Below are 51116 nucleotides of genomic sequence, written 5' to 3'. Positions count from 1 at the left end.
AGGCGCAGGATCCGATTGGTCTGGCGCCCGCCGATGAGGCTTTGCAGGCTCTGGAGTACGTTGCTCATGCGTGTCCCTGTGGTTGCCCGGAATATTGTCTTACGGGAATAAATTAAGATCTAGATAATACCAAATATATAAGTAAAACAATCAACCAAATCCGGCCAGATCCGCCGCCTGGTTGCAAAAACCAGACGTTTGCCTATGGCTTGCGTATCCTTTAGCCGCGCTGCCAGTTGACCAGCACGATCCCGCTCAAGACCAGCGCAGCGCCGAATACAAACGGCAAGCCGATCGGATCGTCCAGCAGCAAGACGCCGAAACTGACCCCGAACAGGGGCGTCAGGAAGGAAAACACCGTCAGCCGCGAAGCCAGGTAACGGCGCAGCATCCAGAACCAGGCCAGGAAACTGCCGAAAGCGACGATCAGGGACTGGAACACCAGGCTGGTCCACATGATGCCGGTCAAGGGAGTGACTACTTCCGCCTGCCCCAAGACCAGCGCCAGCAGCGGCAGCGTCACTGCGGCCACCGCCAGCTGGTACCACAAGGTCATGCTGGGAGCGGCGTTGGTCAGCACGCTGCGCTTGATCATGATGGTGGTGGCGGCCCAAAATACGGCGGCCAGCACGCCCAGCGCATCGCCGACCAGGGTGCGGCTGAAACCGGCGCCGGCGTCAAAGCCGCCGGCGAACGCCACCGCGATCCCGGCAAATGCGGCGACCACGCCCAGCCATTGGGTCAGGCCGAAGCGCTCGCCCGGCACCAGCCAGTGCAAACCCAGCACGGTAAAAATCGGCGCGGTGTAAACGAATACCGACATGTGCGAGGCGGTGGTGTAGTTCAACCCGATGGAGACGCACAGGAATTCGCCGGCGAACAGCAGGCCGGTGGCCAGGCCCGGCCAGAAGGTGCCGTCGGTCAGCGAGAATTTGCTGCCGCGCCACCACATCAGGCCGCTCACCAGCACTGCCGCCACTGCCGAACGCAAGCCGTTTTGCAAGATCGGCGAGATGCTCGGCGCCGCCACCTTGATGGCAACTTGCTGCAGCCCCCAGCACAGGCACAGGATCAACATCAGGCTCATGGCCAAACCGTCCAGCGGTTTGCGAGTGGTGGGCATTTTTTCAGTCTTTCAGAAGCAGGGATGATGTGTCATAAATGTCATTTTACTCAGCGCCGATTTATCCCTATCATCGCTGTCATGAAGCTGTAACCGAGCAGTAAGAATCCGAACGCAGAATGCAAGGAGTATGCTTGAAAGTAGTCATTTTTGCATCGCCGGCGGCAAACCTGGCCGGAGCCTATCATTCATAAGCCAGTCCATGCGCCGAGCGCGCCCCGCCCTCGCAAGCTATTGCTGTTAAGCGTCTCCGCCGGCGCCGGCCACATGCGCGCCGCCGAAGCGCTCAAGGCCTACGCCGCCGCCGAATTCCCCGGTACCGAAGCAATCCACCTGGATGCGATGGATTTTGTGCCGGCCGGATTCCGTGCGGTATACACCGATTTTTACCTGCACCTGGTGAACCGCCATCCCGCGCTGTGGGGTTATGTCTACCAAAAGAGCGACAAGGCCCTGAGCAGCTCGCCGACCCAAAAACTGCGGCGCGCGATTGAACGCATCAGCACCCGCCCCTTGCGCACCGCGATCCGTGCCGCGGCGCCGGACGCCATCATCTGCACCCACTTCCTGCCGGCCGAATTGCTGGCGCGGGAAATCGGCAAGCAGCGCGTGGTTTGCCCGGTCTGGGTGCAGGTCACCGATTTCGATTTGCACAGCATGTGGCTGCAGCCGCTGATGCAGGGATATTTTGCCGCCACCGAAGAAATCGCCTACCGCATGCGGACGCGCGGACTGGCGGCCGATGCGGTGCACGTGACCGGGATCCCGATCATGCCGGGCTTCGGCCAGGCCCCGGAGCGCCGCCGCTGCGCACAGCAGTTCGGCCTCGACCCGGAGCGCAAGATCATCTTGATGATGTCCGGCGGCGCCGGCATCGGCGAGCTGGACAAGACCGTGCAACGGCTGCTGGCATTGCCCGACGATTTCCAGCTGGTGGCGCTGGCCGGCAAGAACGCCGTGCTGCTGGGCAACCTGCAGCAGCTGGCTGCGGCCCATCCTGGCCGCCTGTTTCCTTTCGGCTTCACCAACCACGTGGAGCAGCTGATGGCTTGCGCCGACCTGGCGATCACCAAGCCGGGCGGCCTGACCACTTCCGAATGCCTGGCGATGGGCGTGCCGATGATCATTCATTCACCGATCCCGGGCCAGGAAGAACGCAATGCCGACTACCTGCTGGAACAAGGCGCGGCGCTCAAGGCGATCGACCTGACTGCCCTGGCGTTCCGGGTCCAGCAGCTGCTGCAACAGCCGGAACAGCTGCAGCGCCTGCGGCAGCGCAGCCTGGTGCTGGGACGCCCGCACGCAGGCCGCGCCGTGCTGCAAACGGTGCTGAGCAAACTCGATTCTCCATTTCCGTTACCGACCACATGACCGCAACTACACCAGCAGCTTCACCGTACCGCCGCCTGTTCGGCATGTTGTTCTGGGCCGTGCTGACTGCCTTCTTTTTCGCCAATGTCGAAATCCAGATCGAGGGCGCCGCCGGCTGGGCCGCCGACCTGCCGACCTGGCGCATCGAGCATCACTGGCTGCTCGACATCTTCTGGGGCGGGCGCGCCATGACCGGCTACCACGCCTGGATCTTTCCCTTCATCGCCTTGATGTTCCATTACCCGGTCTGGTTCAACGGCAGCTGGGACTGGCGCAGCGAATGCCGCATCATCGCTTCCATCATGGTGTTCTGGATCAGCGAAGACTGGCTCTGGTTCGTGCTCAACCCGGCTTATGGCCTGGCGCGCTTCAATCCGGTCGACGTGCCGTGGCACAAGCACTGGCTGGGCGCGGTGCCGGCCGACTACTGGATTTATTCGATAGCGGCGATCGTGCTGCTGTGGCTGGCCGAGCGCAAGCCGCGCCCCGCCGGCGTCGCGCTCAGCCAAGGCTGAACCGATATGTGAATCTCTGGTTCTGTATAGGAGTAGAGATTCACATATGTATTGTAAAAACAACTGGAACTTGGTAAATTGCGGGCCCGTTCCAAGTTTGAAATGTTGTTAATGCTGATCAAAAAAAGTGCAAAAAACGCGCCTCTCGCCAAAAAAAACGCGTCTCTCTCGAAAAAAAACACGCCTCTCTCGAAAAAAAACACGCCTCTCTCGCAAAAAAAACCGCCTCTCCCGCCAGAAAACGGCTCGGATCCGCGTTTGCCGCGTTATCTGCAAGTCCGTGACGATCTGCTGCAAAGGATCGCTTTGCGTAGCTGGGCCGCTGATGAAGCGCTGCCGTCCGAGGACAAGCTGGCCGCTGAATATGGAATCGCAGTCGGCACCATGCGCAAGGTGCTGGACGCGCTGGTCACCGACGGCGTCGTCGATCGCGTGCGCGGACGCGGAACATTTGTCGCGCGCGCCGCCGAACGCTCCTCGATGCTGCGTTTCGTGCGGATGCACGGCAAGGCCAAGAACCGGCTGCCGACCGCCCGCATCCGCTCGATGACAACCGCCATTCCTCCCGCCGAAGTGGCAGGCAAACTCAAGCTCAAGCCGCGCGACAAAGCGCTGTATCTGCATCGCATCCGTTCTTTCGACGATGAAATCGTGCTGTCGGAACATATCTGGCTGCCGCTGGCACGCTTCAGGAAGCTGCAGAAATACCTGAAAAGCAACTCGCCGCCGTCCCTGTACCCAATTTATGAAACCGAATGCGATGTGCTGGTCTCGCGCGCCATCGACGACCTGACGGCAAAGCCGCTGAACCGCGCCAATGCCGCCGTATTCAAGCTGCAAACCAAAACCATGGCGATCTGCGTCGAGCGCCTGATGCTGGACCACGCCGGCGAGCCGGTCGAATGGCGCACTTCATTTGTGCCGGCTGAACGCTTCCAGTATTCCGCGGAAATACGCTGACAGCCTGGGCGGACAATGCCGTGCCGGTCTCGCTGGATGTCGATTCACGACGTATTCCGGCATTTCGTCGCATTCCGCTTCTCCCGCCTCTGCGGCGACCAGATAATCGCCGCAGATCACTCAACGGGAGCACAACATGTTTGCACAAATCATTTCACATACACCAACCTGGGTCTGGGCGCTGCTGGCGTTCCTGGTTTATCGCGGCGTCGTGGCCAGCGCCGACCGCGAAGTCACGCTGAAAAAAGTCTCCATCATCCCGCTGGTGATGCTGGCGCTGTCCTGGCAGGGAATTGCCGCCACCTTCGGCGTCACGCCGCTGACCGTCGGATGCTGGCTGGCCAGCGCGGGTATTGCAGCGGCGCTCAACTGGCAACTGTTCCGCAAAGACCGGATCGTGGCCTATCCCGAGCGCGGTGTGCTGTTCCAGCGCGGCAGCTGGCTGCCGCTGGCATTGATGATGGCGATTTTTGTGACCAAATATGCGGTTGCCGTATTGCTGGCGATACAGCCGCCGCTGGCTCACAACGCCGTGTTCGCAGCAGCGATATGCGCACTCTATGGCGTGTTCAACGGCATGTTCATCGGCCGCCTGCTGCGCATCGTCGCCTTGTACCGCAATGCGCAGCCTGCCGGCGAGGCATATAGCGGACCATTGAATAACTGACAGGCAAAAAAAAGCCGGCCGGTTGCCCGGTCGGCAAAAAACATCCCCCATAGGACGCTTGCTCAATCAAGCCGCGGCTAGCAGCAGCGCCCGACCCGGCCATTGCCCCCATAACGGGCTTCCTGGCGCTCCTTGAAAAACTCTTCATAACTCATCATCGGCTCGCCGGGATGCGTGTTTTCCATGTGTGTCACGTAGGTGCCGTACTCAGGCAAACCCACCATCAGGCGCATGGTCTGCCCGAGATAGCGTCCGGCTTTCGACAGTTCTTCCAGCATGGCCGACCTTTCAGGCTGAGGGCAAGGCGCTGGCAGGCAGCGCTTCAAACGGCGTTTCGCTGGTGCTCGGCTTGTTGGCGGCGCGTGCCGCCAGCACGGTCTTGATGCCGAAACCGAGGATGCTCAGCAGCACCAGGATGAAGAACGCCGCCAGCCCTGCATCGAGGTAGTCGTTGAAGATGATCTGCTGCATCTGCGCGGCCGACTTGGCCGGCGCCAGCAGTTTTCCGTCCGCCAACGCGGCCTGGTATTTGCTGGCGTGGGTCAGGAAGCCGACGCGCGGATTGGCGTCGAATATTTTCTGCCAGCCGGCGGTCAGGGTGCAGACCAGGATCCAGACGGTCGGCACGATGGTGACCCAGGCAAAGCGGTCGCGTTTCATCTTGAACAGTACGCAAGTCGCCAGGATCAGCGCAATCCCCGCCAGCATCTGGTTGGAGATGCCGAACAGCGGCCACAGGGTATTGATGCCGCCCAGCGGATCGACCACGCCCTGGTACAGGAAATAACCCCAGCCGGCGACGCACAGGGCCGTCGCGATCAGGCTGGCCGGCAGAGAATCGATCTTGCGCATGGAGGGCACGAAGGTGCCGAGCAGGTCTTGCAGCATGAAACGGCCGGCGCGGGTCCCGGCGTCGACCGCGGTCAGGATGAACAGCGCTTCGAACAGGATCGCGAAGTGGTACCAGAACGCCATCATCACTTTGCCGCCGCCTATGCTCGACAAGATGTGCGCCATGCCGACCGCCAGCGTCGGTGCGCCGCCGGCGCGGGAAATGATGCTGTGCTCGCCGACGTCTTTCGCCACCTGCGCCAGCATTTCAGGCGTTACGTAAAAACCCCATTGCGAGACGGCCTGCGCGGCGCTGTCCACGGTAGTGCCTATCAAGGCCGCCGGGCTGTTCATCGCAAAGTACACGCCCGGCTCGATGCAGGAGGCTGCGATCAGCGCCATGATGGCGACAAACGATTCCATCAGCATCGCGCCGTAGCCGATGAAGCGCGCATGGCGTTCATTCTCCAGCAGTTTCGGCGTGGTGCCGGAAGCGATCAAGGCATGGAAGCCGGAGACCGCGCCGCAGGCGATGGTGATGAACAGGAACGGGAACAGGCTGCCCGACCAGACCGGGCCGGAGCCGTCCATGAACTGCGTGAAGGCAGGCATTTTCAGTTCAGGCGCCACGAATACGATGCCCAGCGCCAGGCCGACGATGGTGCCGATCTTGAGGAAGGTCGAGAGATAGTCGCGCGGCGCCAGCAGCAGCCAGACCGGCAGCACCGAAGCGATGAAACCGTAGCCGATCAGCATCCAGGTCAGTTCCTTGCCGGTGAAGGTGAACATGGCGCCCAGCACCGGATGTTCCTGCACATACTGGCCGCCGACGATCGCCAGCATCAGCAGCACAAAGCCGATCAGCGAAATCTCGCCGATGCGGCCCGGCCGCAGGTAGCGGGTATAGACGCCCATGAACAGCGCGATCGGGATCGTCACCGCTACAGTGAACGTGCCCCAGGGCGATTCCGCCAGCGCCTTGACCACGATCAGCGCCAGCACCGCCAGGATGATGACCATGATCATGAAGGTGCCGAACAGGGCGATCACGCCGGGCACCGGGCCCAGCTCGGACTTGATCAGGTCGCCGAGCGAACGGCCGTCGCGGCGGGTCGAGATGAACAGCACCATCAAGTCCTGCACCGCGCCGGCAAACACCACGCCGGCCAGGATCCACAGCATGCCCGGCAGGTAGCCCATCTGCGCCGCCAGCACCGGCCCCACCAGCGGCCCGGCGCCGGCAATCGCCGCAAAGTGATGGCCGAACAGGACATTCTTGTTGGTCGGCACATAATCCAGCCCGTCGTTGTACTTGTAGGCGGGCGTCATGCGGGTGGCGTCCAGGCCCAGCACCTTGTCGGAAATGTAGAGGCTGTAGAAACGGTAGGCGATCAGGTAGACGCAGACTGCGGCAATCACGATCCAGATGGCGCTGATGGATTCGCCGCGCTGCAGGCCGATGTAGCCAAACGCGAATGCACCGAGCAGGGCCAGCGCAAGCCAGCCCATCTTTGAATATAGACGATTCATTGTTCTCCTCCCAGGCGGGAATGAATATGGTGGAATATTGTTTTTATTGGATAGCGGCCGGCACTCGCCGAGCAACCAGGCCGCGGCCAAAGTATTTGGCATATGGGGCGGGAGGACAAGCGAGGAACTACGCACTGCGCTTGCGTAGTACTACGTAGGCGGGAATGGCGGCAGCGCAGCCGCAGCAGAGGTTTTTGATGGAATCGGCGGTGATTCCGAGTAAAGTAGCGCCATGAAATTACGGCAAAAAATCATCTTCCTGGCCATCGTCCCGCTGATCCTGGCGCTGTGCGCGATCGCGCTGGCGGTGCGGCACCAGGCGGTTGCGCTCGGCCAGCAGCAGCGCGCCACCATCCAGGCCGCCTACCTGGCCAGCAAGGAAGCCGAGCTCAAGCATTACGTGGAACTGGCCACCTGGTCGATCGCCCATCTGTACGATTCCGGCCGCAAGGACCAGGCAGCGCTGGACGAGGCCATGGCCATCCTGTCCAAGCTGTCTTATGGCGACGACGGTTATTTCTTCATCTACGACATGCAGGGCAAGAGCCTGATGCATCCGCGCCAGCCGGAACTGGTCGGGCGCGACCTGTGGGACATGAAGGACGCCGACGGCAACCTCACCATCCAGCACCTGATCGAGCGCGCCCGCAGCGGCGGCGGCTTTGAGCGTTACCAGTGGGAAAAACCGTCCAGCCACCATGTCGCCAGCAAGCTCGGCTACGTCGTGGCATTGCCTAACTGGGGCTGGATGCTGGGCACCGGCATTTATATGGATGACGTCGACGCCGCGCTCAGCAAGATCGATACCCAGGTTTCCGGCAATATCCGCAACACCATGTGGTGGATTGCCGGCATCGCGATCCTGAGCGCGCTGGTGGTGGGGGTGTCGGGGCTGGTGCTGAACATCAGCGAACACCGGGTGGCCGACGCCAAGCTGAAAGTGCTGGCGCAGCGCGTGGTGCGTTCGCAGGAAGAAGAGCGCGCCAGGCTGTCGCGCGACCTGCACGACGGCATCAGCCAGTGGCTGGTATCGATCAAGCTGCAGATCGAAGCCGGCATCGCCAAGCTCGACAACGGCCCGCAGCAGTCGGCCGCAGCACGCGCCACGTTCGAGCGCAGCGCCGGCCAGCTGAACGACGTGCTGGCCGAAGTGCGCCGCATTTCGCACGACCTGCGGCCGGCGATCCTGGACGATCTCGGCCTGGCGGCAGCGCTCAGCCACCTGGCCCGCGAATGGCTGGAACACGCCGGCATCCCCATCGATTTCCAGCACAGCGGCAACACCGACGGCATGCCGGCGGTGGCCAATACGGTGTTGTTCCGCATCGCCCAGGAAGCCTTGGCCAACATCGCCCGCCATTCGCAGGCAACGCAGATCAAGGTGCTGCTGCAAGGCGATGCGCAAGCAGTTACCCTGACCGTGCAAGACAACGGCGTCGGCTTCGATGTCGACCAGATCGACGGCAATCCGAAACACGGCATCGGCCTGCGCAACATGGTCGAGCGGCTGGAAGCCGTCGGCGGCCGGCTCAAGGTCAACTCATCTGCGGCCGGCACCACGGTGCTGGCGACCATTCCGCATCCACACTATTCCTATGCCTGAAATCACTACCAAGATCATGCTGGTCGACGACCATCCGCTGGTGCGCGACGGCTTGCGCGCGCGGCTCGAGGCCGTGCCGGGTTTCGCCATCGTGGCGGAAGCCGGCAGCGCCGACGAAGCCCTGCAGCGCGCCGGAGAACAGGCGATCGACCTGGTCCTGATGGATATCAACCTGCGCGGCAGCAGCAACGGCATCGACCTCACCGCGCGGTTTCATGTCAGTTTCCCGGAAATCGCGGTGCTGATCCTGAGCATGCATGACAAGACCGAATACCTGATGCAGTCGGTGCAGGCCGGCGCCCGCGGTTATGTGCTGAAAGACGCGCCCGGCAAGGATATCGTGCATGCGATAGAAACCGTGATTTCCGGCGGCATGTATTACAGCGCGGCGCTGGCCCAGAAACTGGCGCGGCCGATGACGCCGGGGCAGCTGCTGACGGCGCGCGAACGCCAGGTGCTGCAGCATATCGCCAACGGCGAATCGAACAAGCAGATTGCGCGCGAGCTCGACCTGAGCGTGCGCACGGTGGAAACCCACAGGCTGAACATCAAGCGCAAGCTGGATATCGAAGGCCAGGCGGAACTGATCAAGTTTGCAGTGGAAAACAATTTCCGCTGAAGCTGCCGTGGCGGCCGGCGATTGTTACCCCAGCTTGCCTTCGGCGGCCAGTTCGCGGATCACGCGGATGGTGTCGATATCGGCTTCTTCATAGGCGGAGCGCCGGAATTCGTCGTAAAACTCTTGCTCGGCCTGCGCCGCCGGCTGCCGCTCGACCGCATCGTCTTCATACTCGAAGCGCACGAACAGCATTTCCTGTTCCGGTTCTTCAATCGTCATGATCAGGCTGGAGCCGGCGATATCTTGCTGTTTCGGCACCTGGTAGCGCACCTGCAGCAGCGGCAGGTAGCTGACCACGTCCTTGACGATCACTTTGCCGTAACGCAATTCACGCGCTACCGACTGCACCGATTTATCCGACAGGCGGCAATCGTCCAGATGCTCAACGAACAACATCGGCTGCTCGGCCCGCATCACCAGCCCGCGCCACAGCTGCTCGCGCGTCAGGGTATCGATCAGCGGGTTGAGAGGATCGTTGATTTCGATCAGGTGACTGAATTTCATGGCATGTCCGGCAAGATGGTTAATGACGGATTGTCCCATATTCGACGCCGGAACTGGGGCAGGACGACAAGCAGGCTCCGAGGCCTCGCACACTGTTAAAATACAGCGCTTTGCTCCTTCCTGTCAGCCGCTGATGTCGTCTACTCCCAATTTCGGTCTCAATGCTCCCCAACGGGAAGCCGTCAAGTACCTGGACGGCCCCTGCCTGGTGCTGGCCGGCGCGGGTTCGGGCAAGACGCGCGTGATCACGCAGAAGATCCAGCACCTGATCGAGGATTGCGGCTACGACGCCAGGCATATCGCGGCGCTCACCTTTACCAACAAGGCGGCGACCGAAATGCAAGAGCGTATCGCCAAGCTGCTGAAGGATCCGAAACAGGCCAAGCACATCACTGTCAGCACCTTCCACTCGCTGGGGGTCAAGATCCTGCGGCAGGAAGCGCGCGAGCTGGGCTTGAAAGACCGCTTCTCCATCATGGACAGCGACGATTGCTTTTCTATCGTGCAAGACCTGGCGATCACCACCGATAAACAGCTGGTGCGCCGCATCCAGAACGCCATGTCGCTGTGGAAGAACGGCCTGGTCGATCCCGAAGAGGCCATCAAGCAGGCGGTCACCGAAGATGAAGCGCAAGCGGCGCGCATCTACCGCAGCTATGTGGCGACGCTGGCGGCCTACCAGGCCGTCGATTTCGATGACCTGATCCGGCTGCCGGTGGAGCTGTTCCGCAGCAACGAGGCGGTGCGCGACAAATGGCAGCGCCGCCTGCGCTACCTGCTGGTCGATGAATACCAGGACACCAATACCTGCCAGTACGAACTGGTCAAGCTGCTGGTCACCGGGCTCGGCAAGAAGCCGATGTTCACCGCGGTGGGCGACGACGACCAAGCGATCTATGCCTGGCGCGGCGCCACCATCGAGAACCTGAAAACCCTGCAGGTCGATTTTCCCGACCTGAAAGTGATCAAGCTGGAACAGAATTACCGCTCTTCCACGCGCATCCTGCAAGCCGCCAACGCGGTGATCGGCAACAATCCCAAGCTGTTCGACAAAAAACTGTGGTCGGAACACGGCCTGGGCGATCCGATCAAGGTGATGGGCATGGAGGACGACGAAAAGGAAGCGGAGCAGGTGGCGATCATGCTGTCGGCGCACCGTTTCGAGCGGCGCGCCAAGTTTTCCGACTACGCCATCTTGTATCGCGGCAACCACCAGGCGCGGACCTTTGAAAAAGCCCTGCGGCGCGAACGCATCCCGTACACCATGTCGGGCGGCCAGAGCTTTTTCGACCGCGCCGAAATCAAGGACATCATCAGTTACCTGCGCCTGATCGCCAACGAAGACGACGATCCGGCCTTCATCCGCGCCATCACCACGCCCAAGCGCGGCGTCGGCCAGGCCACGCTGGAAGTGCTGGGCACCGTAGCCGGCCAGTGGCAATGCTCACTGTTCGAAGCGGTGTTCAAGGGCGGCATCGAAGCCAAGCTGACCGACCGCCAGCTGTATCCGCTGCGCGAGTTCTGCCATTTCATCAACCAGCTGGAAGCACGCGCCAGCCGCGTCGGCCCGGCCGGCAGCGGCGAAAATGCAGCCGCCGTGCTGGACGACATGATGAAGGAAATCAATTACGAGCATTACCTGTATGACAGCTTCGACGACCGCGCGGCGCAAGGCAAGTGGCAGAACGTGCTGGACTTCACCAACTGGCTCAAGGAAAAGGGCACTGGCGGCAAGGACGGCGCCGGCGACGAGCGCAACCTGCTGGAACTGACGCAGATGGTGGCGCTGATGTCGATGCTGGAAGGCCGCGACGAGGAGCCGGATGCGGTGCGCATGTCGACCTTGCACGCTTCCAAGGGGCTGGAGTATCCGCATGTGTTCCTGATCGGCGTCGAGGAGGGCATCTTGCCGCACAAGGGCGATCCCGACGCCCCGGCCGAGACCATCGCCGCCCGCATCGAGGAAGAGCGGCGCCTGATGTATGTCGGCATCACGCGCGCCCAGCGCAGCCTGCACGTGAGCTGGTGCAAGAAACGCAAGCGCGCCGGCGAATCGGTGGTTTGCGAAATATCGCGCTTCGTCAAGGAAATGAAGCTGGACGAAGGCGACGCCATGCCGACCGAAGCGGAACAGATCACGCCGCAAAACCGCCTGGCCAGTTTGAAGGCTTTGTTGCAGAAGCCACGCGCCGCGTGAGAAGATAGATGTTAGAGTAAGAGTCAATTCAGGAGTAAACCATGAGCATAGACAACATCAAGACATCGCTGGAAAAACTCCGCAGCACGCTGGAAAACAACAGCACGGTCGACAGCGAACTGAAAGGCTTGCTGCAATCGCTGGACAGCGATATCCAGGAACTGCTGAAATCCTCCGGCACGGCCGCCGCAGCCCCGGCTTCCGACCTGCGTTCGGCGCTGGTGGAACGCGCCCAGAGCATTTCGGCCCGGCTGGCGGTGAATCATCCGCACCTGCAACCGGTGCTGCGCCAGATCGCCGATACGCTGACCGACATGGGTATCTGACTACCCGATCACCCTTGCTTTGCGGACCGGGCATCTCCCCGGCCTGCAACTGCTGCACCAGCTTCAGCTGCTTCAAACTTCCCGCGTTTTCATCAACCGGCAACCGCCTGGACATAGCGTAAATCGCCACGCGGCAGGTAGCTGTGTCCGGGATTTGTTTTATTTATTGGAAATTGGAACACTATGTGGTTTAAAAATCTTCAGATCTACCGTATTCCCGCACCATGGGCCATCTCGGCCGAACAACTGGAAGCTTTCCTGGCGCCGCAGGCGTTTGCCAAGTGCAGCAGCCTGGAATTGCAGAGCCAGGGCTGGCTGTCGCCGCGCGACAACGGCATGCTGGTGCATACCGTCAACCGCCAGATGATGATTTTGCTGGGCACGGAGAAGAAACTGCTGCCGGCTACGGTAGTCAACCAGGTCACCAAGGCGCGCGCCGCCGAGATTGAAGAGCAGCAAGGTTATGCGCCAGGCCGCAAACAGCTCAAGGACCTCAAGGAACAAGTCACCGACGAACTGCTGCCGCGCGCGTTCAGCATCCAGCGCAATACCTGGGTCTGGATCGATCCGGTCAACGGCTGGCTGGTGATTGACGCGGCCAGCCCGGCCAAGGCCGAAGAAATCCTGAAACTGTTGCTGGCCTCGGTCGACAAACTGCAGGTTTCCAGCCTGCGCACGGCGCATTCGCCGCTGACTTCGATGACCAACTGGCTGGCTTCCGATGAAGCGCCGCACGGGTTTACCGTCGACCAGGATACGGAACTGCGCGCCGCCGGCGAAGGCAAGGCCACCGTGCGCTACGTACGCCACACCATCGAGGCCGACGACGTCCGCCGCCACATCGCCTCCGGCAAGCAGTGCACGCGGCTGGCGATGACCTGGGCCGACCATGTTTCGTTCGTCCTGACCGAATCGCTGGCGGTCAAGCGTATCGCGCCGCTCGACGTGCTCAAGGAAGGTAACGACACCAGCAGCAAGAACGACGACGAGCGTTTCGATTCCGACATGATGCTGATGACCGGCGAACTGAGCAAGATGCTGGGCGATCTCGTGTTCGCGCTGGGCGGCGAACCCGCAGTCTAAAGTTTCTAGGCGCGGAAACCGCGCCTAGAAAGCCCTGATGGTAGTGCCGCCGTCGGACGACTCGAAGGTGTCGGGGCTGATCATGACGCGGTTGCGGCCGGCCGCCTTGGCGCCGTACAGCGCCATGTCGGCGCGCTGGAAGGCTTCGTCTATGCTTTCGCCGGGGCGGAAATCGGTGATCCCGATGGACGCCGTCAGCACGATGTCCTTGCCGAACTTGCTCCAGTCGTACATTTCGGTCTCGGCGCAGATCCGGTCCAGCGCCGTCACGCCTTCCTCTACCGTAGTGCCGGTCAGCACCAGCACGAACTCGTCGCCGCCATAGCGGGCGAAGTGGTCGCTCAGGCGCATTTCGTTACGCACGATCTCGACAAAGGTCTTCAGCACCAGGTCGCCGGCGGCATGGCCGAAATTGTCATTGACCGACTTGAAGCCGTCCAGGTCCAGGATGGCGATGCAGAACGGCGTGCCGCCGCGCTGGAAGCGTTTCTGCTCGACGGCCAGGATTTCCATCAGCGAACGGCGGTTCTCGATATTGGTCAGCTCGTCGCGGGTGGCCAGCTCCTGCACCCGTTTCATGGCCAGCACCAGCTGCTGGTTCTTTTCCATGATCTTGCGCTGCATGCGGCTCAGCATGTTGGTCAGGTAGATGCAGCGGCCCAGCGTCAGGATGAAGGACAGGCACACCAGCAGCTGGCTGAAATTGCTCGCCACCGGGAAGCTCAGGTGCGAACCCGCCAGGCCGAAGGCCAGCACCAGCGCCAGCGAACCGATCAGCCAGCTGACCACGTACCAGAAGGTGCTCAGGCCGAGTACGCCAAAGCCGTAGATGACAAAAAAATTGATCAGGAACAGGTAGCCGACCTGCGGCGCCAGGATCAGGAAACCGGTCTGCAGCAGCAGGGCCGTCACCACCTGCGCAAAAGTCAGGCCGGGATCCTTGTAGCGCCGGTTGAAGCCGCTGCGGATCAGCAGGTAATAAACGCCGTTGACCAACACCACGACCATGGCGTACAGCAGCGCGATGTCCGGCTGGATCACCCCGGCATGAGCGAAACCCCACAGCAGCATGGCATCCAGCAGGCCGCTCAGGGCGACGCGCCCAAGCATGCCTAATGCCATCGCATTCATTTCTTTTCGTCGTTGCGCTTTCATGTCCCCTACTTCTCGTTGGTTGCCATTGGTTTCTTCACCACCCTTATAGGCAACAAGCAGCCACGCATGACAGACAGCAATTCATCTTTCCGGAGAAATAGATGCAGGACATGTTTCCGTGAGAAAACAATAATGCCATGTTCTGGCGATCGCACGGACGCGGGATTAAGTTATCTATCAAAATTATTGCACTGCAGATATTCTATAGCTTACTGGAAAATTAAGCCGCATCTTCTATTACTGACAAGATTGAGGTGCAAAGCGGCGAAAGTGGCACAGCAAATTTTAGGGCGTCTTTAGCGTTTTAAGGGGATCAGGACAGCATGAGAGTCATTATTTTATTATTAGTTGCTGTCGGGATAGGCAGTTGGTACTGGAATCGTCAAAATTCCATCGATGAGGAGAGCGTAAACCGCTTTTACGACACCGCCACCGAGCACGTGCTGAATGGCCGCAGCAAGGAACTGTGCGCAATGCTGAGCAAGGATTTCACGCGCACCGGCGTCAACTCCACCAGCCAGGGACGGATCCAGGAAAACGCCGACAAGGACGAGACCTGCGACAGGTACAACAAGATGTTCGCATCGCTGGCGCAAGCCGGGCGGCTGGGCGGGGTCTCGACCAATTACCAGGTCAACATCGAGCATATCGAGATCAGCAAGGACCGCAAGAGCGCCGAGGTGAAACTTTCCTCTAGCGTCAGCATGGCGCTGGGGCCGATCGGCAGCATTGCCGAAACCAGGGATAAAAGCAGCGAGACGCTGGTGATCCGCAATGGCAAGCTGCTGCTGCAGAAATCCGAGGGCGCCGCGATTACCCGCACGATAGGCGATCGTTTTTGACGCTCGTTTAAAAAGCGCAGACGAAAAAAAAGACGACCTTGCGGTCGTCTTTTTATTTGAATTCGGTTCCTGAAATAAAAACGCCCGCTTGCGCGGGCATTTGTATTCTTGGCGGAGTGGACGGGACTCGAACCCGCGACCCCCGGCGTGACAGGCCGGTATTCTAACCAACTGAACTACCACTCCTAAACTGCTGCTTCATTAAGATCGTCTGGCCACTTGGTGGGTGCTGAGAGGCTCGAACTCCCGACCTACGCCTTGTAAGGGCGCCGCTCTACCAACTGAGCTAAGCACCCAAAATGCACACTTAGTCAGCCAAACTTTCTTAGCGTATGTCACTACGCCTGAAGGGGGCAGATTGTACAACGGTTTTTTTAAATTTACTAGCGCTTCGTCGCATTTTGTTTTGAAAAGTTTTTCGCAATATCGGATTTCGGCCCGCAAACCGCCTGTTTGCCTGGTTCTCATCGTTTCGCCGCGGGAATTGAATGCCTCGGTTATTTTTTTGTTTGAATCGGTTTGCCGACATGGAACACCAGGTACAGCTCGACTGTCATATCATCATGGAGCCATTCAATGACCGTCGTCGGCGACATGGCGCCCAGGGGTTCACCGCCTTCATTTATTAATATTTAACTAACTTTAACTATAAGAAGAATCGCGATGAATGCCAAGATCCGCATTAGCCTGTACAGCGTGACTGCGATCATGCTGGCCGCCTGCACCGGCATGCTGGGGGAAGCACCGGCGCCGCCCGCCACCACCCCTACCGCAACGTCGACCGCCGCCACGCTGGATGACTACAAGCGCGCGCTGGCGCAACGCATTGTCGCGGTCAACTCTACCCAGGTGTATGTCGGCCGGCCGCAGGCGCTGCTGCGCGCCGTGATCGTGCTGAAATATTTCGTGAACGCCGACGGCCAGCTGCTGCGCGCCGACGTCCTGCGCACCAACCGCGATCGCAAGGCCGAGGCCACGGCGCTGGCCGCACTGCGCCGCGCCGCGCCTTTCCCTAAACCCGACAGCCGCTTCCTGCATCGCGGCGAAGTCGAGCTCGCGGAAAGCTGGCTGTTCAATGACGACGGCCGTTTCCAGCTGCGTTCGGTCGCCGAACAGCAGATGGACGAGTAGCGGCCGCGCGGATTGCGTCCGGCTTGCTTCCGGCGCGCTTCTCGCCTACCATCGAGCCATCAGCCTGAACGCAATGCAGGACTCCGTGAGATATTCCACCACGCCGCGTTCGCACTTATCCCCTTTTCTACGAGACAGCACAGTCATGGATATTCAGCCGCCACTCATCATTTCCAGTTTCGACCTGGAGCGTATTGAACAATTGCTGGCGTCCAGCGCTTGCCGCAACCTGCCTGGCGCCGACGCCCTGCAAAACGAACTGGGCCGCGCCACCGTGGTTGCTCCCGAAGATATGCCGCCGGGCGTGATCACCATGAATTCGGCGGTGCGTTTCATCGATGAAGTCAGCAATACCGAATACGGCATGACGCTGGCCTATCCGAGCCCGTCCAACCCGCCTGACGCGGTATCGATCCTGGCGCCGGTCGGCAGCGCCCTGCTCGGCCTGTCGGTGGGGCAGTCGATTTCCTGGCAGGGTCCGGGCGGCCGTCCTTTGCAGTTGCGCATCCTGGATGTGACGTACCAGCCGGAAGCCAACGGCGAATTCCACCTTTAAGCGCCCGTACTGCAGCAGCAGATTTTCAGGACGCCCGATGTTCGCGTCCGTTACACAAAGAATAAAGACAAGTCATCATGTTAAGCGCAGATTACCAACGCCCTGCCAAGCTCTATCGCTATTCGGAGCGGCAATGGCTGGAACGTTCCTTGACGCTCGGAGAATTCCGTTTGCGTCCACCCGCGGAAAGCCTGCAAATCAGTAACCTCCATCATGCGCACGGCGCGGCAAAACGCGCCACGCCGCAACTGCTGACCTTGAGCATGAGCAGCAGCGATGACGCCAGCCTGTTCAACGCGTTCGCACCGTCGGATTGCTGCCTGGTGATCCACGACACCGAACATTTCGGTGAACTGATCCACCGCGCCGCGCAGCGGCTGCTGCCGAACTGGGCCGGGATCGACGCCGCCGTCAGCTACGGCCAGCCGAGTCCCCTGGGCAGCGCCTTCAGCAAAGGCAAGCGCGATGCATCCCAGCATGAATGGCTGTTTGCGTGGCGGCCGGCGCAGGCGACCATCACCCTGCGCCCCGTCGTCATCCAGATCGGCAATATCTCGGCAATCGCCGAACTGCGCGACAGGAAATGAAGCGTGATTGCCGCCACGCGGAGCGGCAATCCAGTGCACATTCAATGCCAGAAAGACACTTTGTTGGCAAGCAAGCATAGTAGCCTGTATCATCGAACGCCTAAGCTAGCTTGGCCGCAGCATTTACAGAAGCGCTTGGCTATACTTGAAAATCATGAATGAAGGAGTCACACGATGCACCGATCCACTCTGAGAACCCGCAGCGATCTGCGCAGCATGGTCGAAGACGCGCAACAACTGTTCCGCGAAGCTGCCGCCACCACCGGCGAGAAAGCCGAAGACCTGCGCGACAAAGGTTTGGAACTACTTGATTCGGCTGTATCTAAAGCACAGGACGTACAAGCTGCAGCAATCGAGGCAGGCAAGGAAATCGCCGCTACCACCGATGACTATGTCCAGGAAAATCCATGGCGCGCAATCGCCATTTCGGCCGGCATCGGCCTGCTGGTCGGCCTGGCCATCTCCCGTAAATAACCGCAGCATAACCGTCAAGCGCGCATGAACCCACAACAACCCAAACAAAGCAGTCCGGGTCTGGTGTCCGGGCTGGTCGGCACCGCCAAGAACATGTTTGCGCTGATCATCAGCCGCATCGAACTGGCCGCGCTGGAATTTTCAGAGATCGGCTCGCACCTGTTCAAGCTGCTGCTGGTCTGCGCGCTCGGCATTGTCGCCTTGTGGTTCGCGCTGGCCTTCTGGAGCGGCCTGCTGCTGGTGCTGGCGTGGGACGCCCTGGGCTGGAAGATACTGCTGATCCTGGCGGCGTTCTTCACCATCGTGACGATCGGCACCGGCTTTTATGTGCGCAGCGTACTGCGCCAGGGCCGGCTCGGCTTGCCCGTCACCATGGCCGAGCTGCGCAAAGACCGCGACGCCTTACTTTGAACACGGAACCCGACATGGGCAGATATCCAGGACCGGACAGCAGTCTTTCCACCGCCGAGCGCAAACAGAAGCTGCTGCAGGAAGGCGCGGCCTTCCGTGCCGACATGCTGGTCTCGCGCGATATCGTGCGGGCCAACCTGAACAGCAAATCGCTGGCGACCATTTTACTGGGCCGGATGACCGGCATCGCTTCATCGGTGTTCAGCAATCGCGGCAACCCGGGCGGCAGCAACCTGCCTGCCATGCTGCCTTTGCTGCTGACCGGCGCGTCATGGCTATCCAAACGCCGTACCCGCAAACCTTTGCTTATCGGCGCCGCCCTGCTTGCTGCAATCGGCGGCGCCGCTTATGTCAACAGCAGGAAAAGCAAGACAACTACAGATGATGAATAACCGTAGCCTCCAGCCGGAAGCTGCGGTTTTTTTTGCTGGCGCTGTCTCAACCTTAGAAAGGAAAGACCATGAATAAATTCAAGTTGGGTGCCCTGGTTCTCGCAGTTTCAATGGCTACCGCGGGCTGTGCCGACATGTCGGAAACCCAAAGAGGAACTGCGATGGGCGCTGGCGCAGGTGCTGTGCTGGGCGGCCTGGTGGGCGGCATTGCCGGCCCAGGCGGCGCCGGACGGACAGCTGCCGGTGCGGCAATTGGCGCTGCGATCGGCGCGGTTGGCGGCAATATCTGGGGCAAGCGCCAGCAAGACCAGAAGCTGGCGATGGAGCGGGCAACTGCCGGTACTAACGTCCAGGTCACGCAGACCGCCGATAACCGCCTGAAGATCAATGTTCCGGCCGATACCGGCTTTGCTACCGGACGCGCCGACATCAATCCGGCCCTGCGCCCGATCCTCGATCAGCTGGCGACAACACTGGTGCAGAATCCCGCCGCCCAGGTGGAAGTCTACGGCCATACCGACAATACCGGCACGGATGCGATCAACAATCCGCTGTCGAACCAGCGCGCGCAGAATGTTGCCAACTACCTTGGCAGCCGCGGCGTTGCACCGAATCGTATCCTGACGAAGGGCCTGGGCTCGACAGAGCCTGTAGTCGCCAATGATACGGCGGCTAACCGTGCAATCAATCGCCGGGTTGAGCTCTACACTTACGAACGGGATCCGGGACAAGGCCAGCCGCAGGCACGGGCCTACTGATCTTCGCCCCAAGTCCTTGGGCAAAAAAAAGCCAGTCGATGTGACTGGCTTTTTTTACGACCGGCTATGCCGGATTATTTTGCTGCAGGCGCAGCGCTGGCTGCTGCGGAAGCGGAAGCCGCCACACTTGCCGAGGCGTCGGCGGCAGCGGCTGGCGCAGCTGGAGCCGGCACTTCCGGTTCCTTGAACTTGCCGCCGGACTGGTTGGCCATGTAGACCACGGCGCGCGCAACTTCGATATCGTCCAGGTCGGCATTGCCGCCCTTGGCCGGCATCGCCCGCAAGCCGTGCAGCGCATAGCCGACCACCTTGTCGTAACCTTCCGCCAGGCGCGGTCCCCAGGCGCCGGCATCGCCGACCTTGGGCGCGCCGGCAACGCCGGCTGCGTGGCATGCGGCACAGGTGGACTTGAAGACTTCTTCGCCTGACAGCAATTGCTTAGGCGCGTTGACATCCTTGAAGGTGAAACCGGCATCGGCTACCGGGCTGATGCGGGCAGCAATCGCTTCCGGGGTCTGCCCCTCGGAACCGGCGCCGACCTTCTTGCCGGCAGTGACGTATTGCACCAGCAATACGATGCAGATGATGGGGACCAGAAAGCCCGCTGCAATGGCAACGATCAGCTGCTTAGGTGTCCTGATCGCGGATTGATGTTCTTCGTTATGTGCGTCGCTCATGATTCCCTCAGTACAATTTTCAAAGCCGTAGCCGGATAGGCGCCAAAAAACCGTCCGAATCGCCCAAACAGCACACGATCCCCCGCCAAACCCTTGATTATAGTCCCAATAATTACTATTTGGAACGCCGAAACGTTGCTTTGCATGGACGCGCGCGCAGAAAAACGGTATCCTTCATGCCTCTTCACCGTTCCTCTCATGCGGCTGTAGCTCAGTGGATAGAGTATTGGCCTCCGAAGCCAAGGGTCGCTGGTTCGATTCCAGCCAGCCGCACCAGTTTTTCCCATATAAATCAAGACGTTATGCATTGCAATATTTAGCAGTGATGTGCAATGTTTTGCATTTTTTGGCACAGTTAGTGTGCCAAGATTGTGCCACGACCTTGTTGCAAAGTTGAGCATAAATGCCTCTTATCGCACTACAATGCTGCGACGTGCAATAAACATTGCATCCATTTTCAAAATGATTAGCCCATTTTCTTTGGCACAGTCGATCAAATGGCCCGCCTTAACATCATGCAGTTCAAGCGATCGCGAAGTGCTTAATGGCGATGACTCACTAAACAATATTTAGTGCATTAATTCAAATACAGCCCATGCGCACTCGACAATTTTTACGTCCCCCTCAGGGGCGACTCTTCCGTCACAACTCGCGCTTGCCGGTGAAACCAAAATCTGGTGTTCACACTGCAATGCAATGGCTACTAGACAAGGACAAGAGATCGACGGTCGTTTGGAGCAGCGCAGCATATGGGTCAACGATAATTGCCGTGTACTACCTATGGCTAGGATTCACACCAGCCTTCAATCTTGGGCAAGCCTCCTTGCTATTACTACAGGCGTTTGTGGTCGGCGTTGCATTTACTTTCTATTTTTCAACGGCGATATTTTTCCCTGCTTGGGCCTACTCCCTATTGGGTATAGAAATAGATGACTTAAAGGCAGAATCTCGAAAGGGAGCAATATCAGCATTGGCAAGACGAAGCATTGCCGCCCAAGTGTTCGGAACATCGGCAGCGTTTCTTATATTTGCACCGCTCCCATTTAACCCACCAAATCCACTACCTATCTATTGGGCAATCTACTGGGCTATTGCGGCCGTATTGGTCGTATTCAGTGCGATATTCCTAGTGTTTATGCCGCGCCTGTCTGAATTCAACAAGGCAGAAACTGGCTGGTCATACCTCAGTTCAGTCATGGTGCTCGGCTTTTTGGGTATGTTCGGCTCCCTGCTTCTGTACGTTCTCTATGATCTGGCGCCAAAAAATCACAAGGCAGAAGACTGGTTTTTTTTCTTAGCGTGGGTCATGGTGACTGTCGTATCTGCCGGCATAGGCACGTCGAGAAAGAACGAATGGCTCGTAAAGATCCTTATCCCGCTTTTCGTTTTTGCCTACTTGTTGCAAGGATTCAATGTACTTATCTTGCCATTCAAAGGCACGGCGTCTGCTATTGGAATCGCAGAACCTCGCCCAGTCACCTTGATCTTCCCCCCATCTAGCTGCAGCCAGATGAAACTGGCATTAGACGATCCAGAAAAATTGACATGTGACGGACTCAATGCTGGTGTTCTAAGAGACGTGAATTTGTTGAACACATTAGGGGACCGTTGGGTCCTTCGCTATGGCGATAGCGAAGAGAACATCACATTTGAAGGGAAAGGCGTGATCGTGAAACGACAACCCAAAAAGAAGGATGCTAATCCACATTCATCGTAACGTTCAGTTTGGTGTCATGACTTCTTGCCTCGGAGTTCACTTCTCTTTCTTCGACGAGGCTTACTGTTCTTCGCACAAAACTGCACAACACTGCTGCTCATTGTTATATCATCCATAGTACTCGCGCTGAGGGCGCCTTAACGGCTTCGACAAAAGCAAAGAGCATGAATGAGTAGCACCTGCCCATGCTCACGAAGAGAAGCCACGTACCGTTCAGCTATCTTCCTCCTAAGCGGATTGGGGGAGGTCAGGAAAGGATGCTGCAAAGCAATCGCCTGGAAACATCGCCGCCGGTCAGGATGAGGCCGGATAGAAAAGGCATGGTGTGACCGGGAGAGCGAAGAGAAACGCGGGGGACGACCCCGCTGTACTTTGCTTGCCGCTAATTTGGTCGAGTTGCCTCGTGCGTAAACTCTCCGGCCATCTAAGCAGGGTACAGCTCCGCGGACTCATTCGAACTCGGTTGGTAATTTACCAGCCTAGATCGGAGCGGTTCGCCCATGAAATCTCTGCTGACAGTAGAGCAACTTTCCGTTTGCCTGCATAAATCTATCGCGAGTATCCGTAGTGATGCGACGCGTAACCCGAAATCCCTTCCTCCACTCTGCAGGCTGCCTGGTACCAAACGTCTACTTTGGCGTATTCAAGATGTCGAACTTTGGCTGGCCGGACACGTAATCGTTGTGACCCCAGAACACATACCTCCGTCTGATACTCCCCGGCGTGGCCGCCCCTCTAAGGCCGCACAACAGGCCAAGGAAAAGCTGCAGGCAAGATATCCGGTATCCGGTACTAGTCACCTTGAAGGAAGGTGAACTGTGGATCACCGAGAATTGCGACGGACATTAGATTCCGGTACAGATATTTTATCCAAGGTAGCACAACTTGCAAAACGGGCGACGGCAAGAACACTCGAACGACGCCAAAGCGTAGCCGAAGTATCCAAAGCTACGATTCAGCTGTCGATATGGCCAGAATCCACACGCGGTGTGCCAAACGGTGTGCTGCGATCAGCCCTCTTCGGCGCCATACGGAAAGGCCCTCGACGATATGTCGAACGAGAACAAGTTCACTCACTTGAAGGCATACGTATCATTTATACCGGTGCACGACTCGATCAAGGCGACCTCGACGTATGGGAAACCGTGCTTCATGTCGCCCGTTTGCAAGCGCTTGGGAATGAATGTTGCGTCACCGCCTATCAATTACTCAAGCTGCTTGGGAAAACCGATACGGGCAAGAACCGAAGCACACTGGATCACCGACTAAGTCGTATGAAAGCTACCGGCGTTGATGTCCAAATCGGGCGCTACGGGTATGAGGGGAGCTTAATTGATGTCGTTTATCGGGATATAGAGACCCGGAAATACATCATCCAGTTGAACCCGAAGCTACGTGCATTGTTTGAGAAAGACCAATGGACTGCTGTAGATTGGAATGTACGCCATGAGCTTGACGGCCGCCCACTGGCTCAATGGCTGCACGGCTTCTTTGCTAGTCACGCCAAGCCCTTTCCGTATACTGTGAAAAAATTACATGCACTATGCGGTAGCGAAAATCCCGACACGCATGGCTTCAAACGTGACGTCCGGAAGGCGCTTGACGCGGTATCTGCCGCGAGTACTAAACATGGTCAACTGTTCATTGCGGATATTCGTGACGATCTCGTATATGTGAAAAAAACACCTAGTAACAGTCAACGTCGACATCTTGTCAAGAAGGCGATGAATCAAATAAATGGAAGAATATAAGGGCCGTTCCAGCACACATGAAAATACCGTTTTTACACACAGACAATGCCGTTCCAGCCCACAGAAATTACCGTTCCTGCACGCAGACTATACCGTTCCAACGCACAGGCCTCCCATAAGAAAAATCGCCCGGAAGCCCCATCGAATCTCAATTTGAGCAATGAGAGCAACATGCACTAATCTTTCTTTAATCATTCTTAATCCATCCAGAGTTGCCGCTAATTCCAACGAAAAGGTGGCCTTGGCCATCTGATTGAACGCCATGGAAAATGCCGCCCTAGACGGGGGTACACTATGTCGACTTGTTATCCCGAACAATTAACGTCGTAAACAAGCCGGAAAGCGCGAGACGCCGCGCAATCGCTGAATATTTTTCCAACGAATTCAGAAGCACCTTGCACTGCTCTCTCATTAGGAATTACGCCATGTCATGGAAACCGTCAAACAGCCAAGAACAACGTAGATTGGAACAAAAATTTTCCAGCCTTGGTATCCCTTTCGATACACCCGGCTTCTATGACCATCCCGCGTTTCTAGAAGCCGAACACAAAGACCCACGATTCCTTGAAATGTATGCCCGCTATGTCGAAGCACGAATGTATAGCGGTAGCTATATCGCAAATGCGGCACCGAAAATCACAGCCGCTGCGACTGCACTCGAAGCAGCTGTCGCTGCTGATGGCCGTCTTGGAGCCTGCGTCGATGCGTCAGGGATGTTGGGGAGAATGCTGGACAGACTGGGTGTTTGGAATTACGTCGCCAAATCAACTCTGACCATCACATTTCCGCGGGCTAGTGCGCTGCACCCACGTTACTTCTGGGCCGTTGATGCAGGTGATTTTATCGCGCCACATGCTATTGTCGTCGCCCCCCCGTTCGGCGTTGTTGACGTAACAGTGCGCCATCAACATTACGACGCAGGCCAAGCTGCGCACATTCCCTCGCCCATTCTAGCCAACGAATGGGGGTCCGCTAAATGGACACCTGAAGACCTCGCCAATACTGAGGTTCTGACCTGGCTTCACGCAAAACGCATCCCCTTTCTGACCTTTTTGAGAAACAATTATTTATCGATGACCGAGGTGATGCAAGTTCTACCCGTTCGCAATATCAAAATAAACGAAACGACGCTGAAGTATGTGACTATTGCTGTCGGCATGACGAATGAACCCCTTGAGGAAATCACCGGCTATAAGCCGAAAGGCCGGACGGCATTGCAGATTTTCGAGCAGGACATTCAGCCGCAGTTCCCTTAGTCCATACAATGTAGTTCGTCGGTCTGGCCAAATCGGATAGACACTCAAGAATTTCTTGTTCGTCGAACCATTTCTCTGATACGTGGGCGGAATCGGCCCCTCAAGTGTCAATATCAAAAATTTAGCGGCTAAAAAATTTAGCCGCGCCGTCTTTCTCGGCTTTCAACCTACTAGAACAAATTTCAAGGTATCTCATCGTCTGTTCAAATCCACGACAGAGGATCATCAGCATACAGTGCGATTTGATGCGATTCGATACCGACTGCCAAGCGATACGACCTCTCACGGGACAGCCGGCCAATCTCGATTTCAGTCAACATATCACGCACCGAATGGAACACTCCCAGCTGGTGCAATTCCCACCAAATGTTCACATCGTCCAGACATATGCTGACGCAGCGATACGCGCCTACGCCATTAAGACCAGATGGCGCCACACTATTCAAAAATTGATGCAGACGATACAGGGCAACTGCCTCAGTCAGATGACGAAGCGTAAGTGATTCATCATTAGCATTGACCCGTAGCAAATTTTTTTCGAATTCGCACAACGCATCCCCGACGGTTTTCTCCTTGATGAATCCACTTTCAATCTGTGACCAGATGGCGTCATCATCCCAAGAGCCATGATTGGAAACCCGCGTCCGGCATAACTGCCATAGCACACCTGGATCTCCCCACATTGCCCGCCAAAGATCAGCCGGTCCTTCCTGATAGAGATCTGCAGCATCAGGAAACAACTCGCACAGGCTGTCCAATAACTTATCCCTCGATCGCGATAGCGGCCGCAATCCATCGATGTACCCATACCAGTGCCCACTTTGCGTGTGGCTCACTCGGCCAAGATCGCTCAGGGCAGCGTCGATCGCCACGCCGAATTTAAAGCGGGATGACACGCCAAGGCGTTGCGCAACGAGTCGCAACAATGCGACCGTCCGAACAATTTCTGGATCGGTCGATTCAATGCAGGAAGAATTAGAAAAAACCATTAGGTCACATTGTCCTAGTTAATAGAAACAGCCACTCCATTAATGGAAGTCTATATCTATCTATAGAAAAATTCACACATCGACAGCAATAAACAACGATTAAGGCGAGTGTGTGAGTTCGACATTGAATTTTCTTCGAGAGCGGTATGGCGCGGTAATGACTCTAGATCAGTTGGCCGAAACATTGAGCCGTAAACCGAGTGGGCTTCGCGCAGCCTTGCAGCACTCAGATGAAGCATGGGTCACAGCATTAAACGCCCGTAAAACTCGTATAGGACGACGCATGTATTTTCCGATTGAGGCCATTTCCGCGCTGTTAGACGGTCAATTCCAGAAAGAAAATGAATAATGGAGAAGACACTTTCAGAGCGCATTGCTGTTCGGACGAAAGCAACATCACGCACGACAAAAACCAATAGCGCCCGTAATCGTTCTGCATTCCGCCGCGTTCAGGATGACATTAAGCTCGCACTCGACGATGGTTGGCCGGTTAAGTTGATTTGGGAAACGCTACACGAAGAGAAGGCTATCGCATTCAGCTATCAAACCTTCAGGGTCTATACCAACGAACTTGTTTTGTGTCGTCGAAAAAAAAGTGTTTTGCGATAGCTGGATATGACAATCAGCATTCCTTTTCTTCTCCTTCCGTTCGCATCGTTGTTTAAGCGTTGTTTTGGCGTTGCTAATGAAGTGAATGAAGAAAGAACGCTCGAATTCACACCGGGTATCGGAGAAACAACGGTTATGCACAGGGCAAGATAGGTGAAGTTAGCTAACCGGCGAGCCGTTTATCTATCTTCACTCTCCCTTATTCGCACCTTCGGTGCTCAACGGGCATCTTGCTCTGCGAGGCTGGACGGCTACCGCCGTCTTAGTGTCGCAGTAATACGAAAGCCACCATGTCCGACTTACTGAAGAAGCCACGCCTATTCTTTAGCCGCTAAAAATTGGAGGTGCGGCTTGATCGGTCTCTGCAGCGGTTTATTTAACGTGAAAACACCATTTCCCGGCGAGCGGCCGGATTCCTAAGGAGAGATGTATGCATGTAGTGAAGAAAATTTTAGCGGCTAAAATTGTCCGAGTGCTGATTATGGCTGCCACATTAATCATGATTCCGAAAGCCTACGCGGGCATTCCGGTCATCGATGGCACCAACCTGTCTCAAAACATCATGACTGCAATGGAAAGCGTGGCACAGACGCTCAAGCAGGTTGAACAATACAAGACGCAATTACAGCAGTACGAAAACATGCTGCAAAACACGACCGCACCGGCCGCATATATCTGGGATCAAGCCAGCGGAACCATCAATCAGCTGATGGGCGCAATCGATACATTGAATTATTACAAGCAACAGACCGGCAGCATCGACTCATACCTATCGCGGTACCAGAATGTTGGCTACTACAGTTCGTCGCCATGCTTCACCGGTGGCGGTTGCACGGCAGCGCAAACACAAGCTCTCCGCGATGGGCAAACCAATAGTTCGGATGCACTGAAGCGGGCTAACGATGCTGTATTACGCGGAGTCGATCAGCAACAGACGGCAATGCAGGCCGATGCTCGCCAACTCATTCGCTTGCAGCAGCAGGCCCAAGGCGCAACGGGTCAAATGGCGGCAATTCAATATGCGAACCAGCTTGCGAGCTCACAAACGAACCAATTACTGCAAATTCGCGGCCTTCTTGTCGCGCAACAAAATGCCGAGGCAACCCGAGCGGCCGTGAGCACAGATCGCGAAGCACAAGAAGCGGCGTCTGCACTGCAACTTCGCAAAGGTACATTCAAGAAAAGTTCATCCGAAGGTTGGTAGGGAGAAAGTGCGATGACTCAAAATCGACTAGCGCTATCGGTGCTCACCATGATAATTTTTTTGACTGCGGGGTGCGGTCGTCAAGAAGCTAGCCCCGCATGTGTTGACTTGAACAAAGTGAAGGATGCACGACAACGCCAGGAACTTGCCACTAAGTGCCCGCGCCAGGGTGAATTCAAAAAAAGCCCATCCGAGGGCTGGTGAAGGAAAATTATGAACACTCAAATCTTACCGAAATACACAGCCCTGCTGCTCGTCCCCTTGGTAGGCTACTCCGGTGCCGCCGAAGCGGCCATCGACAATGCCGGAATATTGAACACCGTTCTTCATCGCTACCAGGATGCGTCCAGCGCGTGGGGAGGCATAATGGTCAATTACGCTTCCTGGTTATTCTGGGGTATGGCACTGTTAAGTATGGTTTGGACTTATGGAATGATGGTTTTAAAAAAAGCGGACATTCAGGAGTTCTTTGCAGAGACCATCCGTTTCTTTGGCGTAACAGGTTTCTTCTGGTGGATTCTTACGAATGGTCCGGCCATTTCCACGTCGATTATTCAGTCCATGCAAATGATCGGTGCGCAGGCTGGGGGGCTAGATGGAAAGCTATATCCATCGGGTATCGTAGATATGGGTTTTGATATCTTCTTCCGTGTACTCGATCAGTCGTCAGTTTGGTCCCCGCTCGACAGTGCTTGTGGCATGGTCTTGTCCGGACTCATCCTAGTTATCCTGGCGTTGATTGGGGTCAACATGCTTCTGCTGTTAGTTTCAGGCTGGCTGCTCGCTTACGGCGGTGTTTTCTTGCTCGGCTTTGGGGGTAGTCGTTGGACTACTGACATTGCCATCAGCTATTACAAAACCGTTCTGAGTGTCGGCGTACAACTCATGGCGATGGTGCTACTCGTCGGTATTGGGAAGTCCTTCCTCGATCAGTACTACAACGGCTTGAGTGCCGGCGTTAGCCTCAAGGAGATGGCGGTGATGCTGGTCGTTGCGGTCATCCTTTTGGCGTTGACCAATAAGATTCCACCAATGTTAGCGGGAATTGTTGGCAGCGGTGGGGGTTCGAGTGGTATCGGTAACTTCGGTGCCGGAGCGGCATTGGGTGCGGCCGGTATGGCAGCTACGGCGGCAGCAACCGCTGGGGCTGGTGCAATTGCAGGAGCATCCAGCGCAGCAGGCAGTGCATCTGCTCTGAAAGCAGCCTTCCAGTCCGCTCAAGAGAGTATGGCGGCTGGCGGTGGCAGTTCTGGTGCCGGGGGTGGTTCGAGCGGTGGTCGCGGCTCTAGCGGAGCTCCCGGTGGCAATTCTGGCGGCGGCTTCGCGGCAGCGATGGGTAATGCTGGTCGCTTTGCGGCAGACATGGGATCTAGTTTGGCGAAGGGTGCGAGTCAGGTCGCAAAAGAAAAGGCCGGCGCCATAAATGATGCAGCTCACAAGCAAGTTGCCGACACGACTGGCGGCAAAATCGGCTCTGCCATTCGCGAGCAAAGCTATTGGGCCAACAGTTCTGATGACAGTTCGCAACAGATAACCAGCAATGCAGATGCGTTACAACATAGCTTTGACGGTAACGCCCTTGGGGCTGGTGAAGAAGCGGAAAATGACGGCATCCAAACGGCAAGCATCAATGATGAAGTGGCTGCATTCGTTAATAAAACACCAAGGGAGGAATCATGAATACAGTGCTGACACATGAGCGTATCAAACAGTACGCCCCTATCCTGGACGAGTTACTAATTGTCGCGATAGAACAAAGCAAAGGACGCATACGCCGACCACGCCGAGAAATCCTGGAGTTCATCGACGCGATGACGGATATTTGTACTGTATTACAGTGTCAACTGGCGGGCGGCCCTCAAATAACACCTGATGCTATAAAGGCCATCAGGGTGAAAGCATGGCGCACACTATCAACCGAATGTAAAATATATTAGGTACCCGTTCGTTGACACTTGGGGGGCTTGCGTGCTTTGGCACATCCGCCTCTCCTATGCGATATGAAAAATTCGAAACACCATTAAATGACGGCAACCGCAGTTGGAAGAAATATGGGTTAGCCTGATTGGTGAGTTCGCGAGGAGCAGTCGTGATTTCAAAACGAGAAAAAATCGAGCGTCACGCAATAGTGCGAAATGCCCTCGCCAATCAACGCATTGAAGGCGTAGAGCCTGATGCTCAAGTCATCAAAGATGCCGAGAAGTGGGCATGCGGTGAAATCAGCATTGCCGAAGCAATCGCCAACTTCAAGGCCAAGCTACAAGATGAACTTTAATACATACCTTTCAATTCAAGCGTTGATTTGAGTGGGACAATTTCAGAGTTGCTTCAGTACACAGTGACAGTGAAACATTAGTTTCCCCGACGTCCAAAAGGAAGTATTTTGCTGTCACCAGACGGAGAGGTATCCCCACCAAACTTCGCCAGAGTAGAGCGAAGTTTGGCTAAGTCGTGAACCTCGGCGGCACCATCTAAATAATATGCAGGAAGTCCAGCAATCATTTCTATGTCGCGTGCTGATAAGCCAATATGCCTCGCAACGCCGTTAAGTGGCATCGTGCCAGATGACACCAATAATTCTACAGTGCGGCGCAAAAGGCGAGGACATTCTGGATTTCGCGCTTCATCGCCAGGTTCAGATTTAGCCCCCCAGCGAGCCGACCTTCTTTTAAACAAAGAAAGCTTTGCTTCCTCGTCGATCAAGCCCAGTGCATTCAATCGCATGATAATTGCGGCGACCGATACTCCCCATCGCTGCTTCAACAGTAACAAACTATCTAAACTAATCGGAGTGCGAATATCATTTGCAAAGCCCTCTGCTGGCAAAAGAAAAGCTCCAGCAAATCGGTGAGCCTGTTTCTCCATCTGATTATGTCGGTCACGCTCAGTGGCCCGCGGAATATGTTTGTGCAGCACCAAATGCCCTAGTTCATGAGCTAGGTCGAAGCGGCTTCTGAACGCATTGCCCTTGTCCGCCGATAGCAAAATGATTGGTCGACTTAGAGCGGTGCTCCATGCCGAAAGACCCTCGATCGGAGCAATCCCTGTTTCTTCTCGAACAAGAATAATGCCCGCGTTTTCAACAGCCAAAGCCAAATCTGGAATCGCTTGGCGGCCCAAGTTCCAAATTTTCCGACATTCTGCCGCAGCTAATTCGATGTCTGCATTTGATATCTGTTCTGGATCAACAAAAGCGCGCTCGGGTAAATTTAACGCTGGAAAGTCTACAAATTCGCTAAGACTATACGTTACGTCCTGTGCCCACTCCAGTCGCGCCTCTAACATCTGTCGAGCCGCCACATGTGCGGATGCGTTGCTACGGAACAGGGGAGTTGACCCTATAGACAAAGTGGGTCGTGTAAACCATTCAGGACTAACATTTACAACCTGCGCCAGTCGTTCTAATGCATCAGACTCGGGCGCCTGTACGCCCGACCGCCACTTGCTTACAGTGGCTGGTGATATACCTACCATTGTTGCTAACTGAACTTGAGAAAGCCGGCGCGCACTAAGAATCTGACTTAGGCGTTCCGGCTGAAACTCAGTAATACCACGGCTCATTCTTCAGCCCCATTTAATAATTTCTTATGAATAATTGTCTTCAGTATTGGATTCGCTTGGTCGTCCTGCACCGGCGTACTTTCATATCTCAAGACGTACTGACTAAGCGGCTCTCTAAAAAGCCAAGAAGTCATTTCTGCGTTAGGTACAGCGATATCGATAGATTGCGGCGATTCTGGAGAAATCCGCATCGAACCAGAGAAACTTGCAACAAAAAAAACGGCGCCCTCCACAACTGGACGCGAGTCATCAAAAAAACCTGGCTGCACAAGCGGCTCAATTTTGAAATTCGCATGGCACAATTTACGTCGAGTTTTGCTACGTTTAGCATTGTTCCATATCTTTGACGAGACATTGAGTCGGCTGAGAACGAAAATTCCCGATTGCCCCACGATCAAACTGTTTCCTCGCACTGGCGTTGGATTTGCATCTGCAGCTGCTAGAGCATCATGAAATGTCTCATTCATGTTGAAGTGCCGCATTTGTCCAAGGGCATGCGGTAAATGTCCTTTGTTCATCACACTTGCACTTTGATAAGCACGCAAGGCTCCCACTTGCAATGCATCCTCAACACCCATGATCAAATCACGAGGGATATTACTGACAAGCAAATTACCGACCGCAGTGTTCGAAAGAATCGACATGAGTAAATCCCTAGAATGATTTCGTTAAAAAGGATTTTACATGATAAATATTTCGTGTGTTGAGTTTTTTATCGAATTACGTGCGACCATTCGCAACTCATTTATCCTGGACACCACGTGTCGGCCAAAATCGGTTAGATCTTTGCACTTTAATTACCGTAGTCTTCATCCTTGGATAACCGTATGTTGTGTGGAACACTCGGACCGTAATGACCGGTCCTGCTGTTTCCCACATGCATGACTAATTTCGGGCTTTTCTTTTCTCCTGTCAATGCGACCTTATTGACCTCAGCCTGCATCCTGACGTAACCCCTGAGCATTTTTTCTCTGTACATGTACCAACCTTTTCGGCCTGGCACCTGAGCCATAACCTCCCCATATGCCGGCGTTTTTAACTTCCGGATAGTCTCGTTGTACTTTTGCTGCACCAGTGATTGGCGTCCTTCACGTTTGCTAACTACACGTGAAAATGAAGCGTACATTTCGTCTAACGGCCGAAGTAGCTCGTCGCCGTCAGCCGTCGACCACACCACATCTTCGAATTCATCGCTACGGTGTAAAACCGCTTTTTCATAGGGACGTTTTAACTCGACATTCGTTTGACGAATAGCCGCGTTCAACCCCGCATAAAAATGATCCCATGTCACCATCGTGCATGGTTCCTCATCCGTAAACACTTGCCACAATATTTGCTGCATGATCAGGTGAATATAGTAGGGAAATCCATCACTGATCAGGGCAATGCGCCAATTCACATCATTATCAACATCAAGGCCGAACGCCGCCGCCGCTTCTGTGACAATTTCTCTTCGCGCATCCCATCCAAGCCTGGGGAGTTCTATCGTAGCAATCTGACGGTGCGCCGAGGCATGAGCGCCCAGCAATTCCTCGCAAGACTGCCCAACCCCGGTGATTAGAAATTTGATGTTAATAGACTGATCACCAAGCTGTTTTAAGAGCGAGGCAAAACGGCTACGCTCTTTTGAGTCTGGGATCGCGTCAAATTCATCCAGTACGACTGTCGGCTTCCGGGAATGTTTTTCCGCGACTTGCTTTAATAATTCGGCCGCATCCCCCACAGTTTTTATCTGGGAAGCGAGGTCGAGGCCACTAACTTCGTCACCGGTTGACCATTTCAGCCCCCGCCATTCCATCGATACGGAATTTTGTGCCTTAACAGATTCATATTTTCTGCGCTTTAGAGCCTGAAGCGCGATATTCGCAATGATCGAAGTAAATGTTTCGTCCACGGCGCCGCCAACAGAGATTGGTTCAGCATCAGAGGTTTGATATTGTGCCGCGGCCGTTGCGGCGAGCGAGCTTTTTCCAACTCCCCGGTCACCGAAAATAAATACGTGGCGACCGGCCGAGAAAAGCGTGCGCTTGATTTCGACAAGAAAATCGTCCCGGCCTTTGAGATGCTCAATGCTTTTAATAGGCGTGGCCGGGTTAATAACAGTTGCTAATTTCTCACCAAACTCATCTTCTGTGTAGTTATCTATTGTCATTTTCGAAGCACCAATGAGACGCAGTGAAAAAACGGATTGTCGCCAACAAGATAGTTTCTAGTCGACAATCAAATGAAGCTGCCCGTAGAAAGAACAATGAATCTTGATCAAGCGTATGTAGCTTTGAGCGCATAGCAACATCACAATTGTACTGTATATAAATACAGCTTTATTTAATTTCGTCAAAAAATAGGCTAATAAGTTTGTCGCATTAAAAAACCGTTCATAAATCCACAGCCAAGTTTTGTTGCGAATATTTCGTTTGTTTCGTATAATTTGTTTACAATGATTTTGACGTAATCATTTGCTGTGGCAGAAATTTGAGTATCAAATTTCTGCCACAGCGAATGACACTTACAACGCTGCAAAGTTGTAAGCATTGAAGCCCTGGAGAAAATGACATGTCAAACGACCTTGATCTAGATATGGTCTTGGACAATAAAGAAGATGTGGAGCTTGCAAAAGCCGCACAGCGCTGCATCGTTAGCGCACTGGATCATTCTAAAGCGATCAATATCGCGATAATTGAAGATGGCGTCGAGCGGCATGATGGATCGCCTCTACTGCGCTTGCCCCCTAAGGTTTTGCGACTTATTGCCGACCTGCTTGGCTCATTAGCGCAAGGTAAGGCTGTCGCCATAATGCCGAAGGAGCTTGACGTTACGACGCAAGAAGCTGCCATGTTCCTGAACGTCTCCCGTCCTTTTCTCGTACGACTGTTGGAGGATGGCAAGATTCGATATCACAAGGTCGGAACACATAGAAGAATACGCTTTGAGGATGTAGTCGAGTACAAGGAAAACAGGCGGAAAATCTCACAAGATGCTCTGCAGAAGCTAACTGACCAAGCTCAAGAGCTGGATATGGGCTATTGATTAATGGCTGGATCTTATAGCTATACCGTCATTCTCGACGCCTGTGTTTTGTATCCAGCGCCGTTGCGAGATTTACTGTTGAGCCTTGCTGAGGCCGACGTATTTCGCGGGCGCTGGACATCGACAATTCATGACGAATGGACCAGAAATGTATTGGCTAATCGTCCGGATCTAAAACCTGACACCCTGAATCGCACTGTCGCGCTAATGAATGAGGCCGTCGATGACTGTTTGGTAGAAAATTACGAATATCTTATCGATTCCCTGTCGCTGCCAGACAAAGATGACCGACATGTTCTTGCCGCAGCTATTGTTGGGCATGCCGATGCGATAGTTACTTTCAATCTCAAAGATTTTCCTAGTGAGATTGCAAACGCACACGGCCTAGAAATATTGCATCCGGACGATTTTCTAGTTGCACAATATGGTTTGGCTCCGGTAAAAATGCTCAAGATCGTCAAAACGCTCCGTGAACGACTCAAGAATCCCCAACGAACGGCACAAGAGCTAATTGCTACGTACCTATCCCAAGGCTTGCCACAAACTTGTAAATTGCTGGAAGACGCAGTTGGGTTAATCTGACCGGCAGAATTACCCAAGTCTCTTAGCTAAGTCTTCGGCGCGTAAATGCGTATATCGCTTCAACATTTCAAGCGTCTTATGCCCTGTAATCGCGGCCACTTCCATAACATTTAACCCTTTTTCGAACAGGCGGCTTGTTGCTTCGTGGCGAAGATCGTGAAATCGCAAGTTTGCAATATTAGCTCGATGCGATTCACATGCCCGTTCAAACGCCTGACTCATAGATTCTGCTTGTAAGCTAAATACCTTGCCGCTGATCTGATGCGGCAGATTTTCTAATGCCTGAACTGCTGCGGTTGAAAGCGGAACAGTTCGAGGAACGTCAGATTTTGTTTTAGGTAGATAGGCAATCCGCTTTTTGAGATCAATATTTTCCCATTCAAGTGATGCCAACTCACCCCGGCGCATAGCTGTCTCAACAGCTAACGTGACGACCGTTCGAAGTTCTACCGATTCCGACACATCAAGAATTTTGTCGACCTCGGCCGGCGTTACCCGTCGATCACGGCCACGTGGTTTAATCGGCTTTCGGACTTGGGCTGTCGGCAGCCCGCCAGGCAACGCAATTCCCCAATCCATCGTCGCTGTTTTCAGAACGCGATTAAGCAGGTTAATTTCATGAATTACTGACTGCGGCCCGACTATTTTTAATCGCTTGTCGCGGAATTTAGCGATTTGTGTTGAGGTTAGGCTAGCGAGCTTGTAGTCGCCGAATGTTTCCTGCAATGTTTTGATACGTGACTTATCGGATTTTTCGCCACGCTTGGTGGGAAGCACTTCCGTTTCATAACGCTCCAAAACCTCCTTCACCAGTGTCGCTTCTGCCTCCGTGCGTGAGACAAAAACACCTCGTTCCATTTCCGACTCGATAATCGTTGCCCATCGCTCAGCATCGGCTCGGATGGAAAATGTCTTGGTTTGAGTTGGGTACCCGCGTTTACGGATCTGAACGTGCCACTGACGTTCACCCTTTTTGCGAATCGTCGCCATAAATTTGAAATAGGTGATTGCTAATTGCCACTAGTGTGCCAAATTTGTGCCAATAAATGCAATAAATCTTTGAAAGCCTTATAAAATATAACTATATTTTGGGCCTCCGAAGCCAAGGGTCGCTGGTTCGATTCCAGCCAGCCGCACCAATAAAATCAACAACTTACGATAACTCTCGTCAGCGCTTGATTACCTGAAAAATTTTCCCGGTCAGGCCAGCGACGACCAAAGATGTTGTGCCGCATAGGCACGCCATGGCCGCCAGGCTTCTGCTCGCGCGGTCAGTTCCTTTACGTTCGGCCGGACGCCCTCATGCAGCGCAACCGCATTCATCAACGCGACATCCGCCGCCGGAAACGCATCGGTCTCGCGCAGATGGCGGAGCGCCATGTAGTGCGCGGTCCAATCGCCTATGCCCGGCAGCGCGCGCAATTTCAGCACGGCTTCCTCCAGGCTGGCGCGTGTCTCCAGCAGCTGCGGGTCGGCCACCAGCGCTGCCGCTATCGCGGACATGGTTGCCGCGCGCGCTTTCGGCATGCCCAGCGGAGCCAGGTCGGCGGCCGCCACGCGCGCTGCTTGCGGAAATACGTGGGTCAATCCGGGCCGGTCCGGGCTGGGATCGCTGAGCGTTTCGCCGTGCTGCGCCACCAGCTTGCCCGCCAGCCTGATGGCGCCGGCCACGGTGATCTGCTGGCCCAGCACCGCGCGCATCGCCTGTTCGAAACCGTCCCAGCAGCCTGGTACGCGCAGGCCCGGCCGGGCGGCGGTCAGCCTGGCCATCAAGGGATCGGCCGACAGTTGCCGGCTGATGATTTCCGGATCGGCCGCCAGGTCGAACATCCTGCGCAGACGAGCGATGATGGCGGATAACGACGACAGTTGGGGAAAACGGATGGTGGCTTGCAGGGCATGGCCTTCGCCGGGCCGGACGGCAATCGTCCCATGCACGCCGTCGAGGCAGATGCTGCGGTAGTAACAGCCGTCGGCCACCAGTTCCACGCCGGCGATGGCACGCGCGCTCAGGAATGCCAGCATGGCCGGCCAGTCGTAGGGCGGACGATAGCGCAGCAGCAGCGTTACCCCGGCCTGCGCCGATTGCTCTGGCCGGCTGCCATGGCGCAATGCGCTTGGCGGGCGCTGGAACAGCTCAAGGAACACTTCGTTGAAACGGCGGATGCTGCCAAAGCCTGCAGCGAAAGCGATTTCGGTGATCGGCATGCGGGTTTCGTGGATCAGCTGCTTGGCCAGCAGCACCCTGCGCGTCTGCGCCACGGCTACCGGCGACGCTCCCAGGTGCTGGGCAAACAGGCGGCGCAATTGCCGCTCGCCGACGCCAAGGCGTTCGACCAGCGCAGCCATCCCGTTGTCATCCAGCGCTCCCATTTCGATCAGCGCCAATGCGCGCGTCACGGTATTGGATACGCCGCTGTTGGCAACCCCGCGCCAGGCGCCGGAATCGGGCGCCGCTTCCGGGCGGCAGCGCAGGCAAGGACGAAAACCCGCTTCCTGCGCGGCGGCGGCAGTGGGAAAGAACAGCACGTTTTCTGATTTGGCGGTACGCGCGGGGCAAATCGGGCGGCAGTAGATGCCGGTGGTTTTGACGCCGATGAAAAATCGTCCGTCAAAGCGCGCGTCGCGGCTGGCCAGCGCCCGGTAGCAGGTGTCGTGATCGAGTTCCATCGGACCATGATCGCGCCAATATTTATCAGTGTCTAGCGGTTTTCGGACATGGACATGATGCGGAAGAGTCGGTTTGCTGCGCCCTGAAAGCACACAGGGCGCGGGTTCACTTGCCGTTCAATGCTGACCACAATCGCGGCCCGCCGTCGCCGTAGCGATCATCGAAGCGCTGCAGCACGGCTTCGCGCACTGAATCCGACAAGCTCGGATATTTGTCGCCCTGCTCGATGGCGGCATATTCTTCGCCGGCCTTCGCACGATCCGAGGGAATATGGAATTTAACGATGAAATCCTGTTCCCACTGCTCCGTAACCTTGAGGACTAATGCTGCGCGCGCAGCGGGGTTGAGGACACTGAACTCGCCGACGCCAGCCGTAATGTGCTGCACGGTTTCTGTCAGCCCTTCCTCCGTCGGCGGGGCCTTGGTGAACTCTTTAACGGCATGTGAACTACTCGTCTTACTCATGTCACTCTCCTCAGGTTAAGTGATGCGATGGTGGACGGCCCGCTTGCGGCAGGCAAATGCTGCAAAATGATTAGGATGGATCTCCGCTTTTAATCAAGTTGCGTCGTTCAGGGCGCGGTGAAAAAACGTTCTTGCATTTCTTCCAGCCCCAGGGTGTGCAGTACTTCTTGCAGGCGCTCGGTCGGCCGCTTGCGCGGCAGGTCTTTGTAGCTGGCAATGATCAGTTCATTTTTCATGGAGTGCTCCCAGCCGACCAGTTCCGTGACGCTGACTTGATAACCATGTGCTTCCAGCTGCAGGCAGCGCAGCACGTTGGTGACCTGGCTGCCGAATTCGCGCGTATGCAGCGGATGGCGCCAGATTTCGGTCAGCGCTTCTTTCGCCAGCGATTTACCCTTGTTCTTCTTCAGTACGGAAGCCACTTCCGCCTGGCAGCAAGGCACCAGCACCATGAAACGCGCTTGTTTCTTCAAACCAAATTCGATCGCATCATCAGTCGCGGTATTGCATGCATGCAAGGCTGTGACGACATCGATGCGGCCAGGCAGCAAAGCCGATCCTATCGATTCCGCCACCGACAAATTGAGGAAGGACATGCCCGGAAACTCCAGGCGCTGCGCCAGTTCCTGCGATTTCTTCACCAGTTCTTCACGGGTTTCGATACCGAAAATGTGCGAGTCGTCGGTCAGCGTCTTGAAAAACAGGTCATACAGGATAAATCCCAGGTACGACTTGCCGGCGCCATGGTCGACCAGCTGCACCCCGCCCTGTTCTTGCTGGATCTCCTGCAGCAGCGGCTCAATGAATTGATATAAATGATATACCTGCTTGAGCTTGCGGCGGCTGTCCTGGTTCAATTTGCCGTCGCGCGTCAGGATATGTAACTCTTTGAGCAACTCTATCGACTGGCCGGGGCGGATTTCGTGCTTGGACGCTTGCGGGTTGAGGGAATTGGATTCTTGCTTGATACCGTTCATGGAACTTGCTTTCTGTCGGCCAGGCTTGCCGGCTATTCCACCAAGTATAACGGCTTCGACCGCATGAGGTCTCCAATGCGCCGCGATCCGTCCAAAAAAAACCGTCAGGGCGGCTGCTCTATCTTGCCCATCGTGCAGGAATACCTGCCCAGTTCGATGTCGTTGCGCAGGCCCATTTTTCTCATCGCCGACGCTTTTTGCAAACCCACGGTCTTGACGCTCTTGTTAAGCCGGTCGGCGATTTCCCGCAGGCTGTTGCCGACCACGTACATCTTCAGCACTTCCGTTTCGCGCCTGGTCGGCAGCCTGCCGTTAGGACCTTTTTTCAGCATCCGCAGCGCTGACTTGGCGATATACGGCGCCGCGGGCGAACCTTCCTGCATGGCGCGGCCGAGCTCGCCGATCTCGTCGCTTTTGTGCACCAGCCCTTTCACGCCGCAATGGACGATCTGGTACAGCACCGCCGGTATGTCGATCATCGTCAGCACGATCAGCTCCAGGGACGGGTAATCGTGCTTCAGCTGGCAGAACAACGCGCAGCCGCAGCCGATGCGATTCATCGGCAATGAAAATTCCGTGACCAGCAGGTCGCATGGCGTATCTCGCAATCGCTCCGACAGTTCTGCCGTCGAGGAGACTGCCGCCACTACGGTAAAGCCCGGCATTTGCTCGATATATTGGCGTGTCCCGGAAATGATGGCCGGCTGGTCGTCGGCCAGGATGATCCTGATCATGAAATTGTCTCTCCACGGCTGGTGAATGATGTCTACCTTGGCGTCCGCCTTGGTGTCCTCTTTATAGGTTTCTACTTATCGTTATTGAATAGGAAGTATCAGGTTTACATATTATTAAATATATAAGTAAATTTCGTAATTTCGTAGTCTAATAAACAAGGTAACAATGGAATAACTAAAATCGATCTCGCTGCAAACCGCGCTGGCGCGTTTTGAGATTCTTCCGGGCCGGCTCCGATCCTGTCTGTTATTTTCTGTGGAGTAATCATTGTGAAGATTGTTCTGGCGGACGATCACCCCGTATTTACCGCAGGGGTGCGCAATTACCTCAACCATGTGCCGGATTGCCGCGTCGTGGCCAGCGTGACCAGTTCGGATGCGCTGGTCAGATGCCTGGAATCGACGCCTTGCGACCTGGTCATCACCGAATTTTCGATGCCGATGGTGCGCGTCAGCGACGGTTTGCACCTGCTGTCCTATATCAGGCGCCATCATCCGCAAACCTGGCTGGTGGTGCTGACCATGAATGCGTTTCCGCTGGTGCTGTACCAGATCGTCAATAGCGGCGCGAACGGCTTGTTGCACAAAAGCGATGAAATCCCCGAACTCGGCAAGACCATCCGCCACCTGGGCAACGGCTCGCCTTATGTAGGGCCGTCTTTCCAGGCCTTGTTGCAGAACGGTATCAACGGCCAGGCCAAAAGCCGCATTCCGAGCCCGCGCGAAACTGAAGTGCTGCGCCTGTATGTGGCGGGCAACAGCTTGCGCGATATTGCCCAGCGCCTGAGCAAGAGCGTGAAAACGGTCAGCTTGCAAAAAGCGTCGGCGATGAAGAAACTGGGCCTGGACAGCGACATCGCACTGGGCCGCTACTGCGCCGCGGTGAGCGGCGATATCGTCCAGCCGCCGGGGTGCGGCGACTGGTTTCAGACGGATAACGAGGACAGCGATGAGGGTGAAGGAAGCTGACGCGGTTCAGGGCTGCAGCCTGAGGTCAAAAATCTGCGTCATCGCCACCCATTTTTCTCCGGCAGGGGTCCACGGGGTGGCGGCCTGGAATTCCCACATCAGGGTTTCCCATTGCTGCACCTTGGGATTGCTGCGCGCGGCTTCGGCCATGCGCTCCGGGCTGTAAACCGCGTCGTCGGTTTCCATCAGCATCACCAGGCGCGTGCCAAGGCGATAGATTTCCATGCCGAGCACGCCATGCAGCCGCAGATGGACCGCGATCTCGGGCCAGATGTGGCGGTGCAACTCCTCATAGCGGCCGATCAGGCCAGGATCGTCCTTCAGGTCCAGCGCCAGGCAGTAACGCATATTGTCGAAGCTCGCTAACTAGATAGAGTGTAGGGTGGCTGCGCGGGGGGCGCAGGTCAGTTGGACCAGCCGCCGTCGATCACATGGATCGCGCCGGTGGTAAACGCCGATTCATCCGAAGCCAGGTACAGCGCCAGCGCGGCGATTTCTTCGGCCTTGCCCACCCGTCCCATCGGCTGGCGGGCGACAAACGCGGCTTCGATCTGTGCGATATCGACGTCTTGCTGGCGCGCCTGTTCGGCAATCCGCTGCCGCAGCGACGGCGACTCGACCGTGCCGGGACAAATCGCATTGCAGCGGATGCCCTTGGCGACAAAATCCGCCGCAACCGCCTTGGTCAGGCCGATTACTGCCGCCTTGGTGGCGCCGTAGACGAAACGGTTGGGCACGCCTTTGACGCTGGAGGCCGCCGACGCCATGTTGATGATGGAGCCGCCGCCCTTGGCCAGCATGCCAGGCAGCAGCGCGCGGATCAGGCGGTACATGGAAGAGACGTTGAGATCCCATGAGAAATCCCAATCCTGTTCGCTGCAATCAAGGATGCTGCCGTGATGGACAAAACCGGCGCAATTGAACAGCACGTCAAAACTTTGCTCCGCTTGCGCCAGCGCCGTCACCGCGGCGGCGTCGGTGACATCGAGCTGCACCGTCCGCAGCGGATGGCCGGCGGCGCTTGCGGCACTGGCGGTTTCCGCCAAAGAACCGGGGTTGATATCGGCCGCCAGCACCTGCGCTCCTTCGCGTGCAAACATCAGGGCGCTGGCGCGGCCGATGCCCTGCCCGGCCGCAGTCACCAAAATGCGTTTTCCTTGCAATCTCATACGGCTGCCTCCGATTTTCTGGATTTACTCGGGTTAATATTTTATACTGAAAAGGTTCATTGGCTGGACCAATACTAGCACAGCGGAAATTCAGCGAGCAACCGGACCGGCAACCCGCTGCCGTCATTTATTGACGACCGGACGGGCGCCGACGCCATTTGCCTAGGTTCACAGCAATCGCGCCGTGGCACAATATGAAAAATCTCTTTCCTTACTGCCATGCCCATACAAGTTATACATAACCGCCGCCTGTACCAGCAAATCGCCGACCAGCTGCGCGACATGATCGACCGCGGCGAATACGGTCCCGGCGACAACCTGCCGCCCGAACGCGAACTGGCCAAGCAGTTCGGCGTCAGCCGCACTTCGGTGCGCGAAGCCCTGATCGCACTGGAAGTGATCGGCATCGTCAGTGTCCGCGTCGGCAATGGCGTGATGGTGTTGCCGCGCAATGAAGACGAAGCAGCGCGCAACAACGGCAACCAGGCGCCGGCCCTGCAGCAGGCAGCGCACCGTAGCGGCTGGGAAATCGATCCGGAGCTGGACCTGGAAATCAACCTGGGACTGGATGATGAAATCCCGCCGTTCAAGCTGCTGCAGGCGCGGCGCCTGGTGGAACCCGAGACGGCGGCGCTGGCCGCGGTCAACGCCAGCGATGAACAGCTGCGCAATATCGCCGAGGCGTATGCACGCAATGTCGAGGATAACCGCAGCGGCTCGCATACCCATCCCGGCGACCGCCTGTTCCATATCCGCATCGCCGAGGCCAGCGGCAACCCGGCTTACCTGCTGCTGGTCAGCCACTTGCTGGGACGCAAATACGGCATGATGTTCCAGCGCCTGCAAACGCTGTACAGCTCGAAAGACATGCCGAACCGTTCGGAACATGAACACCAGCTCATCCTGGAGGCGCTGCAGGCGCGCGATGCGGTGGCGGCGCGGCGCGCCATGCGGGCGCACATGGATTCCGTGGTGCGGATCTTTTCCCGCTCGGTGCCCGAGCAAAGACACTAGGGCCGGGTCAGATATCCACCGGATCCACTTCCAGCGACCATTTGGCGCGCGTCCTGATCTGCCGCAGCTGGGCCATCCAGTCCGTCAGGAAAGCCTGCAGGCCGGGGCGCGACGGGCACTCGATCAGCAATTGCGCGCGGTCGACGTTGGCGACCCGGGTCATGGTCATCGGAATCGGATCATGCATGGTGATGCCGCCGTGCTCGATGCAATTGGCCGCCTGCTGCAAGAACTCGATCGCGGTTTCCAGCTCCTTCGCCTCGGCCCTCAGCAACGCTTGATAAATATAAGGCGGCAAGCAGGCTTGCGCACGCTCCTCCAGCAGTGAAGTGGCGAAGCGATCGTAATCGTGGGCGATCACCGCCGCGTACAGGGGATGCTGTGGATAACGCGTCTGGATCAGCACCTCGCTGGCGCTGCCGCCCTCTTTCTGCGCCGCGCGGCCGGCGCGCCCCGCCACCTGCATCAGTTGCGCAAACAGGCGCTCGCTGGCGCGATAGTCGTGGGAAAACAGCGCCGTGTCGGGATTCAGGATGCCGACCAGGGTCAGGTTCTTGAAATCATGCCCCTTGGCGACCATCTGGGTGCCGATCAGGATATCCACTTCGCCCCGGTGCACGCTGTCGAAAGCAGCCTGCGCGCTGCCTTTGCGGCGCGTCGAGTCGGCATCGATGCGCAGCACCCGCGCTTCCGGGAACATCGCTTGCAGTCCCTCTTCCAGCCGTTGCGTGCCGCGCCCCAGCGGCTGCAGGTCGACATTGCCGCAGGTCGGACAGGATTTCGGGATCCTCAGCTCCAGGCTGCAATGATGGCAACGCAGGCGGTGCTCGGGTTTATGCAGCACCATGAAAGAGGTGCAGCGGGTACAGTTGCTGACCCAGCCGCAGGCGTCGCAGGCAATTACCGGGGCGTAGCCGCGCCGGTTCAGGAACAGCAGCGACTGTTCGCCGCGCTCCAGCCTTTGCTTGAGGGCGCTGACCAGGGTCGAGGTCAGTCCTTCGCTGGGTTTGTCGCGCTCCATGTCGATCCGGCGCACCAGCGGCAACACCGCATCCTTGACCGCGCGCTCGCGCAGTTCCAGCTTCCGGTAGCGTCCCGATTGCGTGTGGTGCCAGGTTTCCAGCGACGGCGTGGCCGAGCCCAGCACGATCGGGATCCCCAGCTGGTGGGCGCGCCACACGGCCAGGTCGCGCGCTGAATAACGCAAGCCCTCTTGCTGTTTGTAGGATGGATCGTGCTCTTCGTCGATGACGATCAGCTTCAGGTGCGGCAGGGAAGCCAGCACCGCCAGCCGGGTGCCGAGGATGATCCGCGCTTGCCCCAGGTGCGCCGCCAGCCAATGGCGCATGCGCTCGCCTTCCGCCAGGCCGCTGTGCAGGGTCGCCACCATCACGCCGGGGAAACGGGCGCGGATGTTCCCCTCCAGCTGCGGCGTCAAATTAATTTCCGGCACCAGGATCAGGATCTGCGACGGGTTGTCGGCGCCGCCTTCGTTGTGCGCCAGGATCTGCGCCGCGGCCTGCAGGTAGACTTCGGTCTTGCCGCTGCCGGTGACGCCGTACAGCAGCGTCGGCGCAAAACCGCTGGCGCCGGCAATCGCGTCGGCAGCCTGCTGCTGCGCCGGATTCAGCTGCGCCACGTCGATCGGCGTGGCGTCGTGCGCGGCGCCGCTTTGCTGCAACTTCTTCAAGCCGCGGTCCAGCGCCACGGTGGTCAGCGCACGCAGGTTTTTCGGCAGGCCGGGCAGCGCCACTTCGCCCAGCGGCCGCTGATAATAATCGGCGGCAAAACGGCACAAGGCCAGCCATTGGGGCGACAGCGGCGGCAGCTGGTGGCGCACCGCTTGCACGTTTTTCAATTTTTCGGCGGGAACGTCGCTCTCGGCGCTGGTGCCGACGATCATGCCGACCACTTCCCGCCGGCCGAACGAAAGCTGGACCAGCTGCCCGATTTGCGGCGTAGGCTCGCTGTCGTCGCTGGCCTGCCAGCGATAGTCGAAACTGCTATCCAAGGGAGTATCGAGGACGATTTGGAGAATGCTTTGTTTCACGAACTTAATGTAATTCCCGAGGAAATAAGCTAACTATCGGTTTCATAAGTGCTTTTAAAAATATCCACAAGATCTGTGGATAACTTTGTGGACAAGGTTGCGTAAACAACCTGAAAGCGCCTGTTTACGGCATGTTCAGGCTCTTGCCCAAACCAGTATCAATAAAAATACTATTTACAATCAAAGACTTAAATTGATCATTCCAGAAAGCAAAAAAATTTCCGTCCTTAAAAAAAATCCTTGCGGAAACAAAATTATGTGCATAACTAAATTCGAGACGCCCCAAAACAAAGCATAAAAAGGTAACAACCGGGAAATGGCAAGGTAACAATCCTGGCTACATTCAAATCCATCCCAATGCACCACCATGTCACTTTTTGAGGCAGCATCGCCTAGTTTCGCACCGGAAAAATTAGCCCGGTGTCAACTGAGGGAAATTGAGGGTAAACCCTAATTTCTAAGATTCCACTTAATGTAAAACATGAGGAAGTGCCCTAAGCATCGGTTTCATAAGCGCTTTTCAAATTATCCACAATGTCTGTGGATAACTTTGTGGGTAACCTGCTCTTGACAGGCTGCAGCCTCATATTTGATGCGGGTTTCAATAAATTGCCTAAACTAAAAGCAGAAAATAAACCATTTAAAATCAAACACTTACAAAACAGACTCAAGTGCAAAATAAAAAATATAGATATAAATAATTTCCGTGGTGCAGCAGATTTATTTTGTGCATAACTATCGCGCGCCAATCTCCGGATTGCTTACGAATGTGTTATGCGTGACGTTGCGTAACAGCGTGCTTCAGCAAGTAGCAGCCTTTGCCTGGCGCCGGCAAGCTTCTATCCGCGCAATTTACGGCTGATTTCGTGGACCGCTTCCACCATGACGGCAACCGATTCCGGCGGCGTGAATTGCGAAATGCCGTGACCCAGGTTGAATACATGGCCGCTGCCGGTTTGCGGTGCGCCATAGGAGTTCAGCAGGCGCTCGACTTCGCTGCGGATCTGTTCCGGATTGGCAAACAGCACTGCCGGATCGAGATTGCCCTGCAAGGCGACGCGCTGGCCGATACGGGCCCGCGCCTCGGCCAGGTTGACGGTCCAGTCGAGGCCGACGGCATCGGCGCCGATATCGGCAATCTGTTCCAGCCACAGGCCGCCGCCCTTGGTAAATACGATCGCCGGAATCGGCACGCCGTCCTTTTCGCGCTGCAGCTGGGACACCACCTGGCGCATGTAATTCAGCGAAAACTCCTGGTAAGCGCCATCCGCCAGCGCCCCGCCCCAGGAATCGAAAATCATCACGGCCTGGGCGCCGGCGTCGATTTGCGCATTCAGATAGGCCGCTACCGCCGCCGCATTGGTGCTCAGCACGTGGTGCATCAGGTCAGGGCGGTTGTACAGCATGGTCTTGACGGTATGGAATTCGCGCGAACCCTCGCCCTCGACCATGTAGCAAGCCAGGGTCCACGGGCTGCCGGCAAAACCGATCAGCGGCACCCGGCCGTTGAGTTCCGTGCGGATTTGCGTAACCGCCTTGAACACATAATCCAGCTTGCCCAAGTCAGGGCTTTGCAGCGCCATCACGTCCTTTTCATCGCGCAATGGGCGATAGAACTTAGGGCCTTCGCCGTCGGCGAAATACAGGCCCAGGCCCATGGCGTCCGGCACCGTGAGGATGTCGGAGAACAGGATCGCGGCGTCCAGCGGGAAACGGTCGAGCGGCTGCAGCGTGACTTCGGTAGCGTAGTCGGGATTGGTCGCCAGTCCCATGAAGGATCCGGCGCGGCTGCGGGTTTTACGGTACTCCGGCAGGTAGCGGCCAGCCTGGCGCATCAGCCACAGGGGCGTGTAGTCGGTTGGCTGGCGCAACAGCGCGCGCAGGAAAGTATCGTTCTTGAGCGGAGCGAATTGTGACATAAGAGGCAATCTGGATGCGTGTGATAACGCCTCATTATCTCACCCAAACCGGCGGCCGCGACAGCGGTTCCTCGCATGCCATGCATATGTCTGCGATTACCCCGGTTGCCGGTGCACCGCCACCATGTCATCCAGGAACGCTTGCAGCACTTCGCCGCGGCTCGATTGGCGGCGCACGACCATGTGCAAGGTGACCTCATAGGACAGCAGCGCCGGATTGAGCGCCGCCAGCAATCCTTGCTCTACCAAAGGCGCGGCGAAGTGCCGGGGCAGGAAACCGAGATGCTGTCCCGACAGGATCAGGACCGCGACCGCTTCCATGTTGTCGGCCAGCGCCGTCACGCGCGCCGGCGAAAATACGCCGCCCGGGCCGTCGGCCTCTGGCAGCGGATAGCTGCGCCAGACCCAGTCGTGCTGCGCCAATGCCGCGGTCGTCAGTTTTCCGGCCTGCTTGAACAACGGATGCGCGGCGGCGCAGTACGCCACCTGGTGTTCCGTATACAACGGCAGGTATTCCAGGCTCGGCAGACGATGCCAGAAATAGCCGATGCCAAGGTCGAGGCGGCTGTTGGTCACCTCTTCTTCCAGCTGGCCGGGAGCCAGCACCGCCAGCGACAGCATAACCGCCTCATCCCGCGCGCGAAAGCGGGCGATGGCCTGGCCCAGGCGCGCGTTGGCGCTCATGGCGGCGTGGCCGATCAAACCCAGGTGCAGCTGCCCGGCCAGCTTGCGGCCGATCTGGCGCGCATCGAGGCAAAAGTGGTCGATGTTTTCCAGCAGCCGGCGGCTGGACTGGGCGAACTGCTCGCCGCGCGGCGTCAGCCGGAATCCGGCCCGGCCGCGCTCGCACAAACGGAACCCGAGCCGGGTTTCCAGCGTCGCCAGCTGGGTGCTGATGGTGGACTGGCTGACGTTCAGGGCGGTCTGCGCGGCGGAAATGCCGCCGGCGTCAAGCACCGACAGGAATACACGGATAAGGCGCAGGTCGAGGTCGGATAGCTGATTGAGCATGCCAGGTCGGAAATAATGAAGTCAGGTCGATCATACATCTATCCTGATCAATGTAAATATTCGATTACACGCATTTTTATTAATGTTATTTGCGGCTAGAGTGGCTGGTATTCAATCCCCCCATCCCTTCCCGGAGACGACCATGTCGGAAACCCCTCTCTATCAACCGCTAGGCGGCAACGACATGCCGCGTTTCGGCGGCATCGCCACCATGATGCGTTTGCCGCACGTCGCCAGCAGTGCGGAACTGGACGCCTGTTTTGTCGGCGTACCGTTCGACCTCGGCACCTCGAACCGCTCCGGCACCCGCTTCGGCCCGCGCCAGATCCGTACCGAATCGGTGCTGCTGCGGCCTTACAACATGGCGACCCGCGCTGCGCCTTTCGATGCGCTGCGCATCGCCGACCTGGGCGACGTCGCGATCAATCCCTACAACCTGCTGGATTCGATCAGGCTGATCGAGACCGCCTACGACAGCATCGTCGCCTCCGGCTGCCGTCCGATCTCGCTGGGCGGCGACCACACCATTGCGCTGCCGATCCTGCGCGCGCTGCACCGCAAATACGGCAAGATCGGCCTGATCCACGTCGACGCCCATGCCGACGTCAACGACACCATGTTCGGGGAAAAGATCGCGCACGGCACGCCGTTCCGGCGCGCGGTGGAAGAAGGCTTGCTGGATTGCCGGCGCGTGGTGCAGATAGGCTTGCGCGGCACCGGCTACACCGCGGAAGATTTCGACTGGTGCCGCGACCAGGGTTTCAAGGTGGTGCAGGTGGAAGAATGCTGGAACAAATCGCTGGCGCCGCTGATGGAAGAAGTGCGGGCGCGCGTGGCGGGCGGCCCGGTCTACCTGAGTTTTGACATCGATGGCATCGACCCGGCCTATGCGCCCGGCACCGGCACCCCGGAAATCGCCGGCCTGACCGTGCCGCAGGCGCTGGAAATCATCCGCGGCGCCTGGGGCCTGGACATCGTCGGCGCCGACCTGGTCGAGGTGTCGCCGCCTTACGATCCGGTTGGCACCACTGCCCTGCTGGGCGCCAACCTGGCGTATGAAATGCTGTGCGTGCTGCCAGGCGTGCCGCGCCGCTAGCCGCGCTTATTCATCGTCGCGCCACGGAATGGTCCACTCTTCGCCGCGCACCGTCGTGATGTATTCCGGCCAGCGGTACTGGTGCGGCACCTTGAAATCCTTCGGCAGCAGCGGCGCCTGCCAGTTGCTGCCGCCGATGCCGCCGCCGGTGCGTTCCTTGAATTCATCGCCGGCGGCCTGCAACAGCACCGGGTTGCTGAACAGATCGACCAGGGTTGCCGCGATGGTCTTGGTGGCGGACTGGATCATCGGATCGATGGTGGCGGGAATTCCGCCGAGCGCGTTGGCTACCCAGTCCGGGTATACAAAGCCGCGCGGCGCCGCCAGCATCGGCCGCGCCACATACAGCCGTACGGTCGGGCAATGCCAGGTGTAGTCGGTGTAATCGTCCGAGGTCAGGTATTTTTGCCAGGCCGGCATCTGCTTGCGCAATTCGCGCTCGCAGTCTTCAGGGTCGATCAATTCTTCGGTGACCGCCAGGAACGGTTTTTCCATCGCTTCGTGACCGAGGTTGCGCTGGATTTCCTGCGCGATGCGAATCGCTTCGCCGTCCCACCTCGGCGGCCCGGCCAGCACCATGTTGTCGTAGGTGGCGCGCGCCATCACGTGGTTCGGCAAGCCGCCGCGCGATTTGCTGACCCAGGTTTTCTTCCATTCGCAGAAGGTTGCCTTGGCGGCAGCTTCGGCATTGTTGTCCATTACCTGGCTGATGATCTCGGCCTGTTCGACAGAGTCGGTGCGCAGCATGAAATTGATTTGCGACACATGCGGCGTCAGGTTATCGGCGGTGGCCTGGCCGGCGCACAGGATCGCTTCGTTGAAACTCCACAGGCCGGTGGCCGGCAGCATCGAGCGGCGCAGGCTCTCGTTGAGGTTGTAGAACAGCACCAGCGCATCGCTGGCGCCGGGAGCGCGCGCGGCCAGGTGGTTTTGCGGGATCGGGCTGAACTTGTCGGCGGCGATCCAGTTTTCCGGCGCGTCGCAGGTGAAGGTGTAGATATAGTTGTAGCCGACGCCGCAGTGGGCGTCCCAGACCGTGGTATTACAGAGCGGCAGCATGTAAGTCGGATGGAAACTCACCGCCGCGTCGAGCGTGTCGTAATAACCCTTGGCGGCGTGGATGGGTTTCGATGCGCGCAATTTTTCAGCCGGCTCGCCAAACACCTTGAGCGTGCCCTGGATGCCGGATTTCAGCATGGCGTCCCGCGCCGCCAGCGCGCCGCCGAGCGCGCTGATGCCCAGCGCCGAATGCGGATCGGTATGGCCCGGCGCGTATTTGGACAAACCCGCGCGCGGCTCCTTCCTGGTCGATGCCGCCTGGCAGTTGCCGGGCACCGCATCGTACTCGGCATAGGTGGCGATGGTGGGACCGGCGCCGTTCTTGAAAGTGGCGACAAACGCGGTCGGCATGCCGCCGCTGCCGGTTTCGACCTCGAACCCGTATTCGCGCAATTTGGCGACATACCAGGCGCTCGACTTGTATTCGCGGAAAGCCGGTTCGGCGTAGTGCCAGATGGTCTGGTGCCAGTCCGACAGCTGGCGGGCGTTGTCGTCCACCCAATCCAGCGCGTTTTGTTTTGCTTCGGTAATCATGCCCGTCTCCTGAGTAGTTGCATGGCTGCCGATGCATACTAATCACGATGTACGCCATGCCATAATTAACGGTCATCTGTTTTGTCGATAACGCCCTGCTTCGCGCCTACCCTATGACCCTGGAAAACCTGCTGGTATTCGCCACCATCGCCGACTGCGGCAGCCTGTCCGCGGCCGCGCGCCGCCTGGGCAAGGCGCAGTCGACGGTCAGCACCGCGCTGTCCAATCTCGAAGTGGACACGGGTACGCGCCTGTTCGAGCGCGACCTGCATCACCTGGCCCTGACCGCGGACGGCGCGGTGCTGCTGGGTTTCGCCCGCTCGACACTGACCGCGGCCGGCAACCTGGAACGCAAGGCGCACAGCCTGAGCGCAGGCCATGGCCATCGCCTGCGTCTGGGCATCGACCAGGCTTTGCCGCTGGCCCGCAGCCATGCCTTG

The 51116-nt window shown here is 57.1% G+C and carries 55 protein-coding genes and 3 tRNA genes (1 of these 58 running past the window's edge); 35 read left to right on the top strand and 23 right to left on the bottom strand.

Annotated elements, in window-relative coordinates:
• Nucleotides 1-220 precede the first annotated feature (220 nt).
• Nucleotides 221-1123 (bottom strand): EamA family transporter, encoded by a 903-nt coding sequence (locus V8G57_RS13955; RefSeq protein ID WP_144742490.1) that lies wholly within the window; start codon nt 1121-1123, stop codon nt 221-223.
• Between the two features lie 267 nt (nt 1124-1390).
• On the opposite strand from V8G57_RS13955, the gene V8G57_RS13950 reads away from it, so the two are divergent.
• The 4 genes from V8G57_RS13950 (at nt 1391) to V8G57_RS13935 (ending at nt 4636) form a co-directional block, all read left to right on the top strand.
• On the top strand, nt 1391-2494 hold the full coding sequence (locus V8G57_RS13950) for an MGDG synthase family glycosyltransferase (RefSeq protein ID WP_342829908.1): 1104 nt from the start codon (nt 1391-1393) through the stop codon (nt 2492-2494).
• Nucleotides 2491-3009: a hypothetical protein gene (locus V8G57_RS13945; protein ID WP_342829903.1), complete on the top strand. Its 519-nt coding sequence runs from the start codon at nt 2491-2493 to the stop codon at nt 3007-3009. Before V8G57_RS13950 ends, V8G57_RS13945 begins: the two co-directional genes overlap by 4 nt.
• 258 nt (nt 3010-3267) lie before the next feature.
• On the top strand, nt 3268-3969 hold the full coding sequence (locus V8G57_RS13940; RefSeq protein WP_254785004.1) for a GntR family transcriptional regulator: 702 nt from the start codon (nt 3268-3270) through the stop codon (nt 3967-3969).
• 136 nt (nt 3970-4105) lie between these two features.
• Nucleotides 4106-4636 carry a DUF6622 family protein gene (locus tag V8G57_RS13935; RefSeq protein ID WP_092395715.1) on the top strand — a complete coding sequence of 177 codons (531 nt, stop codon included), beginning with the start codon at nt 4106-4108 and terminating at the stop codon, nt 4634-4636.
• A gap of 77 nt (nt 4637-4713) precedes the next feature.
• On the opposite strand, the gene V8G57_RS13930 is transcribed toward V8G57_RS13935, so the two are convergent.
• Complete coding sequence (locus tag V8G57_RS13930; protein ID WP_041742732.1) at nt 4714-4914, bottom strand: YbdD/YjiX family protein; 201 nt, start codon at nt 4912-4914, stop codon at nt 4714-4716.
• 10 nt (nt 4915-4924) lie between these two features.
• Complete coding sequence (locus tag V8G57_RS13925; RefSeq protein ID WP_342829902.1) at nt 4925-6997, bottom strand: carbon starvation CstA family protein; 2073 nt, start codon at nt 6995-6997, stop codon at nt 4925-4927.
• A 232-nt stretch (nt 6998-7229) separates the two neighbouring features.
• On the opposite strand from V8G57_RS13925, the gene V8G57_RS13920 reads away from it, so the two are divergent.
• Nucleotides 7230-8600: a cache domain-containing protein gene (locus V8G57_RS13920; protein ID WP_342829901.1), complete on the top strand. Its 1371-nt coding sequence runs from the start codon at nt 7230-7232 to the stop codon at nt 8598-8600.
• Nucleotides 8593-9219 (top strand): response regulator, encoded by a 627-nt coding sequence (locus V8G57_RS13915; protein ID WP_342829900.1) that lies wholly within the window; start codon nt 8593-8595, stop codon nt 9217-9219. The genes V8G57_RS13920 and V8G57_RS13915 overlap by 8 nt, the downstream gene beginning before the upstream one ends.
• 24 nt (nt 9220-9243) lie before the next feature.
• Here V8G57_RS13915 and V8G57_RS13910 read toward each other — a convergent pair whose 3' ends face one another.
• Nucleotides 9244-9723 carry an SRPBCC family protein gene (locus V8G57_RS13910; RefSeq protein ID WP_342829899.1) on the bottom strand — a complete coding sequence of 160 codons (480 nt, stop codon included), beginning with the start codon at nt 9721-9723 and terminating at the stop codon, nt 9244-9246.
• A gap of 133 nt (nt 9724-9856) precedes the next feature.
• On the opposite strand from V8G57_RS13910, the gene V8G57_RS13905 reads away from it, so the two are divergent.
• From V8G57_RS13905 to V8G57_RS13895, 3 genes are all read left to right on the top strand, one after another.
• Nucleotides 9857-11920, top strand: a complete 2064-nt coding sequence (locus tag V8G57_RS13905) for a UvrD-helicase domain-containing protein (protein ID WP_342829898.1) — start codon at nt 9857-9859, stop codon at nt 11918-11920.
• A 41-nt stretch (nt 11921-11961) separates the two neighbouring features.
• On the top strand, nt 11962-12246 hold the full coding sequence (locus V8G57_RS13900; protein WP_092395727.1) for a DUF4404 family protein: 285 nt from the start codon (nt 11962-11964) through the stop codon (nt 12244-12246).
• 183 nt (nt 12247-12429) lie between these two features.
• Nucleotides 12430-13329: a recombination-associated protein RdgC gene (locus V8G57_RS13895; protein ID WP_092395729.1), complete on the top strand. Its 900-nt coding sequence runs from the start codon at nt 12430-12432 to the stop codon at nt 13327-13329.
• Between the two features lie 24 nt (nt 13330-13353).
• Here the strand turns inward: V8G57_RS13895 and V8G57_RS13890 are convergent, their stop codons facing one another.
• A complete protein-coding gene (locus V8G57_RS13890) occupies nt 13354-14451 on the bottom strand; it encodes a GGDEF domain-containing protein (RefSeq protein ID WP_342829897.1) in 1098 nt (365 codons plus the stop codon).
• Between the two features lie 356 nt (nt 14452-14807).
• Here V8G57_RS13890 and V8G57_RS13885 point away from each other — a divergent pair, with 356 nt between their 5' ends.
• Nucleotides 14808-15326, top strand: a complete 519-nt coding sequence (locus V8G57_RS13885) for a hypothetical protein (protein ID WP_139220012.1) — start codon at nt 14808-14810, stop codon at nt 15324-15326.
• Between the two features lie 109 nt (nt 15327-15435).
• Here V8G57_RS13885 and V8G57_RS13880 read toward each other — a convergent pair.
• Both V8G57_RS13880 and V8G57_RS13875 read right to left on the bottom strand, forming a co-directional pair.
• A tRNA-Asp gene (locus tag V8G57_RS13880) sits at nt 15436-15512 on the bottom strand.
• Between the two features lie 34 nt (nt 15513-15546).
• Nucleotides 15547-15622 (bottom strand) — tRNA-Val (locus V8G57_RS13875).
• 367 nt (nt 15623-15989) lie between these two features.
• Here V8G57_RS13875 and V8G57_RS13870 point away from each other — a divergent pair.
• The 7 genes from V8G57_RS13870 to V8G57_RS13840 all read left to right on the top strand — a co-directional run bounded on the left by V8G57_RS13870 (nt 15990) and on the right by V8G57_RS13840 (nt 19635).
• Entirely contained in the window at nt 15990-16457 is a 468-nt protein-coding gene (locus V8G57_RS13870) for a hypothetical protein (protein ID WP_092395735.1), read from the top strand.
• Nucleotides 16458-16602: 145 nt separating this feature from the next.
• Nucleotides 16603-17013 (top strand): nucleoside diphosphate kinase regulator, encoded by a 411-nt coding sequence (gene rnk, locus V8G57_RS13865; protein ID WP_342829896.1) that lies wholly within the window; start codon nt 16603-16605, stop codon nt 17011-17013.
• Between the two features lie 77 nt (nt 17014-17090).
• The gene (locus V8G57_RS13860) at nt 17091-17600 is read left to right on the top strand and encodes a hypothetical protein (RefSeq protein WP_092395737.1); all 510 of its coding nucleotides are present in this window, start codon (nt 17091-17093) and stop codon (nt 17598-17600) included.
• A 174-nt stretch (nt 17601-17774) separates the two neighbouring features.
• Nucleotides 17775-18074 carry an ElaB/YgaM/YqjD family protein gene (locus V8G57_RS13855; protein ID WP_092395739.1) on the top strand — a complete coding sequence of 100 codons (300 nt, stop codon included), beginning with the start codon at nt 17775-17777 and terminating at the stop codon, nt 18072-18074.
• 24 nt (nt 18075-18098) lie between these two features.
• Nucleotides 18099-18485, top strand: a complete 387-nt coding sequence (locus tag V8G57_RS13850; protein WP_092395741.1) for a phage holin family protein — start codon at nt 18099-18101, stop codon at nt 18483-18485.
• A gap of 14 nt (nt 18486-18499) precedes the next feature.
• Nucleotides 18500-18877, top strand: coding sequence for a hypothetical protein (locus tag V8G57_RS13845; RefSeq protein WP_092395743.1), 378 nt, complete (start codon nt 18500-18502; stop codon nt 18875-18877).
• A gap of 68 nt (nt 18878-18945) precedes the next feature.
• Complete coding sequence (locus V8G57_RS13840; protein ID WP_092395745.1) at nt 18946-19635, top strand: YiaD family glycine zipper/OmpA-like lipoprotein; 690 nt, start codon at nt 18946-18948, stop codon at nt 19633-19635.
• A 74-nt stretch (nt 19636-19709) separates the two neighbouring features.
• Here V8G57_RS13840 and V8G57_RS13835 read toward each other — a convergent pair whose 3' ends face one another.
• Nucleotides 19710-20312 (bottom strand): c-type cytochrome, encoded by a 603-nt coding sequence (locus tag V8G57_RS13835; RefSeq protein WP_092395747.1) that lies wholly within the window; start codon nt 20310-20312, stop codon nt 19710-19712.
• Between the two features lie 200 nt (nt 20313-20512).
• Between V8G57_RS13835 and V8G57_RS13830 the strand changes: the two genes are divergently transcribed.
• From V8G57_RS13830 to V8G57_RS13815, 4 genes are all read left to right on the top strand, one after another.
• Nucleotides 20513-20588: transfer RNA gene (locus V8G57_RS13830), tRNA-Arg, on the top strand.
• Between the two features lie 319 nt (nt 20589-20907).
• Nucleotides 20908-22029, top strand: coding sequence for a hypothetical protein (locus V8G57_RS13825; RefSeq protein WP_342829893.1), 1122 nt, complete (start codon nt 20908-20910; stop codon nt 22027-22029).
• Between the two features lie 818 nt (nt 22030-22847).
• Complete coding sequence (gene trfA, locus V8G57_RS13820; protein WP_342829892.1) at nt 22848-23780, top strand: plasmid replication initiator TrfA; 933 nt, start codon at nt 22848-22850, stop codon at nt 23778-23780.
• Nucleotides 23781-24205: 425 nt separating this feature from the next.
• Complete coding sequence (locus V8G57_RS13815) at nt 24206-25036, top strand: hypothetical protein (RefSeq protein ID WP_342829891.1); 831 nt, start codon at nt 24206-24208, stop codon at nt 25034-25036.
• A 203-nt stretch (nt 25037-25239) separates the two neighbouring features.
• On the opposite strand, the gene V8G57_RS13810 is transcribed toward V8G57_RS13815, so the two are convergent.
• Complete coding sequence (locus tag V8G57_RS13810; RefSeq protein ID WP_342829890.1) at nt 25240-26025, bottom strand: hypothetical protein; 786 nt, start codon at nt 26023-26025, stop codon at nt 25240-25242.
• Between the two features lie 112 nt (nt 26026-26137).
• Between V8G57_RS13810 and V8G57_RS13805 the strand changes: the two genes are divergently transcribed.
• The 7 genes from V8G57_RS13805 (at nt 26138) to V8G57_RS13780 (ending at nt 30113) form a co-directional block, all read left to right on the top strand.
• Entirely contained in the window at nt 26138-26374 is a 237-nt protein-coding gene (locus V8G57_RS13805; protein WP_342829889.1) for a hypothetical protein, read from the top strand.
• Entirely contained in the window at nt 26374-26634 is a 261-nt protein-coding gene (locus V8G57_RS13800; protein WP_342829888.1) for a TraK family protein, read from the top strand. The genes V8G57_RS13805 and V8G57_RS13800 overlap by 1 nt, the downstream gene beginning before the upstream one ends.
• 430 nt (nt 26635-27064) lie before the next feature.
• Nucleotides 27065-27838: a P-type conjugative transfer protein TrbJ gene (gene trbJ, locus V8G57_RS13795; protein WP_342829887.1), complete on the top strand. Its 774-nt coding sequence runs from the start codon at nt 27065-27067 to the stop codon at nt 27836-27838.
• A 12-nt stretch (nt 27839-27850) separates the two neighbouring features.
• Nucleotides 27851-28042 (top strand): entry exclusion lipoprotein TrbK, encoded by a 192-nt coding sequence (gene trbK / locus V8G57_RS26265; RefSeq protein WP_425458276.1) that lies wholly within the window; start codon nt 27851-27853, stop codon nt 28040-28042.
• A 9-nt stretch (nt 28043-28051) separates the two neighbouring features.
• Nucleotides 28052-29518, top strand: a complete 1467-nt coding sequence (gene trbL, locus V8G57_RS13790) for a P-type conjugative transfer protein TrbL (RefSeq protein ID WP_342829886.1) — start codon at nt 28052-28054, stop codon at nt 29516-29518.
• Nucleotides 29515-29775 (top strand): hypothetical protein, encoded by a 261-nt coding sequence (locus V8G57_RS13785; protein WP_342829884.1) that lies wholly within the window; start codon nt 29515-29517, stop codon nt 29773-29775. Before trbL ends, V8G57_RS13785 begins: the two co-directional genes overlap by 4 nt.
• Before the next feature lie 152 nt (nt 29776-29927).
• Complete coding sequence (locus V8G57_RS13780; protein ID WP_342829882.1) at nt 29928-30113, top strand: antitoxin VbhA family protein; 186 nt, start codon at nt 29928-29930, stop codon at nt 30111-30113.
• Nucleotides 30114-30190: 77 nt separating this feature from the next.
• Here V8G57_RS13780 and V8G57_RS13775 read toward each other — a convergent pair whose 3' ends face one another.
• The 3 genes from V8G57_RS13775 to V8G57_RS13765 form a co-directional block, all read right to left on the bottom strand.
• The gene (locus V8G57_RS13775) at nt 30191-31399 is read right to left on the bottom strand and encodes an XRE family transcriptional regulator (RefSeq protein WP_342829880.1); all 1209 of its coding nucleotides are present in this window, start codon (nt 31397-31399) and stop codon (nt 30191-30193) included.
• The gene (locus tag V8G57_RS13770; RefSeq protein ID WP_342829878.1) at nt 31396-32043 is read right to left on the bottom strand and encodes an alpha/beta hydrolase; all 648 of its coding nucleotides are present in this window, start codon (nt 32041-32043) and stop codon (nt 31396-31398) included. Before V8G57_RS13770 ends, V8G57_RS13775 begins: the two co-directional genes overlap by 4 nt.
• A 149-nt stretch (nt 32044-32192) precedes the next feature.
• The gene (locus tag V8G57_RS13765) at nt 32193-33551 is read right to left on the bottom strand and encodes an AAA family ATPase (RefSeq protein WP_342829877.1); all 1359 of its coding nucleotides are present in this window, start codon (nt 33549-33551) and stop codon (nt 32193-32195) included.
• A gap of 401 nt (nt 33552-33952) precedes the next feature.
• Here V8G57_RS13765 and V8G57_RS13760 point away from each other — a divergent pair, with 401 nt between their 5' ends.
• A complete protein-coding gene (locus V8G57_RS13760; RefSeq protein WP_342829875.1) occupies nt 33953-34426 on the top strand; it encodes a helix-turn-helix domain-containing protein in 474 nt (157 codons plus the stop codon).
• 3 nt (nt 34427-34429) lie between these two features.
• A complete protein-coding gene (locus V8G57_RS13755) occupies nt 34430-35008 on the top strand; it encodes a PIN domain-containing protein (RefSeq protein ID WP_342829874.1) in 579 nt (192 codons plus the stop codon).
• Nucleotides 35009-35017: 9 nt separating this feature from the next.
• Here the strand turns inward: V8G57_RS13755 and V8G57_RS13750 are convergent, their stop codons facing one another.
• The 5 genes from V8G57_RS13750 to V8G57_RS13730 form a co-directional block, all read right to left on the bottom strand.
• Nucleotides 35018-35998 carry an integrase gene (locus V8G57_RS13750; protein WP_342829873.1) on the bottom strand — a complete coding sequence of 327 codons (981 nt, stop codon included), beginning with the start codon at nt 35996-35998 and terminating at the stop codon, nt 35018-35020.
• A 210-nt stretch (nt 35999-36208) separates the two neighbouring features.
• Complete coding sequence (locus tag V8G57_RS13745) at nt 36209-37678, bottom strand: AlkA N-terminal domain-containing protein (protein WP_342829871.1); 1470 nt, start codon at nt 37676-37678, stop codon at nt 36209-36211.
• 106 nt (nt 37679-37784) lie between these two features.
• Nucleotides 37785-38144, bottom strand: coding sequence for a hypothetical protein (locus tag V8G57_RS13740; RefSeq protein WP_092395759.1), 360 nt, complete (start codon nt 38142-38144; stop codon nt 37785-37787).
• 107 nt (nt 38145-38251) lie between these two features.
• On the bottom strand, nt 38252-39121 hold the full coding sequence (locus tag V8G57_RS13735) for a class I SAM-dependent methyltransferase (protein ID WP_342829869.1): 870 nt from the start codon (nt 39119-39121) through the stop codon (nt 38252-38254).
• Between the two features lie 104 nt (nt 39122-39225).
• Entirely contained in the window at nt 39226-39855 is a 630-nt protein-coding gene (locus V8G57_RS13730; protein ID WP_342829867.1) for a response regulator, read from the bottom strand.
• A 270-nt stretch (nt 39856-40125) separates the two neighbouring features.
• On the opposite strand from V8G57_RS13730, the gene V8G57_RS13725 reads away from it, so the two are divergent.
• Nucleotides 40126-40824 (top strand): response regulator, encoded by a 699-nt coding sequence (locus V8G57_RS13725; RefSeq protein ID WP_092395765.1) that lies wholly within the window; start codon nt 40126-40128, stop codon nt 40822-40824.
• Between the two features lie 6 nt (nt 40825-40830).
• Here the strand turns inward: V8G57_RS13725 and V8G57_RS13720 are convergent, their stop codons facing one another.
• On the bottom strand, nt 40831-41172 hold the full coding sequence (locus tag V8G57_RS13720) for an L-rhamnose mutarotase (protein ID WP_342829866.1): 342 nt from the start codon (nt 41170-41172) through the stop codon (nt 40831-40833).
• Between the two features lie 56 nt (nt 41173-41228).
• Nucleotides 41229-41993 (bottom strand): SDR family oxidoreductase, encoded by a 765-nt coding sequence (locus tag V8G57_RS13715; protein ID WP_342829865.1) that lies wholly within the window; start codon nt 41991-41993, stop codon nt 41229-41231.
• 219 nt (nt 41994-42212) lie between these two features.
• Between V8G57_RS13715 and V8G57_RS13710 the strand changes: the two genes are divergently transcribed.
• Nucleotides 42213-43007 carry a FadR/GntR family transcriptional regulator gene (locus V8G57_RS13710; protein WP_092395771.1) on the top strand — a complete coding sequence of 265 codons (795 nt, stop codon included), beginning with the start codon at nt 42213-42215 and terminating at the stop codon, nt 43005-43007.
• A gap of 7 nt (nt 43008-43014) precedes the next feature.
• On the opposite strand, the gene V8G57_RS13705 is transcribed toward V8G57_RS13710, so the two are convergent.
• Nucleotides 43015-45057: a primosomal protein N' gene (locus V8G57_RS13705; protein WP_092395773.1), complete on the bottom strand. Its 2043-nt coding sequence runs from the start codon at nt 45055-45057 to the stop codon at nt 43015-43017.
• 552 nt (nt 45058-45609) lie between these two features.
• Between V8G57_RS13705 and V8G57_RS13700 the strand changes: the two genes are divergently transcribed.
• The gene (locus tag V8G57_RS13700; RefSeq protein ID WP_342829864.1) at nt 45610-45792 is read left to right on the top strand and encodes a hypothetical protein; all 183 of its coding nucleotides are present in this window, start codon (nt 45610-45612) and stop codon (nt 45790-45792) included.
• 104 nt (nt 45793-45896) lie between these two features.
• Here the strand turns inward: V8G57_RS13700 and hemE are convergent, their stop codons facing one another.
• Nucleotides 45897-46976: a uroporphyrinogen decarboxylase gene (gene hemE / locus V8G57_RS13695; RefSeq protein WP_144742515.1), complete on the bottom strand. Its 1080-nt coding sequence runs from the start codon at nt 46974-46976 to the stop codon at nt 45897-45899.
• Nucleotides 46977-47072: 96 nt separating this feature from the next.
• The gene (locus V8G57_RS13690) at nt 47073-47987 is read right to left on the bottom strand and encodes a LysR family transcriptional regulator (RefSeq protein ID WP_342829863.1); all 915 of its coding nucleotides are present in this window, start codon (nt 47985-47987) and stop codon (nt 47073-47075) included.
• 142 nt (nt 47988-48129) lie between these two features.
• Here V8G57_RS13690 and speB point away from each other — a divergent pair, with 142 nt between their 5' ends.
• On the top strand, nt 48130-49083 hold the full coding sequence (gene speB, locus V8G57_RS13685) for an agmatinase (protein WP_144742517.1): 954 nt from the start codon (nt 48130-48132) through the stop codon (nt 49081-49083).
• Between the two features lie 6 nt (nt 49084-49089).
• On the opposite strand, the gene V8G57_RS13680 is transcribed toward speB, so the two are convergent.
• The gene (locus V8G57_RS13680; protein WP_342829862.1) at nt 49090-50676 is read right to left on the bottom strand and encodes a zinc-binding metallopeptidase family protein; all 1587 of its coding nucleotides are present in this window, start codon (nt 50674-50676) and stop codon (nt 49090-49092) included.
• Nucleotides 50677-50789: 113 nt separating this feature from the next.
• Between V8G57_RS13680 and V8G57_RS13675 the strand changes: the two genes are divergently transcribed.
• Nucleotides 50790-51116, top strand: the start of a protein-coding gene (locus V8G57_RS13675; protein WP_342829860.1) for a LysR family transcriptional regulator. It continues 564 nt past the right edge of the window; the window shows 327 of its 891 coding nt (coding positions 1-327); its start codon is at nt 50790-50792; its stop codon lies beyond the right edge, outside the window.

Source organism: Collimonas rhizosphaerae, assembly GCF_038896935.1.
Classification (GTDB): Bacteria; Pseudomonadota; Gammaproteobacteria; order Burkholderiales; family Burkholderiaceae_D; genus Collimonas; species Collimonas rhizosphaerae.
Note: the sequence above shows the minus strand (reverse complement) of the source record. Positions and strands in the feature narration are given on the sequence as shown.

Bases quoted from the DNA above. Each gene is read 5' to 3' on its own strand.
- V8G57_RS13870 (WP_092395735.1), top strand. From the start codon at position 15,990: ATGAATGCCAAGATCCGCATTAGCCTGTACAGCGTGACTGCGATCATG.
- V8G57_RS13745 (WP_342829871.1), bottom strand. From the start codon at position 37,678: ATGGAACTCGATCACGACACCTGCTACCGGGCGCTGGCCAGCCGCGAC.
- V8G57_RS13760 (WP_342829875.1), top strand. From the start codon at position 33,953: ATGTCAAACGACCTTGATCTAGATATGGTCTTGGACAATAAAGAAGAT.
- V8G57_RS13855 (WP_092395739.1), top strand. From the start codon at position 17,775: ATGCACCGATCCACTCTGAGAACCCGCAGCGATCTGCGCAGCATGGTC.
- speB (WP_144742517.1), top strand. From the start codon at position 48,130: ATGTCGGAAACCCCTCTCTATCAACCGCTAGGCGGCAACGACATGCCG.
- V8G57_RS13895 (WP_092395729.1), top strand. From the start codon at position 12,430: ATGTGGTTTAAAAATCTTCAGATCTACCGTATTCCCGCACCATGGGCC.
- V8G57_RS13825 (WP_342829893.1), top strand. From the start codon at position 20,908: ATGCGCACTCGACAATTTTTACGTCCCCCTCAGGGGCGACTCTTCCGT.
- V8G57_RS13735 (WP_342829869.1), bottom strand. From the start codon at position 39,121: ATGAACGGTATCAAGCAAGAATCCAATTCCCTCAACCCGCAAGCGTCC.
- V8G57_RS13710 (WP_092395771.1), top strand. From the start codon at position 42,213: ATGCCCATACAAGTTATACATAACCGCCGCCTGTACCAGCAAATCGCC.
- V8G57_RS13925 (WP_342829902.1), bottom strand. From the start codon at position 6,997: ATGAATCGTCTATATTCAAAGATGGGCTGGCTTGCGCTGGCCCTGCTC.
- V8G57_RS13885 (WP_139220012.1), top strand. From the start codon at position 14,808: ATGAGAGTCATTATTTTATTATTAGTTGCTGTCGGGATAGGCAGTTGG.
- V8G57_RS13775 (WP_342829880.1), bottom strand. From the start codon at position 31,399: ATGAGCCGTGGTATTACTGAGTTTCAGCCGGAACGCCTAAGTCAGATT.
- V8G57_RS13720 (WP_342829866.1), bottom strand. From the start codon at position 41,172: ATGCGTTACTGCCTGGCGCTGGACCTGAAGGACGATCCTGGCCTGATC.
- V8G57_RS13750 (WP_342829873.1), bottom strand. From the start codon at position 35,998: ATGGCGACGATTCGCAAAAAGGGTGAACGTCAGTGGCACGTTCAGATC.
- trbL (WP_342829886.1), top strand. From the start codon at position 28,052: ATGAACACTCAAATCTTACCGAAATACACAGCCCTGCTGCTCGTCCCC.
- V8G57_RS13950 (WP_342829908.1), top strand. From the start codon at position 1,391: ATGCGCGCCGCCGAAGCGCTCAAGGCCTACGCCGCCGCCGAATTCCCC.
- V8G57_RS13920 (WP_342829901.1), top strand. From the start codon at position 7,230: ATGAAATTACGGCAAAAAATCATCTTCCTGGCCATCGTCCCGCTGATC.
- trbK (WP_425458276.1), top strand. From the start codon at position 27,851: ATGACTCAAAATCGACTAGCGCTATCGGTGCTCACCATGATAATTTTT.
- trbJ (WP_342829887.1), top strand. From the start codon at position 27,065: ATGCATGTAGTGAAGAAAATTTTAGCGGCTAAAATTGTCCGAGTGCTG.
- V8G57_RS13845 (WP_092395743.1), top strand. From the start codon at position 18,500: ATGGGCAGATATCCAGGACCGGACAGCAGTCTTTCCACCGCCGAGCGC.
- V8G57_RS13935 (WP_092395715.1), top strand. From the start codon at position 4,106: ATGTTTGCACAAATCATTTCACATACACCAACCTGGGTCTGGGCGCTG.
- V8G57_RS13680 (WP_342829862.1), bottom strand. From the start codon at position 50,676: ATGATTACCGAAGCAAAACAAAACGCGCTGGATTGGGTGGACGACAAC.
- V8G57_RS13930 (WP_041742732.1), bottom strand. From the start codon at position 4,914: ATGCTGGAAGAACTGTCGAAAGCCGGACGCTATCTCGGGCAGACCATG.
- V8G57_RS13810 (WP_342829890.1), bottom strand. From the start codon at position 26,025: ATGGTTTTTTCTAATTCTTCCTGCATTGAATCGACCGATCCAGAAATT.
- V8G57_RS13715 (WP_342829865.1), bottom strand. From the start codon at position 41,993: ATGAGATTGCAAGGAAAACGCATTTTGGTGACTGCGGCCGGGCAGGGC.
- V8G57_RS13915 (WP_342829900.1), top strand. From the start codon at position 8,593: ATGCCTGAAATCACTACCAAGATCATGCTGGTCGACGACCATCCGCTG.
- V8G57_RS13910 (WP_342829899.1), bottom strand. From the start codon at position 9,723: ATGAAATTCAGTCACCTGATCGAAATCAACGATCCTCTCAACCCGCTG.
- V8G57_RS13690 (WP_342829863.1), bottom strand. From the start codon at position 47,987: ATGCTCAATCAGCTATCCGACCTCGACCTGCGCCTTATCCGTGTATTC.
- V8G57_RS13905 (WP_342829898.1), top strand. From the start codon at position 9,857: ATGTCGTCTACTCCCAATTTCGGTCTCAATGCTCCCCAACGGGAAGCC.
- rnk (WP_342829896.1), top strand. From the start codon at position 16,603: ATGGATATTCAGCCGCCACTCATCATTTCCAGTTTCGACCTGGAGCGT.
- V8G57_RS13860 (WP_092395737.1), top strand. From the start codon at position 17,091: ATGTTAAGCGCAGATTACCAACGCCCTGCCAAGCTCTATCGCTATTCG.
- V8G57_RS13770 (WP_342829878.1), bottom strand. From the start codon at position 32,043: ATGTCGATTCTTTCGAACACTGCGGTCGGTAATTTGCTTGTCAGTAAT.
- V8G57_RS13945 (WP_342829903.1), top strand. From the start codon at position 2,491: ATGACCGCAACTACACCAGCAGCTTCACCGTACCGCCGCCTGTTCGGC.
- V8G57_RS13890 (WP_342829897.1), bottom strand. From the start codon at position 14,451: ATGGCATTAGGCATGCTTGGGCGCGTCGCCCTGAGCGGCCTGCTGGAT.
- V8G57_RS13755 (WP_342829874.1), top strand. From the start codon at position 34,430: ATGGCTGGATCTTATAGCTATACCGTCATTCTCGACGCCTGTGTTTTG.
- V8G57_RS13900 (WP_092395727.1), top strand. From the start codon at position 11,962: ATGAGCATAGACAACATCAAGACATCGCTGGAAAAACTCCGCAGCACG.
- V8G57_RS13785 (WP_342829884.1), top strand. From the start codon at position 29,515: ATGAATACAGTGCTGACACATGAGCGTATCAAACAGTACGCCCCTATC.
- V8G57_RS13840 (WP_092395745.1), top strand. From the start codon at position 18,946: ATGAATAAATTCAAGTTGGGTGCCCTGGTTCTCGCAGTTTCAATGGCT.
- V8G57_RS13765 (WP_342829877.1), bottom strand. From the start codon at position 33,551: ATGACAATAGATAACTACACAGAAGATGAGTTTGGTGAGAAATTAGCA.
- V8G57_RS13800 (WP_342829888.1), top strand. From the start codon at position 26,374: ATGGAGAAGACACTTTCAGAGCGCATTGCTGTTCGGACGAAAGCAACA.
- V8G57_RS13955 (WP_144742490.1), bottom strand. From the start codon at position 1,123: ATGCCCACCACTCGCAAACCGCTGGACGGTTTGGCCATGAGCCTGATG.
- hemE (WP_144742515.1), bottom strand. From the start codon at position 46,976: ATGTCACAATTCGCTCCGCTCAAGAACGATACTTTCCTGCGCGCGCTG.
- V8G57_RS13815 (WP_342829891.1), top strand. From the start codon at position 24,206: ATGTCATGGAAACCGTCAAACAGCCAAGAACAACGTAGATTGGAACAA.
- V8G57_RS13835 (WP_092395747.1), bottom strand. From the start codon at position 20,312: ATGAGCGACGCACATAACGAAGAACATCAATCCGCGATCAGGACACCT.
- V8G57_RS13850 (WP_092395741.1), top strand. From the start codon at position 18,099: ATGAACCCACAACAACCCAAACAAAGCAGTCCGGGTCTGGTGTCCGGG.
- V8G57_RS13730 (WP_342829867.1), bottom strand. From the start codon at position 39,855: ATGATCAGGATCATCCTGGCCGACGACCAGCCGGCCATCATTTCCGGG.
- V8G57_RS13740 (WP_092395759.1), bottom strand. From the start codon at position 38,144: ATGAGTAAGACGAGTAGTTCACATGCCGTTAAAGAGTTCACCAAGGCC.